General features: G+C 72.3%; 56 protein-coding genes, 1 pseudogene and 1 riboswitch (1 of these 58 only partly in view). Of the genes and pseudogenes, 33 read left to right on the top strand and 24 right to left on the bottom strand.

Annotation, left to right across the window (positions count from 1 at the left end):
• The 3 genes from ACF089_RS34730 to ACF089_RS34720 form a co-directional block, all read right to left on the bottom strand.
• Positions 1-79, bottom strand: partial view of a cobalamin biosynthesis protein gene (locus tag ACF089_RS34730; protein ID WP_392035828.1) — the 5' end (the start) only. Its footprint begins 890 nt before the window's first position; 79 of the gene's 969 nt are visible here — the first part of the coding sequence; it begins with the start codon at positions 77-79; its stop codon lies beyond the left edge, outside the window.
• A 206-nt stretch (positions 80-285) separates the two neighbouring features.
• Positions 286-425, bottom strand: a riboswitch (cobalamin riboswitch).
• A 319-nt stretch (positions 426-744) separates the two neighbouring features.
• Positions 745-993: a hypothetical protein gene (locus tag ACF089_RS34725; protein ID WP_392035825.1), complete on the bottom strand. Its 249-nt coding sequence runs from the start codon at positions 991-993 to the stop codon at positions 745-747.
• A gap of 12 nt (positions 994-1005) precedes the next feature.
• Entirely contained in the window at positions 1006-2256 is a 1251-nt protein-coding gene (locus ACF089_RS34720; RefSeq protein WP_392035822.1) for an anion permease, read from the bottom strand.
• Positions 2257-2525: 269 nt separating this feature from the next.
• Here ACF089_RS34720 and ACF089_RS34715 point away from each other — a divergent pair, with 269 nt between their 5' ends.
• From ACF089_RS34715 to ACF089_RS34705, 3 genes are all read left to right on the top strand, one after another.
• On the top strand, positions 2526-3188 hold the full coding sequence (locus ACF089_RS34715) for a class II aldolase/adducin family protein (RefSeq protein WP_392035819.1): 663 nt from the start codon (positions 2526-2528) through the stop codon (positions 3186-3188).
• Between the two features lie 528 nt (positions 3189-3716).
• Positions 3717-4847 carry an alpha/beta hydrolase gene (locus ACF089_RS34710; protein WP_392035816.1) on the top strand — a complete coding sequence of 377 codons (1131 nt, stop codon included), beginning with the start codon at positions 3717-3719 and terminating at the stop codon, positions 4845-4847.
• A 159-nt stretch (positions 4848-5006) separates the two neighbouring features.
• On the top strand, positions 5007-6476 hold the full coding sequence (locus ACF089_RS34705) for a hypothetical protein (RefSeq protein ID WP_392035813.1): 1470 nt from the start codon (positions 5007-5009) through the stop codon (positions 6474-6476).
• 135 nt (positions 6477-6611) lie between these two features.
• Here ACF089_RS34705 and ACF089_RS34700 read toward each other — a convergent pair.
• Positions 6612-7026: pseudogene (locus tag ACF089_RS34700) on the bottom strand (VOC family protein).
• A 148-nt stretch (positions 7027-7174) separates the two neighbouring features.
• A complete protein-coding gene (locus ACF089_RS34695; RefSeq protein ID WP_392035810.1) occupies positions 7175-8065 on the bottom strand; it encodes a neutral zinc metallopeptidase in 891 nt (296 codons plus the stop codon).
• Between the two features lie 352 nt (positions 8066-8417).
• Here ACF089_RS34695 and ACF089_RS34690 point away from each other — a divergent pair, with 352 nt between their 5' ends.
• From ACF089_RS34690 to ACF089_RS34680, 3 genes are all read left to right on the top strand, one after another.
• The gene (locus tag ACF089_RS34690) at positions 8418-10016 is read left to right on the top strand and encodes an ABC-F family ATP-binding cassette domain-containing protein (protein WP_392035807.1); all 1599 of its coding nucleotides are present in this window, start codon (positions 8418-8420) and stop codon (positions 10014-10016) included.
• 365 nt (positions 10017-10381) lie between these two features.
• The gene (locus ACF089_RS34685; RefSeq protein WP_005319113.1) at positions 10382-10603 is read left to right on the top strand and encodes a helix-turn-helix domain-containing protein; all 222 of its coding nucleotides are present in this window, start codon (positions 10382-10384) and stop codon (positions 10601-10603) included.
• 191 nt (positions 10604-10794) lie between these two features.
• A complete protein-coding gene (locus tag ACF089_RS34680; protein WP_392035804.1) occupies positions 10795-11598 on the top strand; it encodes an enoyl-CoA hydratase/isomerase family protein in 804 nt (267 codons plus the stop codon).
• A gap of 87 nt (positions 11599-11685) precedes the next feature.
• Here the strand turns inward: ACF089_RS34680 and ACF089_RS34675 are convergent, their stop codons facing one another.
• Positions 11686-12405 carry a hypothetical protein gene (locus ACF089_RS34675; RefSeq protein ID WP_392035801.1) on the bottom strand — a complete coding sequence of 240 codons (720 nt, stop codon included), beginning with the start codon at positions 12403-12405 and terminating at the stop codon, positions 11686-11688.
• 205 nt (positions 12406-12610) lie between these two features.
• Between ACF089_RS34675 and ACF089_RS34670 the strand changes: the two genes are divergently transcribed.
• From ACF089_RS34670 to amaP, 5 genes are all read left to right on the top strand, one after another.
• Entirely contained in the window at positions 12611-13099 is a 489-nt protein-coding gene (locus tag ACF089_RS34670; protein WP_392035798.1) for an Asp23/Gls24 family envelope stress response protein, read from the top strand.
• A gap of 27 nt (positions 13100-13126) precedes the next feature.
• Complete coding sequence (locus tag ACF089_RS34665) at positions 13127-13324, top strand: hypothetical protein (RefSeq protein ID WP_392035795.1); 198 nt, start codon at positions 13127-13129, stop codon at positions 13322-13324.
• Between the two features lie 147 nt (positions 13325-13471).
• Complete coding sequence (locus ACF089_RS34660; protein ID WP_392035869.1) at positions 13472-13774, top strand: hypothetical protein; 303 nt, start codon at positions 13472-13474, stop codon at positions 13772-13774.
• A complete protein-coding gene (locus tag ACF089_RS34655; protein WP_392035792.1) occupies positions 13771-14445 on the top strand; it encodes a DUF6286 domain-containing protein in 675 nt (224 codons plus the stop codon). The genes ACF089_RS34660 and ACF089_RS34655 overlap by 4 nt, the downstream gene beginning before the upstream one ends.
• A gap of 6 nt (positions 14446-14451) precedes the next feature.
• Positions 14452-15030 carry an alkaline shock response membrane anchor protein AmaP gene (amaP, locus tag ACF089_RS34650; protein WP_392035789.1) on the top strand — a complete coding sequence of 193 codons (579 nt, stop codon included), beginning with the start codon at positions 14452-14454 and terminating at the stop codon, positions 15028-15030.
• 462 nt (positions 15031-15492) lie between these two features.
• Here amaP and ACF089_RS34645 read toward each other — a convergent pair whose 3' ends face one another.
• From ACF089_RS34645 to ACF089_RS34630, 4 genes are read right to left on the bottom strand one after another with little or no spacing between them, the layout of a single operon-like run.
• On the bottom strand, positions 15493-16248 hold the full coding sequence (locus tag ACF089_RS34645; RefSeq protein WP_392035786.1) for an SDR family oxidoreductase: 756 nt from the start codon (positions 16246-16248) through the stop codon (positions 15493-15495).
• A gap of 4 nt (positions 16249-16252) precedes the next feature.
• Positions 16253-18040: a glycoside hydrolase family 15 protein gene (locus tag ACF089_RS34640; RefSeq protein ID WP_392035783.1), complete on the bottom strand. Its 1788-nt coding sequence runs from the start codon at positions 18038-18040 to the stop codon at positions 16253-16255.
• 52 nt (positions 18041-18092) lie between these two features.
• Complete coding sequence (locus ACF089_RS34635) at positions 18093-18881, bottom strand: SURF1 family protein (protein ID WP_392035780.1); 789 nt, start codon at positions 18879-18881, stop codon at positions 18093-18095.
• Between the two features lie 33 nt (positions 18882-18914).
• Entirely contained in the window at positions 18915-19952 is a 1038-nt protein-coding gene (locus ACF089_RS34630; protein ID WP_392035777.1) for a DEDDh family exonuclease, read from the bottom strand.
• A gap of 393 nt (positions 19953-20345) precedes the next feature.
• On the opposite strand from ACF089_RS34630, the gene ACF089_RS34625 reads away from it, so the two are divergent.
• Together ACF089_RS34625 and ACF089_RS34620 are read left to right on the top strand one after the other, a co-directional pair.
• The gene (locus ACF089_RS34625; protein WP_392035774.1) at positions 20346-21239 is read left to right on the top strand and encodes a sterol desaturase family protein; all 894 of its coding nucleotides are present in this window, start codon (positions 20346-20348) and stop codon (positions 21237-21239) included.
• A complete protein-coding gene (locus ACF089_RS34620; RefSeq protein WP_392035771.1) occupies positions 21236-21925 on the top strand; it encodes a lysoplasmalogenase in 690 nt (229 codons plus the stop codon). Before ACF089_RS34625 ends, ACF089_RS34620 begins: the two co-directional genes overlap by 4 nt.
• A gap of 109 nt (positions 21926-22034) precedes the next feature.
• On the opposite strand, the gene ACF089_RS34615 is transcribed toward ACF089_RS34620, so the two are convergent.
• On the bottom strand, positions 22035-23564 hold the full coding sequence (locus ACF089_RS34615; RefSeq protein WP_392035769.1) for a S8 family serine peptidase: 1530 nt from the start codon (positions 23562-23564) through the stop codon (positions 22035-22037).
• Between the two features lie 286 nt (positions 23565-23850).
• Here ACF089_RS34615 and ACF089_RS34610 point away from each other — a divergent pair, with 286 nt between their 5' ends.
• From ACF089_RS34610 to moaA, 3 genes are all read left to right on the top strand, one after another.
• Positions 23851-24216, top strand: coding sequence for a DUF485 domain-containing protein (locus tag ACF089_RS34610; RefSeq protein WP_392035767.1), 366 nt, complete (start codon positions 23851-23853; stop codon positions 24214-24216).
• On the top strand, positions 24213-25835 hold the full coding sequence (locus ACF089_RS34605; RefSeq protein ID WP_392035765.1) for a cation acetate symporter: 1623 nt from the start codon (positions 24213-24215) through the stop codon (positions 25833-25835). Before ACF089_RS34610 ends, ACF089_RS34605 begins: the two co-directional genes overlap by 4 nt.
• Positions 25836-26013: 178 nt before the next feature.
• A complete protein-coding gene (gene moaA, locus ACF089_RS34600; RefSeq protein WP_392035763.1) occupies positions 26014-27003 on the top strand; it encodes a GTP 3',8-cyclase MoaA in 990 nt (329 codons plus the stop codon).
• Here moaA and ACF089_RS34595 read toward each other — a convergent pair.
• Both ACF089_RS34595 and ACF089_RS34590 read right to left on the bottom strand, forming a co-directional pair.
• Positions 26986-27249 (bottom strand): hypothetical protein, encoded by a 264-nt coding sequence (locus ACF089_RS34595; RefSeq protein ID WP_392035760.1) that lies wholly within the window; start codon positions 27247-27249, stop codon positions 26986-26988. The genes moaA and ACF089_RS34595 overlap by 18 nt on opposite strands.
• A 190-nt stretch (positions 27250-27439) precedes the next feature.
• Positions 27440-27862, bottom strand: a complete 423-nt coding sequence (locus ACF089_RS34590) for a DUF3099 domain-containing protein (RefSeq protein WP_392035757.1) — start codon at positions 27860-27862, stop codon at positions 27440-27442.
• Between the two features lie 217 nt (positions 27863-28079).
• Here ACF089_RS34590 and ACF089_RS34585 point away from each other — a divergent pair, with 217 nt between their 5' ends.
• On the top strand, positions 28080-28355 hold the full coding sequence (locus ACF089_RS34585) for a GlsB/YeaQ/YmgE family stress response membrane protein (protein WP_392035754.1): 276 nt from the start codon (positions 28080-28082) through the stop codon (positions 28353-28355).
• A 73-nt stretch (positions 28356-28428) separates the two neighbouring features.
• On the opposite strand, the gene tyrS is transcribed toward ACF089_RS34585, so the two are convergent.
• Genes tyrS through ACF089_RS34570 form a run of 3 tightly spaced genes read right to left on the bottom strand, consistent with a single transcriptional unit; the run spans position 28429 to position 32660 of the window.
• Positions 28429-29691: a tyrosine--tRNA ligase gene (gene tyrS / locus ACF089_RS34580; protein ID WP_392035751.1), complete on the bottom strand. Its 1263-nt coding sequence runs from the start codon at positions 29689-29691 to the stop codon at positions 28429-28431.
• A 57-nt stretch (positions 29692-29748) separates the two neighbouring features.
• Positions 29749-31140: a metallopeptidase TldD-related protein gene (locus ACF089_RS34575; protein ID WP_392035748.1), complete on the bottom strand. Its 1392-nt coding sequence runs from the start codon at positions 31138-31140 to the stop codon at positions 29749-29751.
• Positions 31137-32660, bottom strand: coding sequence for a TldD/PmbA family protein (locus tag ACF089_RS34570; protein WP_392035745.1), 1524 nt, complete (start codon positions 32658-32660; stop codon positions 31137-31139). The genes ACF089_RS34575 and ACF089_RS34570 overlap by 4 nt, the downstream gene beginning before the upstream one ends.
• 282 nt (positions 32661-32942) lie before the next feature.
• On the opposite strand from ACF089_RS34570, the gene fabG reads away from it, so the two are divergent.
• The 3 genes from fabG (at position 32943) to ACF089_RS34555 (ending at position 34956) form a co-directional block, all read left to right on the top strand.
• Positions 32943-33647, top strand: coding sequence for a 3-oxoacyl-[acyl-carrier-protein] reductase (gene fabG / locus ACF089_RS34565; protein WP_392035743.1), 705 nt, complete (start codon positions 32943-32945; stop codon positions 33645-33647).
• Between the two features lie 5 nt (positions 33648-33652).
• On the top strand, positions 33653-34423 hold the full coding sequence (gene fabI, locus ACF089_RS34560; RefSeq protein ID WP_392035740.1) for an enoyl-ACP reductase FabI: 771 nt from the start codon (positions 33653-33655) through the stop codon (positions 34421-34423).
• Positions 34424-34614: 191 nt separating this feature from the next.
• A complete protein-coding gene (locus ACF089_RS34555; RefSeq protein WP_392035737.1) occupies positions 34615-34956 on the top strand; it encodes a hypothetical protein in 342 nt (113 codons plus the stop codon).
• Here the strand turns inward: ACF089_RS34555 and ACF089_RS34550 are convergent.
• A complete protein-coding gene (locus ACF089_RS34550) occupies positions 34935-35753 on the bottom strand; it encodes a FadR/GntR family transcriptional regulator (RefSeq protein ID WP_392035866.1) in 819 nt (272 codons plus the stop codon). The two genes, ACF089_RS34555 and ACF089_RS34550, sit on opposite strands and share 22 nt — an antisense overlap.
• A 103-nt stretch (positions 35754-35856) precedes the next feature.
• On the opposite strand from ACF089_RS34550, the gene ACF089_RS34545 reads away from it, so the two are divergent.
• The 4 genes from ACF089_RS34545 to ACF089_RS34530 all read left to right on the top strand — a co-directional run bounded on the left by ACF089_RS34545 (position 35857) and on the right by ACF089_RS34530 (position 38639).
• Entirely contained in the window at positions 35857-37329 is a 1473-nt protein-coding gene (locus ACF089_RS34545; RefSeq protein ID WP_392035734.1) for a CynX/NimT family MFS transporter, read from the top strand.
• A 4-nt stretch (positions 37330-37333) separates the two neighbouring features.
• The gene (locus ACF089_RS34540; protein ID WP_392035731.1) at positions 37334-37450 is read left to right on the top strand and encodes an SGM_5486 family transporter-associated protein; all 117 of its coding nucleotides are present in this window, start codon (positions 37334-37336) and stop codon (positions 37448-37450) included.
• A gap of 159 nt (positions 37451-37609) precedes the next feature.
• Positions 37610-37816 (top strand): hypothetical protein, encoded by a 207-nt coding sequence (locus ACF089_RS34535; RefSeq protein ID WP_392035729.1) that lies wholly within the window; start codon positions 37610-37612, stop codon positions 37814-37816.
• Positions 37817-38087: 271 nt separating this feature from the next.
• A complete protein-coding gene (locus ACF089_RS34530) occupies positions 38088-38639 on the top strand; it encodes a SixA phosphatase family protein (RefSeq protein ID WP_392035726.1) in 552 nt (183 codons plus the stop codon).
• A gap of 115 nt (positions 38640-38754) precedes the next feature.
• Here ACF089_RS34530 and serB read toward each other — a convergent pair whose 3' ends face one another.
• Positions 38755-39972 (bottom strand): phosphoserine phosphatase SerB, encoded by a 1218-nt coding sequence (serB, locus tag ACF089_RS34525; RefSeq protein ID WP_392035723.1) that lies wholly within the window; start codon positions 39970-39972, stop codon positions 38755-38757.
• Positions 39973-40236: 264 nt separating this feature from the next.
• Between serB and ACF089_RS34520 the strand changes: the two genes are divergently transcribed.
• Entirely contained in the window at positions 40237-42882 is a 2646-nt protein-coding gene (locus tag ACF089_RS34520) for an FHA domain-containing protein (RefSeq protein WP_392035721.1), read from the top strand.
• A 209-nt stretch (positions 42883-43091) separates the two neighbouring features.
• Here the strand turns inward: ACF089_RS34520 and ACF089_RS34515 are convergent, their stop codons facing one another.
• Together ACF089_RS34515 and ACF089_RS34510 are read right to left on the bottom strand one after the other, a co-directional pair.
• Entirely contained in the window at positions 43092-43814 is a 723-nt protein-coding gene (locus tag ACF089_RS34515; RefSeq protein WP_392035718.1) for a transglycosylase SLT domain-containing protein, read from the bottom strand.
• 768 nt (positions 43815-44582) lie between these two features.
• Positions 44583-45278 carry an SDR family NAD(P)-dependent oxidoreductase gene (locus ACF089_RS34510; protein ID WP_392035715.1) on the bottom strand — a complete coding sequence of 232 codons (696 nt, stop codon included), beginning with the start codon at positions 45276-45278 and terminating at the stop codon, positions 44583-44585.
• A 205-nt stretch (positions 45279-45483) separates the two neighbouring features.
• Between ACF089_RS34510 and ACF089_RS34505 the strand changes: the two genes are divergently transcribed.
• The 3 genes from ACF089_RS34505 (at position 45484) to ACF089_RS34495 (ending at position 47733) form a co-directional block, all read left to right on the top strand.
• The gene (locus ACF089_RS34505) at positions 45484-46629 is read left to right on the top strand and encodes a GAF domain-containing sensor histidine kinase (RefSeq protein WP_392035712.1); all 1146 of its coding nucleotides are present in this window, start codon (positions 45484-45486) and stop codon (positions 46627-46629) included.
• Complete coding sequence (locus tag ACF089_RS34500; RefSeq protein WP_392035710.1) at positions 46622-47266, top strand: response regulator; 645 nt, start codon at positions 46622-46624, stop codon at positions 47264-47266. The genes ACF089_RS34505 and ACF089_RS34500 overlap by 8 nt, the downstream gene beginning before the upstream one ends.
• A gap of 221 nt (positions 47267-47487) precedes the next feature.
• Entirely contained in the window at positions 47488-47733 is a 246-nt protein-coding gene (locus ACF089_RS34495) for a chaplin (protein WP_392035707.1), read from the top strand.
• A gap of 124 nt (positions 47734-47857) precedes the next feature.
• Here ACF089_RS34495 and ACF089_RS34490 read toward each other — a convergent pair whose 3' ends face one another.
• Positions 47858-48652 carry a hypothetical protein gene (locus ACF089_RS34490; RefSeq protein ID WP_392035704.1) on the bottom strand — a complete coding sequence of 265 codons (795 nt, stop codon included), beginning with the start codon at positions 48650-48652 and terminating at the stop codon, positions 47858-47860.
• A 144-nt stretch (positions 48653-48796) separates the two neighbouring features.
• Between ACF089_RS34490 and ACF089_RS34485 the strand changes: the two genes are divergently transcribed.
• The 4 genes from ACF089_RS34485 (at position 48797) to ACF089_RS34470 (ending at position 52053) form a co-directional block, all read left to right on the top strand.
• Positions 48797-49588 (top strand): ABC transporter ATP-binding protein, encoded by a 792-nt coding sequence (locus tag ACF089_RS34485; protein ID WP_392035701.1) that lies wholly within the window; start codon positions 48797-48799, stop codon positions 49586-49588.
• A 93-nt stretch (positions 49589-49681) separates the two neighbouring features.
• Positions 49682-50110, top strand: a complete 429-nt coding sequence (locus tag ACF089_RS34480; protein WP_392035699.1) for an NfeD family protein — start codon at positions 49682-49684, stop codon at positions 50108-50110.
• 178 nt (positions 50111-50288) lie between these two features.
• Positions 50289-51218 (top strand): SPFH domain-containing protein, encoded by a 930-nt coding sequence (locus ACF089_RS34475; protein ID WP_392035696.1) that lies wholly within the window; start codon positions 50289-50291, stop codon positions 51216-51218.
• A 58-nt stretch (positions 51219-51276) separates the two neighbouring features.
• Positions 51277-52053 carry a sulfite exporter TauE/SafE family protein gene (locus ACF089_RS34470; protein ID WP_392035693.1) on the top strand — a complete coding sequence of 259 codons (777 nt, stop codon included), beginning with the start codon at positions 51277-51279 and terminating at the stop codon, positions 52051-52053.
• A gap of 89 nt (positions 52054-52142) precedes the next feature.
• Here ACF089_RS34470 and ACF089_RS34465 read toward each other — a convergent pair whose 3' ends face one another.
• From ACF089_RS34465 to ACF089_RS34455, 3 genes are all read right to left on the bottom strand, one after another.
• On the bottom strand, positions 52143-52652 hold the full coding sequence (locus tag ACF089_RS34465; protein WP_392035690.1) for an HNH endonuclease: 510 nt from the start codon (positions 52650-52652) through the stop codon (positions 52143-52145).
• Positions 52653-52845: 193 nt separating this feature from the next.
• The gene (locus ACF089_RS34460) at positions 52846-53379 is read right to left on the bottom strand and encodes a YbhB/YbcL family Raf kinase inhibitor-like protein (protein WP_392035687.1); all 534 of its coding nucleotides are present in this window, start codon (positions 53377-53379) and stop codon (positions 52846-52848) included.
• Between the two features lie 68 nt (positions 53380-53447).
• The gene (locus tag ACF089_RS34455; protein WP_392035684.1) at positions 53448-54230 is read right to left on the bottom strand and encodes a sporulation protein; all 783 of its coding nucleotides are present in this window, start codon (positions 54228-54230) and stop codon (positions 53448-53450) included.
• Positions 54231-54304: 74 nt separating this feature from the next.
• Between ACF089_RS34455 and ACF089_RS34450 the strand changes: the two genes are divergently transcribed.
• On the top strand, positions 54305-54946 hold the full coding sequence (locus ACF089_RS34450) for a DNA-3-methyladenine glycosylase (protein WP_392035681.1): 642 nt from the start codon (positions 54305-54307) through the stop codon (positions 54944-54946).
• Positions 54947-55224: the final 278 nt, after the last annotated feature.

Below are 55224 nucleotides of genomic sequence, written 5' to 3'. Positions count from 1 at the left end.
CCCGGCGGGGATCGCCGAGCAGCAGGTCGCCGAGGAGGCCGGCGGTGGCGCCGTACACGAATATCCGGTCGGCACGCATGGGGTCAGGCCGCGGTCTCGTTCCGGAGGGCCCGGGAAACCGGGGGAGCCGGGGGAGCCGAGGACGAAGCGGGGGGTGCCGGAGAGGTCGCCGGGGGAGCGGGAGAGGTCGCCGGGGGAGCCGGGGGAGTGCGAGGCGTACTCGGGGCAGGGGCTGAACCGCGGCCGGGCATGGCGATATGTCCTCACTCAGGGTGTCCGCGCCCTGGTTCGACGTGATGCGGCGGCGAGAGTTCCTGGCTCCCGGGATTCCTCCCGGTGACAGTGGCGGGACCGCGCCGGATTTGCACCGGCTTCCTCTGCTGCCGCCGTAATGGCCCCGGCAGTCCACCACGCTGCGAGAACAGCCGTCAACCTGCTGTTGACCTGCGATGGGACAGTGTGCTCAGCCCCACACCCCGGACCGGCCCCCGCCGGGCCCGACACCGGTCCCCGCCGGGCCCGACACCGGTCCCCGCCGGGCCCGACACCGGTCCCCGCCGGGCCCGACACCGGCCCCCGCCGGGCCCGGGAGCGGCCCCGTCCGGCCCCGCGAACGGTCCCGGCACCGACGCGACCGGGCCGGACCGCCCCCGTGGGAGTGGTCCGGCCCGGCCGGTGAAAGAGCTGGTGACGACGGAGTCCTCGGTGCGGCGGGCAGGGCCCGCGCACGGTCCGGGGACGCCGTCAGTCGACGATGAGGTAGATCCCGTAGGTGATCGCCGCCACGCAGAGCGCGAAGCAGATGTACGCGCCGACACGGGCGAGGGCCACGGACGCGCCGCCGCCGGTCGCCGTGCCGCCGGTCGTCGACCCGGCGGCCGGCTGCTGCTTGCTCAGACCGACGATGCCGAGGGTGAACAGGCCCACGAGGACGACGGTGGCCACGAGGCTCACGCCGAAGACGGAGCCGAGAGCTGCCCAGTCGATGTTCATGCTGATCTGTCCTTACACCGCGGCCGGGCTGGCCGGGCCGGATTCGGGGGCGGCGGCCGAGGGAGCCGCGATGGTCGTCTTGAGGTCGTCCTGCGCGGGGGTGCCGGCGGGCGGCGGGGTGACCGCGTTGATCGCTTCGGTCACGACGCCGGGCTCGTCGCCCTCCTCGCCGTTGACGTTGGTGTGGTCGATGACCTGGCGGCGCGAGTAGATCCAGATGGCGGCGGACGAGGCGACCAGGAAGATCGCGACGGCGGCGACGCCCCAGTCGCCCTGCTTGGTCACGTACTCCGAGCCCGCGGCGACCAGACCGGCGGCCGGCAGGGTCAGACCCCAGGCCACGAACATCCGGGTGGCGGTGGACCAGCGGACCACGCCGCCCTTGCGGCCGAGGCCGGCGCCCATCACCGCTCCGGAGCAGGAGTGCGTGGTGGAGAGCGAGAAGCCGAGGTTGGAGGAGGCGAGGATGACGCTGGCCGCGCTGGACTGGGCGGCGAAGCCCTGCTGCGGCTGAAGGTCGGTGAGGCCCTTGCCCATGGTGCGGATGATGCGCCAGCCGCCGAGGTAGGTGCCGAGGGCGATCGCGACACCGGCGGAGACGATGACCCACATGGGCGGGTTCGAGCCGGGGTTGAGCACACCGCCGGCGACCAGCGCCAGCGTGATGATGCCCATCGTCTTCTGGGCGTCGTTGGTGCCGTGGGCCAGGGAGACCAGGCCCGCCGAGGCGATCTGTCCGGCCCGGTAGCCCTTCGCGGTGGACTTCGGGTCGGCGTTCTTGCCGATCTTGTACGTCAGCCGGGAGGCCAGGTAAGCGCCGATGCCCGCGACCAGCGGGGCCGCGATGGCGGGGATCAGCACCTTGGTCACGACGGTGCCGCCGTTGACGCCGCTGAACCCGACCGAGGCGACGGTGGCGCCGATCAGACCGCCCATGAGGGCGTGCGAGGAACTGGACGGCAGGCCGACCAGCCACGTCAGGAGATTCCAGAGGATGGCGCCGACGAGCGCCGCGAAGATCACTTCTGGGGATATGCCTGACTCGTTGACGATGCCGCTGGAGATCGTCTTGGCGACCTCCACCGACAGGAAAGCGCCGACGAGGTTGAGCACGGCGGACATCGCCACCGCGGACTTGGGCTTCATGGCGCCGGTCGAGATGGTCGTCGCCATCGCGTTGGCGGTGTCGTGGAAACCGTTCGTGAAATCGAACACGAGAGCCGTCACGATCACAATCGCGAGCAGCAGCGTGATGTGTTCCATTTACCCAGGCAATCTATGGACGTCAGTGGCCTGGCGAACGTAAGTAACCTGGGTGAACGGAAGGTGAACTGAGGCCGGATTCAGGGTGTCCCCATGTGAGGTTTCGTGCTCCGCTTACGCCTCGCGGGCGCGGGACGGGCTCTCGCGCCCGGCTTCTCGCCCCTTGAAGTGCCTTTCATCACTCTTTCCGGCAATCTGTCCGGTCCTCCCCTCCGTGGCCCGGCGGTGGCCCTCTGTGATCGGGGGCCCGCTCCTGACAGGATCGCCGTATGACCGAACAGGTGTCCCAGAAGGCGATCGACGAGGCATGGCGGGGCGTGGTCGCCACCGCCCGCAGAACGGCGGCGGAGGGCCTGGTGGTGGGCACCTCGGGCAATGTCTCCGCCCGGCTCGGCCCGCTCGTCCTGGTCACCCCCAGCGGGGTGCCCTACGACCGGCTCGGCCCGCAGGACGCGACCGTCGTCGACCTCCGGGGCAAACGGGTCCTCGGCGACCTGGAGCCCACCAGCGAGCTGCCGCTCCATCTGGAGGTCTACCGGCACACCGACGCCCTCGCCGTCGTCCACACCCACGCCGTGCACGCCACGGCCGTCTCCACCCTCGTGCCCGAGCTTCCGCCCGTCCACTACATGGCCGCCGCGCTCGGCGGTCCCGTCCGCGTCGCGCCGTACGCCCTCTACGGCACCGAGGCCCTGGCCGCGAACATGCTCCGCGCCCTGGAGGGGCGCACCGCCTGTCTGCTCCGCAACCACGGCACGGTCGCCCACGGGCAGAGCCTGGACCAGGCCTACGACCGCACCGCGCAGCTGGAGTGGATGTGCCGCCTCTGGCTCACCGCGGCCTCCGTGCCCGGTCACAGCCCCTCCCTGCTCTCCGAGGACCAGCTCGCGGAGGCCGCCGAGCAGTTCCGCGGCTACGGCCAGCGCCGCTGACCCGGGCCTGCCGCCCCGGGCCTGGGCCGAGCCTGACTCGGGCCGGACCAGGCCCGGGTCGGGTCCGGTCCGGCGCGGGGGAGTCCGGCCCGGGGAGTCCGATGCGCGGCAGCCGGGTGCGGAGGCAGTCCGGCGCGGGGCGGCTCGCGGGGCCGGCGCGGCCCGCGCCCGGCCGGGCCCCGGCCCGCGTCGAGGCCGGTCCGGCTCGGCCCGAGTCCCGTCCTGACGCCCCGGCCCGGTTCCGGAGCGTCCTGACGCCCCGATCCGCCCGCCCCGGGCCCCGATCGCCCCGGGCCGGAGCGGGCCGACCCCGGTCCGCCCCCGTACGGCCAGGCCCGCCCCCGGTCCCGGCTCGCGCCCCCGGCTCCGCCCGCCCGGACGGCGGCCCCCGGCTCCGCCTGTCGGTGGACGGCGGTCCCCGGTGCCGCGCCCAGGACGGTCCCGCCCGCCGGGGCCGCCCGCCCGGGCGGCCACACCGTCGGCCGCCGTCCACTGGCAGCCCCGCACCGCCGCGCCGACACTGGAACGGTGCGCCCGGCTATCGCGACGGCAGCGGCCGTCACCACCCTGATCGGCGTCGGCGCGGCCGCGGCGGCGGCCGGCCGCTACGCGAGCGACGCGGTGCTCAGGCCCGCCCCCGGCCGGCCGCTCCCCGGCGACCCCAGACTGACCGTGCACGCCGCCGAGGCGGACCGGGTGACCCTCACCCGGGCGCTCGCCTCCCGCCGCCCCGGCGTCTACGGACTCGACGGTCCCGGCGTCCACGCGGTCGTCGGCCCCGTGCTCGACGGCGCGGCCCCCTCCGCCGACACCGTCGTCCGCCGTCTGGAGCGCGTCTCCCGGGGCTCCCTGGAACCCGGCGCCAAGGTCCGGCTGACCCCGCGGCTCCATCTCGGCGACCCGACGTCCGCGCTCGGCGTCCCCCACACCGACGTCAGCGTCCCGGGCGAGCTGGGGCCGCTGCCCGCCTGGTCCGTGCCCGGCCCGCGCACCACCTGGGTCATCGCCGTCCACGGCCTGGGCGCCACCCGCGAACACCCCATGAACCTCCTTCCGTTTCTGCACGGCAGACGTATTCCGGTTCTGGTGGTCGGCTACCGCGGAGACCCGGACGCACCCCGCCCTCCCGACGGGCTCGGACACCTCGGCGACGCCGAGTGGCGGGATCTGGACGCCGCCCTCCGCTTCGCCGTCGGCAACGGCGCCCGCCACGTCGTCCTGTACGGCTGGTCCACCGGCGCCACGATGGCCCTGCACGCCGCCGCGGACTCCGCCCTGCGCGACCGGGTCACCGGGCTGGTGCTCGACTCCCCGGTCCTCGACAAGGACGCCACCCTGCGCGCCCTGGCCGCCGCCCGGCACACCCCGGGGCCCCTGCTCCCGCTCGCCGTCAGAGCCGCCCGGGGCAGGGCGGGGCTGTACGACGGGCGCCGGCCCGCCGTGGCCGCCGACGCCCGGCTGCTGCGGGTGCCCACCCTGATCTTCCACGGCCCGGACGACGCCATCGCCCCCTGGCACCCCTCCCGGGAACTCGCCGCCCGCCGACCCGAACTCGTCCATCTCCACACCGTCCGCCACGCACCGCACGCGGCCATGTGGAACGCCGACCCGGCCCGCTACGAAGAGGCCCTCCGCCGCTTTCTCACCCCCCTGATGTGACTCCCGCCGGCAGCCGCCCCGACCGCGGCGCGGTCCGGCCCGCCCGGCCCGCCGGGCGGCTTCGCCCGCACCGGCCGCGGACGCCCGCGGCCCCCGCCCCCGCCCTCTTCATCGGGTTCCGTTTGGGCTTTCGGGCCGTCAGCGGGAAGACTGCTCCTCGTGACGTCCCGAAAGCCTGATGAGCAATTGGCGCGCAACTCCAGACTCCGTCTTGTCCGCCCGCGACCGCTGGCCACCGCCCGGCGGGCCGTGACGACCCGGCGTACCCGCTCGGCCCCCAGGCCCCCGGAGGGCACCCCGCCCCCCGCGGAACTGGCCCGCCAGGCGAGAGAAGTCCTCGCCGACGCGGTACGGATCGCCCGCTGGGCGGCCGTCGAACGCGACCCCGGCACCACCCCGCTCGCCGCCACGGCCCGGGAACGGGCCGCCGCGGCACTGGATCTGACCCCGCTCCAGGTCCGCGCGGGATGGGACCGCGCCCGCCTCGCCGGCCTGGTCGAACTCCACGGCGGGACCGCCCGCCCCGGCTGGCGGCTCCGGGCCTGGGACCGCGACGACATGGCCGTGCTGCGCGGCTGGGTCGCGCTCTTCGACGCCTGGTCCCTGGCCCACCCCGCCCCCGACGACGTCGCGCCGACCGCCGTCGCCGAGGTCGTGGAAGCCGTCCCCCAGCTGCTCTCCCTCCTTCAGCTCTCGGCCGGCCCCGTTCTGGTCCCGGTCCTGCTGGACCTTCTGGAGCAGCGCGTCGAGGAACTGCGCGAGGAACGCTGCGAAGTCCCCTACGGCCCGCAGGCCCAGCCCCTGCCCATGACCGCCGACGGACCGGCCGGCGACCGGGCGGACCGGCCCGGGGACGGCCGCGCGCCCGCCGGGGACCCGGCCGCACCGGCCGCCTCCGGCCCGGCGACCGTCTCCCCCCTGCTCGACTGGGCCCTCGACGGGCTGGCCGCCGTCGGCGCGCTCACCCTCGACCGGGGCCGCTCCGCCACCCTGACCCCGCTCGGCAACTGGGCGGTCTGGGTCAAGCTGGAGCAGATCTGCGTCGCCGCCCAGAGCCCGGCCGGCAACATCGAGCAGTCCGCCGAGGACATGCTGCGCGGCTGCGCCCGTCTCACCCCCGGGCCCGCCCGCGCCGAGTACCGCGCCTGGCTGGCCGCTCGCATCGTCTCCAGCGCGGTCGCCGAGCTGCTCGGCGTCGCCCGCGGCGAGGACGCCCTGCTCCGCGGTCTCGCCTTCGAGGCGCTCCGCGTCGTCGGCGCCCCCGCCGAGGCCGAGGTCCGCGCCGTCGCCGACGAGCCCTCCCTGCGCCCCTACGCCCTGCTCTGGCTCGCCGAGTACGAGGGGGCCGACCCCGAGGACGTCCATGACGTCCTCAGCCGCGAGGAGGCCACCTGGCTGTGGGTCGACACCGCGGCCGCCGTCGCCGACCACGGGGAGCCCCAGCTGCTGCTGCGCCATCTCGACTCGGCCGTCCAGGGCACCGTCCCGGCGCTCCTGGAGGAGGTCAGGGCGGGCGGCCACCCGCGCACCGTGCAGGTCCTGGTGGCCCTGGCCGCCGCCCATCCGGACCCGGCCCTCGCCAAGGCCGTGCGCCGGGCCGCGTTCCAGGTCCACACCGGCGGGGCCTAGCGCTCCGTGCGACGGCGGCCGCACCCCGGCCGCCGTCCTCCCGGCCGCCCCCGTCCGCCGTGCCGCCCCCTGCCTCCCGGCCGCTCCGGAGCCCTCCGCCCCCCAACAGGAGGTCCCCCAACAGGGCGTCCCCCATCAGGACGCCCCCGGCCGGTAGTCCCCGAAGCTCCAGACGTTCCCCTCCAGATCCCGTGCCATGTAGTCCCGGGCCCCGTACTCCTGATCGGCCGGCGCGGTCACGATCTCCGCCCCGTGCTCCACCGCCCGGCGGTGATGGGCGTCCACATCCCCGACCCGGACGAACACCCCCCGAGGGCCCGCCGCCGGTCATCAAGCGGTCGAAGTCCCCGCCCCTTCCCTCGCTGCCCAGCATCACGATCCCGTCGCCGTATCTCAGCTCGGCGTGCGCCACCAGGCCGTCCCCGTCCTCGTACACCGCGTGCTCGGTGAAGCCGAAGGCCTCGGTCAGCTGCCGGATCGCGGCCCTGGCGTCCGCGTACACCAGCGTCGGACAGATGCTCGGCGAGCCGGTGCTCGACGACTGAGCCATCTCCCTCACTCCTTCCGGTTCCGCCGGCCCCCAGAGACCGGCGCGACTGTTGAAATGTGAGCTGCGTCTCAGTCTGGCACCCGCCACTGACAACGCCCGTCCACAGCACCGTCGTCCCAGGTCAGGGCGGTGACGGGCCCCAGGGGCCTCAGCGGAAGGTGTCGCAGAGCGCCATGTCCCCCGACCGGTACCCGACGTCGAACCACTCCTGCCGCTGCGACGCCGAGCCGTGCGTCCAGGTCTCCGGGGTGACCCGCCCCTGGAACCGCTCCTGGATCCGGTCGTCGCCGACCGACGCCGCCGCGTCCAGACCGTCCGCGATGTCCGCCTCCGTCAGGCTGACGAGCAGCGGACGCCCGCTGCTCCCGTCCGGCGTCGTCGTCGCGTGATGCGCCCAGACCCCGGCGTAGCAGTCCGCCTGCAGCTCCACCCGTACCGAATTGCTCGCCGCGCCCTGCCGTCCGTCCTGCGCCCGGCGCAGGGTGCCCATCAGGTTCTGCACATGGTGGCCGTACTCGTGAGCCACGACATACGCCTGCGAGAACGGGCCGTCGCCGGCCCCGAAGGTGTCCCGCAGATCGTCGAAGAAGCCCAGATCCAGATAGACCTGCCGGTCGGCCGGACAGTAGAACGGGCCCACCGCCGAGGTCGCGGCCCCGCACGCCGTGTCCACCCGGCCCGTGAACAGCACCGTCCGCGCGTCCGTGTAGCGCCCCTGCCGCCGGGGGAACTCCGCCCGCCAGAAGTCCTGAACGCTGTTGACCACCGCGACGATCCGGCAGTCCTCCCGGGCGTTGGCGTCCGCGCCCCGTCTGCACGCCCGGCCGACCTCCGCCTGCGTCGACGCGGTCGCGGCCGGTCCTGGGCCGTCCGAGGAGAGTCCGAGCTGCTCGGGGCCCACCCCGAAGACCAGCCCCAGGATCAGCGCGACGACTCCCGCCAGGCCCCCGCCCACGGCCGCCCGGCCGCCGGGGACCCGGCTGCCGCGCACATCCCTGACCTCCGACGTGTCCAGATCGGCGTCGTCGTCGAACTGCATGGGGCCACCGCCCTCGGCTCCGGTGCGGCGGCGGCCCGCCGCCTGCGCCGAGTATCGATCACCCGGAGAGCGATCGCCCCTTTTGTCCCCCCCCGCTGGGCGGCAGAGCGAGGCGGGCCGCGCCCCCCCGCTGAGCGGGAGGGCGAGGCGAGCCGCCCGGCGCGGCACGGCGCACTCCGGCCACGCCCGCCCGCCGCGCCGTGCCCGATGTGTCCTGAACGCGTACCGAGCCGCGAATACCACTTGCGAGGCCCCGTTAGACTGGCCCCATGGCCATCCTCCTTGCGCATTAGACGGCGTCGCAGCCTCATAGCCCGTCCTTCCGCCGTCCACACCGCCCTGGAGTATGTCCGTGATCACCGCTTCCGGTATTGAGCTGCGCGCCGGCGCCCGCATCCTCATCGAGTCCGCCTCGTTCCGTATCGCCAAGGGCGACCGCATCGGCCTGGTCGGGCGCAACGGCGCGGGCAAGACCACCCTCACCAAATGCCTCGCGGGCGAGGGCATCCCCGCCGCCGGCGCGATCACCCGCTCCGGCGAGGTCGGCTATCTGCCCCAGGACCCGCGCACGGGCGATCTCGACACCCTCGCCCGGGACCGCATCCTCTCCGCCCGCGACCTCGACTCCGTGCTGCGCAAGATGCGCGAGAACGAGGACCGGATGGCGAACGGACAGGGCGCCACCCGCGAGAAGGCGATGAAGAAGTACGAGCGCCTGGAGACGGAGTTCCTCACCAAGGGCGGGTACGCCGCCGAGGCCGAGGCCGCCACCATCGCCGCCGCGCTCGGCCTGCCCGACCGCGTGCTCGGCCAGCCGCTCCACACGCTCTCCGGCGGTCAGCGCCGCCGGGTCGAGCTGGCGCGCATTCTCTTCTCCGACGCCGACACCCTCCTGCTGGACGAGCCGACCAACCACCTCGACGCCGACTCGATCGTCTGGCTGCGCGACTACCTCAAGACCTACCGCGGCGGCTTCATCGTGATCTCCCACGATGTCGAGCTGGTCGAGACGGTCGTCAACAAGGTCTTCTACCTCGACGCCAACCGCTCCGCCATCGACGTCTACAACATGGGCTGGAAGCTCTACCAGCAGCAGCGCGAGGCCGACGAGAAGCGCCGCAAGCGCGAGCGCCAGAACGCCGAGAAGAAGGCCGCCGCCCTCAACTCGCAGGCCGACAAGATGCGCGCCAAGGCGACCAAGACCGTCGCCGCCCAGAACATGGCCAAGCGCGCCGAGCGGCTGCTCGCCGGACTGGAGGAGGTGCGGGCCGCCGACAAGGTCGCCAAGCTGCGCTTCCCGGAGCCCGCGCCCTGCGGCAGGACCCCGCTCACCGCCGAGGGCCTGTCCAAGTCGTACGGATCGCTGGAGATCTTCACCGACGTCGACCTCGCGATCGACAAGGGCTCCCGGGTCGTCATCCTCGGCCTCAACGGCGCCGGCAAGACCACCCTGCTCCGGCTGCTCGCCGGGGTGGAGAAGCCCGACACCGGCGAGGTCACCCCGGGTCACGGCCTCAAGCTCGGCTACTACGCCCAGGAGCACGAGACCCTGGACCCGGAGCGCACCGTCCTGGAGAACATGCGCACCTCGGCGCCCGACCTCGATCTGGTCGAGGTCCGCAAGACGCTCGGCTCGTTCCTCTTCTCCGGCGACGATGTGAACAAGCCGGCCGGGGTGCTCTCCGGCGGCGAGAAGACCCGGCTGGCCCTGGCCACCCTGGTCGTCTCCTCCGCCAATGTGCTGCTGCTGGACGAGCCCACCAACAACCTCGACCCGGCCAGCCGCGAGGAGATCCTCGGCGCGCTGCGCACCTACAAGGGCGCGGTCATCCTCGTCACCCACGACGAGGGCGCCGTCATGGCGCTGGAGCCGGAGCGGATCATCCTGCTGCCGGACGGCGTGGAGGACCTGTGGGGCGCGGACTACGCGGATCTGGTGGCCCTCGCCTGATCACCGACCGTCACCCGCGACGGTCCGGCCAGGACACTGATCCACTCCGTATGGATCATTCGGCTCACGGGTGATCCATCATCTGAGTGAGGGTGTCTCGTACCCCGAAGAGATCCCCGGCTCATGATCACGTGAGGTCGGCGTTTCCTGGTCGTTCCTGGCACACCCTCGTTGACCTGGTGCTTTCCCATGCTGATCGGGTCGTGATCCGGTTGTCGAGCGTGCGGAATGATTCATTCCGGTCAGATCCGGAGCCCTTCGCGGCCCCAAGGTCGTTCCACCGACCTTGCCGAATGGGTGGCCAGGAGCGGCGCAAGGGGTGATCATGAGAAGTCCAAGAGCGCACTTCCCATGAGGAGGCACGGGTGGCCGAGACTCTGAAGAAGGGCAGCCGGGTTACCGGCGCCGCGCGCGACAAGCTCGCGGCAGACCTGAAGAAGAAGTACGACTCCGGCGCGAGCATCCGGGCGCTGGCCGAAGAGACCGGTCGCTCCTATGGATTTGTCCATCGGATGCTGAGCGAGTCCGGAGTCGTCCTACGAGGACGTGGCGGAGCCACGCGAGGCAAGAAGGCCGCTTCGGCCTGAGCCCCGCGTCCGGGGCTCCCAACGGTTCCTGGGGCGTTCGTCCGGCCGGTTCTCACAGCCGGCCGGGCAGACGCCGGCAGTGGATCACCGGCCGCCGGTCGCCCCAGGGTGACCGGCGGAGGGTGGTTACTGTGCAGTCGCTTAGCTAGTCTGCGTCTGCACGGACACTGCACCCGAACCGGAGGCGCCCCATGACTTCGCCCGACTCCGCGCACGAGATCGTGCTGGACAAGGACGGCGTACGGCTCACCGTCGAGGACACCGTCGCCACGGTGACCCTGACCAACCCCGCCAAGCGCAACGCACAGTCTCCCGCCCTGTGGCGGGCCCTGGCGCACGCGGGTCGGTCGCTCCCGGGCTCTGTGCGGATCGTGGTTCTGCGCGGTGAGGGCAAGTCCTTCTCCGCAGGACTCGACCGGCAGGCCTTCACGCCGGAGGGTTTCGACGGCGAGCCGTCGTTCCTCGATCTGGCGCGCCGTTCGGACGCGGAACTCGACGCCGCCATCGCCGAGTACCAGGAGGCGTTCACCTGGTGGCGCAGGAGCGACATCGTGACGATCGCGGCCGTTCGGGGCCATGCGATCGGCGCCGGGTTCCAGCTCGCCCTCGCCTGCGACCTCCGGGTCGTCGCGCAGGACGTGCAGTTCGCCATGCGCGAGACCAGCCTCGGACTCGTCCCCGATCTCACGGGCACCCACCCGCTGGTGGCGCTCGTCGGGTACGCCCGCGCGCTGGAGATCTGCGCCACCGGACGCTTCGTGCACGCAGAGGAGGCCGAGCGCACCGGACTCGCCAATCTGGTGGTGCCCGGCACGGACCTCGACGAGGCGGTACGGGATCTCGCCTCCGCGCTGCTCTCCGCACCGCGTGAGGCGGTCATCGAGACCAAGGCGCTGCTCCGGGGCGCGGCGACACGTTCGTACGACGATCAGCTCGCCGCCGAACGCGCGGCACAGGCGCGCCGGCTCCGGGACCTGGCGGGCCTCGGCGACTGACGGACCCCGCACGAGCGTGCGGGAGCTTCGGACCTCGCACCATCGGGCGGGTCCATGGATCGCCCCTGCGCGCGTATGGGGCTCCGATCACCCCGGCACATCTGTGACCAGCACCGATACCGGGCGGTCGTCCTCCAGGACCGCCGACACCGCCGTGCGGACCGCCCGGGCCACGGCCAGCGGGCGGCTCCCGGGCGCGATCGCCACCTCGACCCGGACATGGTCGGACGCGAGCCGTACGGGTGCGCCCAGGGTCGACGTCAGCCGGGCGACGCCGGGGGCGGAGGCCGCCGCCCGGACGGCCGGCGCCGCCTCGCCCGTCTCACTCGTCCCGCCCGTCCCGTCCGCCGTGTCCGTCGGCGCCGCGTCCGCCGGAGCTTCGGGAGCGGTGGCGGTGGCGGCTCCGGGGGCGTTCGTCAACGAGTCCACCAGCGCCGTCACCCGTAGATCCACCCGTTCGACCGACAGCTCCAGAAACGCCGTCGCGGCCGAGAACAGGGCCTCGCGCAGCGCGTCGGCGACGACGGGCAGCGGCCGCTCGGCGGTGGCGGTGAACTCCGCCTCGATCGCGAGCGGCCCCGGCGGCAGGGCGCTCGGCGGAGGCGGCACCGCCGGAGAACCCGCTCCCTCCGGGTCCACGAGGGCCAGCCGCACCTTCCCCAGCTCCGCCCCGGCGATGCCGGCCGCCGCGCGCCGGAGCACGCCGTCGGCCGCCCGCTCGGTCAGCCAGGCCCCGTCCTCGGGTCCGCCCAGGGGAAGCAGCCTGCCCAGGCCGAGTCGTCCGCGTACCGCGTCAGCAGTGGTCATTGCTCCACCCTGCCGCATCCCCGGAGCGAGAGCGGGCAACCGCGCTTAGTGTGGGCTGGAGGGTGTCCTCCGGATCACGCGAGGTGCCGGATCCCCTGGACACCCCAGGCGTCGGCGCGTCCCGGACGACGGCCCCGGTACCACCGGAAGCCGGGCGTCCGGCGCACGGCCCGACAGCGGCAAACCCCGGAAAGGACGCAAGGCGATGAGCGAACGAACCGGACATGAGCCCTCCGGCGGCTCGGGCGACGAGTCGAGGGAGCTGCGGAAGTCCTCCAGCGGCAAGCGCGGCGGCGGTGGTGACCCCGGCTCACGGGGCCGCACCACCATCGCCGACGGAGTCGTCGAGAAGATCGCCGGGCTCGCCGCCCGCGATGTGGTCGGTGTGCACGCCATGGGCAGCGGTCTCTCCCGCACCTTCGGCGCGGTCCGCGACCGGGTGCCGGGCGGGCAGAAATCCAATGCCACCCGTGGGGTGAAGGCCGAGGTCGGCGAGGTGCAGACCGCTCTCGACCTGGAGATCGTCGTCGACTACGGCGTCTCCATCGGCGATGTCGCCCGCGCGGTGCGCGAGAACGTGATCTCCGCGGTGGAGCGGATGACCGGCCTGGAGGTCGTCGAGGTCAATATCGCGGTCAGCGATGTGAAGCTGCCCGAGGACGAAGAGGACGAGCCGGAACCACGACTTCAGTAGCCCGCGCGTCCCATGAGAGGAGCTCAGATGAGCATGGCTGTGGTCGGCATGGTGGCCGGCATGGCGCTCGGCTTCGCCGGGTACTTCGGCGGGTTCGGCGCGTTTCTGCTGATCGCCGCCCTCGGCGCGGTCGGGTTTGTGGCCGGGCGCTTTCTGGAGGGCGACCTCGAACCGGGAGAGTTCTTCCGCGGCCGTGGCCGTGAGCGCGGCGAACGGCGGCGGTGACGCACGGTGGCCACGGAGCACACCGACGCGGAAGCGGAACACGACGGCGGTCCGCCCGGCGCACGGGCGGACCGTCCGGACGGCCGGGCCTCGGCCCCCGGATCCGGGGCCGCCGTCGTCGCGGCCCGGGACCGGGGCGCGACGGTCATCGCCGACCGGGTCGTGGCGAAGATCGCCGCACAGGCGGCCCGGGAGGCGATCGGGACCGTACCGGCGGGCGGCGAGGCGCCGCACGCCTCGGTCGTGGTCCGCGACGACGCCGCCCGGGTGAGGATCAGCCTCGAACTCGACTACCCCTCCGACATCGGCGCGCAGTGCGGAGCGGTACGCCGCCGCGTGGTCGAACGCGTGCGCGGCCTCGCCGGAATGTCGGTGCCCGAGGTGTCCGTCCTGGTCGAACAGCTGCACTCGGCGCACTCGCGCGGCACCGCGCAGGGGAGGATCCGATGACCGAGCCGACCCACCGGACCGCGCCGGGCGACACCTCGGGACCGGACGGGACCTCGGGACCGGGCGACACCTCGGGACCGGACGCCGCGGCCGGGCCCTTTCTGGTGCCGAGCCCCAAGAAGGCGAAGGCCGGGCGGTTCTGGTCGGGGCGCAGAATCCCCGCCGCGCTCCTCGCGGCCGCGGTGCTCGGCGGGGCCGGAATCCTGCTCTACGACATCGCGGCGGTGCGCGCGGACCGGCCGGCCATGCGGTGGCGGCGCGTCACCGCCGACCGGCTGGCCGAATGGCGGCTCGAAGAGCCCTGGGTGCTGGCGGCCGCGGCCGCCGTCGCGCTCCTCGGCCTCTGTCTGCTGGTGATCGCCGCCACGCCCGGGCTGCGCGCCCTGCTCCCCATGCGCCGTGACGACCCCGCCGTACGGGCCGGTCTCACCCGCGACGCGGCGGCGCTGGTGCTGCGCGACCGGGCGATGGAGGTGCCCGGGGTCCAGTCGGTACGGGTGCGGATGCGCCGCCGGAAGGTCTCGGTGCGGGCCCGCGCCCACTTCCGCGAACTCGACGACGTACGCACGGATCTGGACGGCGCGGTCGACGCGGCGATCGCCGAACTCGGCCTCGCCAAGCCGCCGTCGCCGTCCGTACGGGTCTCGCGGCCGCCGGCCAGGAAGAGGTGACACGGAATGCTGCGGGTCGTCAATCGTGTGGTGCTCGCCCTCGCGGGCCTGGTGCTGGTGTGCGGCGGAGGCGCGGTGCTGGCGGCCGGCGCCGGGCTCGGGGTGCCGTCCTGGTGGCCCTGGCACGGTCGTCGCGATGTGCTGCTGAGTACGGCGGACCGGATGCGCTGGCGCGACGAGGGCTGGTGGTGGCCCACCGTGATCGCCGCGCTCGCGGTCCTGGTGCTGCTGGCGCTGTGGCTGCTCCTCGCGCAGCTGCGGCGGGCCCGCCCGGCCGAGATCGTCGTCGACAGCGGCGACGGGGAGGGCGCGCGGCTGCGCGGGAGCGCGCTCGAAAACGTCCTGGGGAGCGAGGCGGAGTCGCTGCCGGGCGTGGAGCGGGCGCGGGTCCGGCTGACCGGGCGGCGGGAGCGGCCCGCCGCGAGGCTGGGGCTCCGGCTGGAGCCGTTCGCCTCGCCCGCGGCGACGCTCGACGGGCTGACGTCCGGGGCGCTGGCGCGGGCGAGGGAGTCGGCGGGGGCGGCCGAACTGCCCGCGGAGGTCCGCCTCAAGGAGGCCAAGCACCGGGCCCGCCGGGTGAGCTAGGACCCGTCTTCCCGGACCCCGCCTCCCGGATCCCGCCTCCCGCCTCCCGGACCCCGGATCCCGGATCCCGGATCCCGCCTCCCGGACCCCGGATCCCGGATCCCGGATCCCGGATCCCGCCTCCCGGATCCCGCCCGCCGGGCCTCGGGCGGGGTCCGGCTCGTACGCCGCCCTCGCCCACCGCCGTAGGCGCCGAGCCCATACCCCCTCGCCGGGGCTCGCCCCGCCCCCGCCGTACGCACCCCGCTTGTACGCGCCGGATGAGCTGGTCCCGGCCCCGCCGGGCACGGGCGCGCGCCCCGGCCGTACGCGCCACGCGGCATACACGCCGCCCGTACGCGCGCCCCGCCCGCCGCCGAGCCGGCCCGGACCCCCGCCCGTATCCGCCCGCCGTGGCCGTACGCGCGGAGCCCGCACCCGCCCACCGCCGGGCTCGCCCGGCCCCCCTCGCCCGGCCGCGGGTCAGAACCCGTGGCGCGCGCCCCCGTCGACGGGGAGCATGACGCCGGTGAGGTAGGACGCGGCGGGGGAGAGGAGGAAGGCGGCGGCCGCGCCGAACTCCTCGGGGGTGCCGTACCTGCGCAGCGGGATACGGGACTCGCCCGCGGCGCGGGCCGCGTCCGCGTCGCCGGAGAGGGCGTCCAGCTCCCGGACCCGGTCGGTGTCGATGCGGGCCGGCAGGAGGCCGACCACCCGGATGCCCCGCGGGCCGAGTTCGACGGAGAGGGACTTGGCGAAGCCCGCCAGACCAGGGCGCAGGCCGTTGGAGATCGTCAGGCCCGGGATCGGCTCATGGACCGACCCGGAGAGCACGAAGCCGATCACCCCGCCCTCGCCCAGCTCCCCGGCCGCCGTACGGGCCAGACGCACCGCGCCCAGGAAGACCGAGTCGAACGCCGCCCGCCACTGCTCGTCCGTATTGTCCGCGGCGAAGCCCGGGGCCGGGCCGCCCACGCTGATCAGCACCCCGTCGAACCGGCCGAAGTGCGCGCGGGCCGCCGCGACCAACCGGTCCGCGCCCTCCGGGTCGGCGTTGTCCAGCGCCACGCCCACCGCGTCCGGGCCCAGCTCGGCCGCGGCGTCCATGACGGTCTTCTCGTCGCGTCCGGTGATGACGACCTTCGCGCCGTCGGCGACCAGCGCCCGCGCACAGGCGTTGCCCAGCCCGCGCGAAGCGCCGGTCACCACGTAGACACGGTCCCTCAGTCCAAGATCCATGGGGCTATCCTGCCGTCTCCTCCCGGCTCAGCGCGAGAGCCGTGGTCACCAGGGCGATATGGCTGAACGCCTGGGGGAAGTTGCCCAGCTGACGGCCCGAGGCCGGGTCGTACTCCTCGGCGAGCAGCCCTACGTCGTTGCGGAGCGCGAGCAGCCGCTCGAACAGCTCCCGCGCCTCCTTCACCCGGCCGGTCATCCGCAGGGCGTCCGCCATCCAGAACGAGCACGCCAGAAACGCGCCCTCGTCCCCCGGCAGCCCGTCCACGGTGACGCCCGCGGTGCTGTAGCGGCGCACCAGCCCGCCCCCGGCGCCCAGCTCCTCCCGGACCGCGTCCACGGTGCCGATCACCCTGGGGTCCTCCGGCGGCAGAAAGCCGACCCGGGGGATCAGCAGCGTCGCCGCGTCCAGTTGGGCGGAGCCGTAGGACTGGGTGAAGGTGTTGCGCCGGGGGTCGTACCCCTTCTCGCACACCTCCCGGTGCACCTCGTCGCGCATGGCCCGCCACCGGTCGGCGTCGCCGCGCAGCGAGGGATCCGACTCCAGCGTCCGCACGGCGCGGTCCGCCGCCACCCACGCCATCACCTTGGAGTGCACGAAGTGGCGGCGCGGGCCGCGCACCTCCCACAGCCCCTCGTCCGGTTCGCGCCACTTCGACTCCAGGAAGCCGAGCAGGCTGAGCTGGAGGTACCAGGCGTGCCGCTGGGTCGGCAGGCCCGCCTCCCGGGCGAGGAAGAGCGAGTCCATCACCTCGCCGTACACATCGAGCTGGAGCTGTTTGACGGCCGCGTTCCCGGTGCGTACGGGGGCGGAGCCGGCGTATCCCGAGAGCCACGGCAGCTCCGTCTCCGGCAGCCGGCGCTCCCCGCCCAGCCCGTACATGATCTGGAGGTCGGCCGGGTCGCCCGCCACCGCCCGCAGCAGCCAGTCCCGCCAGGAGGCGGCCTCGTCCTGATAGCCCGCGTCGAGGAGCGCGTCCAGGGTGAGGGTGGAGTCCCGCAGCCAGCAGAAGCGGTAGTCCCAGTTCCGTACGCCGCCCAGCTCCTCCGGGAGCGAGGTGGTGGGGGCGGCGACGATACCGCCCGTCGGGCCGTAGGTGAGCGCCTTGAGGGTGATCAGGGAGCGGACCACGGCCTCCCGGTAGGGGCCCTCGGCGCGGCAGCGGTCGGCCCACTCGCTCCAGTCCCGCAGGCTGGTCTCCAGCGCCTCGAACGGGTCCACCTGGTCCGGGCGCTGCCGGTGCGAGGGGTGCCAGCTCAGGACGAAGGCCACCCGTTCGCCCTCGCCGACCGTGAACGACGAGACGGTGCTGAACTGCTGGCCCCAGGTCTTGACCGGCGGCTCGCTGCGCAGCCAGACCGAGTCGGGGCCGGCGATCGCCACCCGGCGGCCGTCCGCGCGCCGCATCCACGGCACCACCGAGCCGTAGTCGAAACGCAGCCGGAGCACGGACTCCATCTCGACCGAGCCCGAGACGCCCTCCACGATCCGCACCACATCGGGCGTCTCCTCGCGCTGCGGCATGAAGTCGACGACCTTGACCGTGCCGGTGCGGGTCTCCCACACCGACTCCAGTACGAGGGAGTCGCCCGCGTAGCCGCGCCGGGCGCAGGGCCCCGCCCCCTTGGGGGCGATCCGCCAGTGGCCGTTGTCCTGGTCGCCGAGGATGGCGGCGAAGCAGGCCGCGGAGTCGAAGCGGGGCAGGCAGAGCCAGTCGATGGAGCCGTCCGTGCCGACCAGCGCCGCTGTCTGGAGATCGCCGATCAGGGCGTAGTCCTCGATGCGTAGGGTCACGCTGTGGCGCATTCCCGCCGTACGCGAGGGCCAATCAGACGGCGCGGGCGTGTCAGGCGTTCGCGGGGGCCGGTTCCGGGGCGCTCTTCGCCGCCGCCTCGCGCCGGTCGCGCACCTCACGGCGGACGAGGATCACATAGCCGATGGGCACTCCGGCGACGAACAGCCACCACTGGACCGCGTAGGCCATGTGCGCGCCGATGGAGTCGTGGTCGGGCTCGGGGATCAGCTCGGGGAGCGTCCCGGAGGGCCTCGGGGCGGTCTGCTCCAGATAGCCGCCGAGCACCGGCCTGCCGATGGCCTCGGACCGCTGCTCGCTGTTGATCAGCATGACCTGGCGGTCCGGCAGCCCCGCGAGGTCCTTGATCCCGCTGCCCCTGGTGGTCTCGTCCGCCTTGAGCCGTCCGGTGACGGTCACCGTGCCCCTGGGCGCGGGCGGCACCTCGGGGTAGGCCTTCTGGTCCGCCGCCAGCGGGATCCAGCCGCGGTTGACCAGGACGGCCCGCCCGTCGGCGAGCACCAGCGGGGTCAGCACCTGGGCGCCGACCTTCTCGTCGGCGTTGACCCGGCGGCGTACGACGACCTCGTTCTCCGTGTCGTAGACACCGGTGGCGGTGATCGCGCGCCAGTAGTCCGAGCGGGGGACGGTGTGCCCGGGGGAGGTCAGCTCGGTCACCGGGACCGGCTTGTCCGCCAGATTCCGCGCGATCAGGGCGTTCTGCTCGACCCGGCGCTCATGCCGGTGGAACTGCCAGAAACCCAGCTCGATCATCGACGGGATGAGCACGAGGCCGATGAGGGTCAGGGACACCCACTGCCGGGACAACAGGAAGCGATACACGGCTTCGACCGTACCTGTCGGTCCGGACGGGCCTCACGCTGGGTCCTCCTCCGCCGCGCGCCGCGCCTCGGGACCCGTCCCGTCCGCCGGGGTCACATCGCGCAGCAGCTGGGTGAAGGCCGCCTCGTCCATCACCGGCGTGCCGTACGACTTCGCCCGGGCGGTCTTGGAGGTCACCGCGCCGGGGTCGTTGGTCACCAGCAGACTGGTCAGCCGGGAGACGCTGGTGGCGATGTGCAGTCCGGCCTCGACGGCCCGGTCCTCCAGCAGCTCCCGGTCGATGGAGGTGTCGCCGGAGATCGCCACCCGCATGCCCTGCTTCAGCGGCTTCCCCGTCTCGTACCGCCCGGGGTTGGGATGGGGGCAGGCCGGCCGCTTGCGCGAGGGACGCCAGCTGCCCGGCCCGTACCGCCCGGAGGGGGATCTGCCGTACGAGGCCTGGGGGCCGACGCGCGGGGTGGCGGGGGAGTCCGACCACTCGGTCAGCGGACGGCACTCCAGCAGCGGCAGCCGGACGCCCTCCCGCGCCGCGCTGTGCAGACTGGGGCGGAACGCCTCCGCCAGCACCCGCGCGTCGTCCAGCGCGTGGTGCGCGTGCTGCTGGACGACGCCGAAGTGCGCGGCCAGCGACGCCAGCTTGTGATTGGGCAGCGGCAGCGCCAGCTCCTTGGAGAGCGCGATGGTGCAGAGCCGCTGGCGGGTGGGGGCGGTGCGCCGGGCCCGTGCGTACTCCCGGGCGATCATGGACCAGTCGAAGACCGCGTTGTGCGCGACCAGGACCCGGTCCGCGAGCCGCTCGGAGAACTCCTCGGCGATGTCGCCGAACAGCGGCGCGCTCTCCAGCACATCGCTCGTCAGACCGTGGATCCACACCGGGCCCGGATCACGCTCCGGGTTGACCAGGGTGTACCAGTGGTCCTCCACGTCGCCGAAGACGTCGAGCCGGTACACGGCAGCGGAGATTATCCGGTCGTCGCGCGCGAGGCCGGTGGTCTCCACGTCGACGACCGCGTATCCCCGCGGATACGCGGCCGGCCACGCCGTCGCTGCTGTGGTGCTGTCGTCGAGCATGGTCACAGAGAATACGGGCCCCCACTGACAGTGTCCGATCCGCCTGCCCTGTAGGCTCCTTCGGTACTCCTGCGCCCGCGCGCGGCCGCACCGTGCCCCGGCGGCCCGTCCGGCCCGGCGGCCCCCGCCCGGACCGTCGCGCGTCCCGCCGCCCGGTCCCTTCACCGGGCCCGGTGAGCCGCCCCCGTCCCCTTCGCTCCGGCCCGCGAGCCCCTCGTCCGACGTCCCGCGTCCGATGCCTCGCGTCCGACGCCCCGCCCCGGGCCTCCCGCGCGGACCCGCGCCCCGCCCCGGACTTGGCGGAACCCGCCAAAACATGCTGACAATCTGTCTCACATACTTGTCGGTAACAGCGTCTAGCCCCGCCCCGGCCACCGCCCATACGGTGCACCCATGCCGAACCCGCCCGATGTCGTGCTGTGGTCCATACCCGCCTTCGTGCTGCTCACCGCGGTGGAGATGGCCAGTTGCCGGTTCCGCCCCGACGCGGCCGCCGCGGGCTACGGGACCAAGGACTCGGCCACCAGCATCACCATGGGACTGGGCAGTCTCCTCTTCGACCTCCTGTGGAAGATCCCCATCGTCGCGATCTACACGGCGGTCTACGAACTCACCCCCGCCCGGGTCCCCCTCCTGTGGTGGACCCTGCCCCTGATGCTGCTCGCGCAGGACTTCCTCTACTACTGGTCCCACCGCGGCCACCACGTCGTACGGATCCTGTGGGCCTGCCACGTGGTCCACCACTCCAGCCGGAAGTTCAACCTCACCACCGCCCTGCGCCAGCCCTGGACGAGCCTCACCGTCTGGCCGTTCTATCTGCCGCTGGTCGCCTGCGGGGTCCATCCGGCCGCGCTCGCGCTCTGCTCCTCCGTCAACCTCGTCTATCAGTTCTGGGTGCACACCGAGCGCGTCGGCAGACTTCCCGGACCCTTCGAGTACCTGTTCAACACGCCCTCGCACCACCGGGTGCACCACGCCTCCCAGGGCGGCTATCTCGACCGCAACTTCGGCGGCATCCTCATCGTCTGGGACCGGCTCTTCGGATCCTTCGCCCCGGAGACCGAGCGGTGCGTCTTCGGGCTCACCAAGAACATCGACACCCACAACCCGCTGCGGGTCGCCACCCACGAGTACGCCGCCATCGCCCGCGACCTCCGGGCCGCCGCCACCTGGCGGGAGCGCGCCGGACGGATCTTCCGCGGCCCCGGCCGGCAGCCCCCGCCGCGCCCCGAGCAGGACCCGCCCGCCGCTGCCCCCGCCGCCCCGACCGCCGGACGGACCGTATGACCACCCCGCCCGCACCCCTCGCGCCCCGGACCCGCGAGCGCCTCGCCGCGGCCCTGCTCGCCGCCTTCGCCCTCGCCGTACTCGCCGACCTCGGCTCGCTCCTCGCGGGCGCGGAGACCGGCCACCGGATCGCCAAACCGCTGCTGATGCCGCTGCTCGCCGCCTTCGTCGCGGTACGGGGCGGCCCGCGCACGCTGGTCGCCGCGCTGTTGCTCGGCTGGGGCGGGGACGTGTTCCTGCTCCTCGACGCCGCGTGGGCCTTCCTGGCGGGCATGGGGCTCTTCGCCCTGGGGCACCTCTGCTATCTGCGGCTCTTCGGGCGCGCCGCGCCGCCCCGGGGGCTCGGACCGCTCTACGCCGTCCTGCTGGTCGCGGCCGTCGCCCTGCTGTGGCCCGGACTCCCCGCCGAACTGCGGCTCCCCGTCGCCGGATACGCGGCCTTGCTGGCCTTCACGGCCTGGCGGGCGAGCGCGCTGGGAGCGGTCGTCGGCGCGGGCGGGGCGCTCTTCCTGGTCTCGGACCTGATCATCGCCACCGGGATCGCCGGGCTGCCGCAGCCCCCGGCCGCCGACTTCTGGATCATGTTCCTCTACTGCGCGGCCCAGCTGACCCTCGCCCTCGGCGTGCTGACCGCCTCCGCCCGCACGCTCCCCGGGGCCCCCGCGCCGGACGGCCGCGCCGGCTGACGGGAGAGGACGGGCGGCCGCTTCCGGGTACGTACCCGAAATGACCGAGGGGGCCGGGCGCGATCACCGCGCCCGGCCCCCTCCCGCTCCTCGCGGAGCGGTTCGCCCGTTACCGGCGAACCGCGTCCAGCGCGTTCACGACGCCCGCGCCGTAGAAGCCGTTGTTCTTCTTGCCGCCCTCGCAGACCGCGTCCACGGTGCCGTCACCGTTGTAGTCGTACGGGTTGGTGCAGGCGCGGTCGTCCGCCTGCGCGTACAGCAGCGCCTTCAGCGCGGCCGGGGAAGCGCCCGGGTGCTTCGACTTGATGAGCGCGAGCACGCCCGCCGCGTGCGGCGTGGCCATCGACGTACCGGCCTTGTAGACGTACCGGCCGCCCGTGCTCGTGGAGAGGATCCGGCCGTCGGTGGCCGGGGCGTCCGGCTGCTGGTAGGCCGTGCGGTCGCCGCCGGGGGCGGAGATGTCGATCACACCGTCGCCGTAGTTGGAGAACGAGGACTTCAGACCCTTCGCGCCCAGCGAGGAGGTGGTCACCACACCCGGGATCTGCGTCGGAATGTCCAGGCACTCGCTCGGGTCGATGACCCGGTCCACCGGCGTGGTGTCGTTCGGGCTGGTGGTGTCCTTCAGCTCGTCCGCCGCCAGATCCAGACCGTCGTTGCCCGCCGCGGCCACATTCACCGCGCCCTTGCGCTCGGCGTACGTGGTGGCCCGGGAGACCGCCTCGACCAGGGCCGTCTGGTCCGGGTCGTTCTTGCAGTTGAACAGCCACGGGTCCGTGTAGTAGCTGTTGTTGGTGATCTCGACGCCCTTCTCGGCCGCCCAGACGAAGCCGCAGACGACCGCCTCGGTGTAGAAGAAGCCGGCGGTGGTCGACACCTTGATGCCGGAGACCTTCACACCGGGCGCGACGCCGGTGACGCCGACCCCGTTCTTGGCGGCGGCGATGGTGCCCGCGACATGGGTGCCGTGGTCGCTCTCGCCGGCGGCCGGACGCCAGGAGCCGGGCGTGGTGTCCGGCTTGCCGGTCACACAGTTCGCCGAGGCGCGCTGGTCGAAGTTGGGCGCGAGGTCGGGGTGGGTGTCGTCGACGCCCGTGTCGATGACCGCGACCGTGACCTTCTTGCTGCCGAGGGTCCGCTTGTGGGCCTTGTCCGCCTCGATCGCGGGGAGGCTCCACTGGAGCGGCTCCAGCGGGTCCTGCTCGGCCTCGGCCTTCGACGCCGACGTCACCGCCTCCTGGGCGGTCAGCGGCCGCTCGGACCCGGTCGAGGTGTCCGTGGCGGCGGCCATCGGAGCGGTCCGGGTCGCGCCCGCCGACTCCACGCCGCGCACGGTGCGGATCGTCTTGGCGAAGTCCGGGTTCTGCGAGTGGACGACGATGACGCCTATCTGGTCGTAGGCGATCACGATCGAGCCACCGGCCCTGGCTATCTCCTTCTTGACCGACTTCACGGTCTTCCGGCCGCCGTCGACGTTGACCACGTACGACAGCTTCGGGCCGTCGGTCACCACCGAGGCGGGCGGGGCGGCGGGCGCGGCCGTGGCCGACGCCGCCGGAAGGAAGCCGAGCGAGGCCGTGAGCGCCAGGCCGACGGGCAGGGCGAGGGCACGCCGCCGTCTGGTTCCCAGATGAGCCATGGGTTCTCCACATCATCCGTGACGACCGCCCGGGCACCTGGTGCGCCTGGACGGGTACATGACCAGCGAAGCTATCGCCGATCTTGATCGCCATCAATGCGTACGAGCGGAAAACCTGAACGGAAAACGTCGATCGTGAAGAAAAAAGGCCGATGTTGAACCGCCCCGGCGTGCTCTCCGTGCCGTTGTCAGGGGGTGGAGCACCATCGGACCGCCCCGCTGAACCCGCTCGAACGAAGGCCCCGCCTTGTCCATCCCCACCGCTCCCGCGTCACGAGGAGAATCCGTGGCTACCGATGCACCGCCGCCCGACGGCCCCAGGGACACCGGCCCCGCGCAGCCCACGACCGAGCAGTTCGTCGCGGTGCAGAAGAGCGCCGAGTTCGGCGAACTGCGCCACTCCTACCGCTCGTTCGCCTTTCCCCTGACCGTCGCGTTCATCCTCTGGTACCTGCTGTACGTCCTGCTCTCCAGCTACGCCGGCGACTTCATGGGCACCCGGCTCTTCGGCAACATCAATGTGGCCCTCGTCCTCGGCCTCGCCCAGTTCGCCACCACCTTCCTCATCGCCTGGCTCTACTCGCGCCACGCGGCGGCCCGGCTCGACCCCAAGGCCGAGGCCATCAAGACCCGGATGGAGGCCGAACTGTGACCAGCGCCCTCCAGCTCGCGGCCCAGAGCGCCACCACCGAACACCGGCCGCTGATCATCACCCTCTTCGGGGCCTTCGTCGTCGCCACCCTCTTCATCACCGTCCGGGCCGGCCGCCAGACCAAGAGCGCCGCCGACTTCTACGCCGGCGGACGCCAGTTCACCGGCTTCCAGAACGGCCTGGCGATCTCCGGCGACTACATGTCCGCCGCGTCCTTCCTCGGCATCGCGGGCGCCATCGCCCTCTTCGGCTACGACGGCTTCCTGTACTCCATCGGCTTCCTGGTGGCCTGGCTCGTCGCCCTGCTGCTCGTCGCCGAACCGCTGCGCAACTCCGGCCGGTTCACCATGGGCGACGTGCTCGCGTACCGGATGCGCCAGCGCCCGGTGCGCACCGCCGCCGGCACCTCCACCATCGTCGTCTCGATCTTCTACCTGCTCGCGCAGATGGCCGGGGCCGGCGTCCTCGTCTCGCTGCTCCTCGGCATCACCAGCGACAGCGGCAAGGTGCTCATCGTCGCCCTCGTCGGCGTGCTGATGATCCTGTACGTCACCATCGGCGGCATGAAGGGCACCACCTGGGTCCAGATGGTCAAGGCGGTCCTCCTCATCGCGGGCACCCTCCTCATCACCTTCCTGGTGCTGCTGAAGTTCAACTTCAACATCTCGGACCTGCTCGGCACCGCCGCCGCGAAGAGCGGCCACGGATCGGCCTTCCTGGAGCCCGGCCTCAAGTACGGGGCCACCGGGACCTCCAAACTGGACTTCATCTCGCTCGGCATCGCCCTGGTCCTCGGCACCGCCGGACTCCCGCACATCCTGATCCGCTTCTACACCGTCCCCACCGCGAAGGCCGCCCGCAAGTCCGTCAACTGGGCCATCGGCATCATCGGCGCCTTCTACCTGATGACGATCGCGCTCGGCTTCGGAGCCGCGGCCCTGGTCGGACCGGCGGAGATCACCGAGTCCAACAAGGCGGGCAACACGGCCGCCCCGCTGCTCGCCCTCCACATCGGCGGAACGGACTCCGCGGGCGGCGCGATCCTGCTCGCCGTGATCTCGGCCGTCGCCTTCGCCACCATCCTCGCCGTCGTCGCCGGACTCACCCTCGCCTCGTCCTCCTCCTTCGCCCACGACATCTACGCCAACGTCATCCGCCGGGGGAAGGCCACCGAGAAGGAAGAGGTCCGCGCCGCCCGCTGGGCGACCGTCGCCATCGGCGTCGTCTCCATCGGACTCGGCGCGCTCGCCCGCGACCTCAACGTCGCCGGACTGGTCGCCCTCGCCTTCGCCGTCGCCGCCTCCGCGAATCTGCCGACGATCCTCTACAGCCTCTTCTGGAAGAAATTCACCACCCAGGGCGCGCTGTGGTCCATCTACGGCGGCCTCGTCTCCTCCGTGGTCCTGGTCCTCTTCTCCCCGGTCGTCTCCGGGAAGCCCACGTCCATGTTCAAGAACGCCGACTTCTACTGGTTCCCCCTGGAGAACCCGGGCCTCGTCTCCATCCCGCTGGGCTTCCTGCTCGGCTGGCTCGGCTCGGTCCTCTCCAAGGAGAAGCCCGACAGCGGCAAGTACGCCGAACTGGAGGTCAAGTCCCTCACCGGCACCGGAGCCCACTGACCGGCGGGAAACCCGGCCGCGCCGGACCCCGCTGACCTGCGGGGAAACCCCGCGGGGCCGGATCGCGCGACCTCGCGCGGCCCGGCCCCGCAGGGCTCCCGGGCTCACCGGGGCCCGGCGCTGTCGGCGCCCTGACGTAGGCTCGACGCAGAGACGCTCCGGAGGGGAGGGATGTGCCGTGCTTCTGGACACCTACGGCCGGGTCGCCACCGACCTGCGGGTCTCGCTGACCGACCGGTGCAATCTGCGGTGCACGTACTGCATGCCGGAAGAGGGCCTGCAGTGGCTCGCCAAGCCCGATCTGCTCACCGACGACGAGATAGTCCGGCTGGTCGGGATCGCCGTCACCCTCCTCGGCGTCACCGAGGTCCGCTTCACCGGCGGGGAGCCGCTGCTCCGCCCCGGACTGGTCTCCGTCGTCGAGCGCTGCGCCCGCCTCGCCCCCCGCCCCCGGATGTCGCTCACCACCAACGGCATCGGCCTCCAGCGCACCGCCGCCGCCCTCCGGGCCGCCGGACTGGACCGGATCAATGTCTCCCTCGACACCCTCAGCCCCGAGATCTTCCGGCGGCTCACCCGCCGCGACCGCCACCACGACGTCCTGGCCGGCCTCCGCGCCGCCCGCGCCGCGGGGCTCACCCCCGTCAAGGTCAATACGGTGCTGATGCCCGGCGTCAATGACGACGAGGCCCCCGAGCTGCTCGCCTGGGCCGTCGCCGAGGGGTACGAGCTGCGCTTCATCGAGCAGATGCCGCTCGACGCCCAGCACGGCTGGAAGCGCGACGGAATGATCACGGCGGGCGACATCCTGACCTCGCTCCGCACCCGCTTCACCCTCACCCCCGAGGGCGGCGACGAGCGCGGATCCTCCCCGGCCGAACGCTGGCTGGTCGACGGCGGACCGCACCGGGTCGGCGTGATCGCCTCCGTCACCCGCCCCTTCTGCTCCGCCTGCGACCGGACCCGGCTCACCGCCGACGGTCAGGTGCGCACCTGCCTCTTCGCGAGGGAGGAGACGGATCTGCGGGCCGCGCTCCGCTCGGACGCCTCCGACGAGGAGATAGCCCAGCTCTGGCGGACGGCGACACAGGGCAAGAAGGCGGGCTCGGGCCTCGACGACCCGTCGTTCCTCCAGCCGCAGCGGCCCATGTCAGCGATCGGCGGCTGAGCCGTCCCCGGACGCCCCCGGCGCGTCCGGACCGCCGGCGCCGGACTCCCACTCCGCCAGCGTCACCACGTCCTTGAGAAAGCCCCGGACGCCGAGGAAGCTCGACAGATGCTCACGGTGCTCCTCGCACGCGAGCCAGGTCTTGCGGCGCTCAGGCGTGTGCAGCTTCGGATTGTTCCAGGCCAGCACCCACACCGCGGGGGCACGGCAGCCCTTGGCCGAACAGATCGGGGACTCGTCGCTCACGTGCGCAATGCTCCACTACATGGCGACGCCGGGCAGCCACGGGGGGAGCTGCCCGGCGTCGGTCCGTCGCTCCGACGGGGGATGCGGAGCGCGTACGAAGTATGTCATGGGTAACCGGGTGCGGTGCACCGGAACTTCACGAAAGAGTCTGAGGTTTTCCTGAGGATCGGCACCCCGGATCGGCGGCCCCTCAGCCCGCTTCGCGCTCCCGCGCGCTCTCCCCGGACCGGCCGGCGCTGGCCGCGCCCGGCACGCCGTCCCGCACACCGGATTCCGGCTGGGATTCCGGACCGGGACCCTCCGCCGCCGGTGCGCCGGACGGCAGAGCGGGGGGAAGAGGCGCGTCGACCACATACGCCGAGGGCAGCGAAGGCACGCTTTCCCGGCCCGCGTTGGCGATGACCACGGCGACGTAGGGGAGCAGAATCCCCAGCACCAGCGCCACGATCGCCACATGCCGTTCCACATTCCACAGCACCGCCGCGAGCACGACGGACAGGGTCCGCACCGACATCGAGATCACATAGCGGCGCTGACGTCCGCGGACATCGTCCGCGAGCCCCTGCCGGGCCCCGGTGATCCGGAAGACCTCGGCGTTCGTCTGCTTCCGCATCACATTCCACCACCTGTTTTCCCTGTCGGACGCGCGCCGGTCCTGACGGCTTCCACGGTACGCCGCCCCCGGCCCGCCGACGAGAGCGGGGGCGGCCACCAGACGATCGCCCGCGCTCCGTCACCGCGCGTATGGACGCCTCCGACATGCGAGGTAGCCGCGATGGGCCGAGACTGACGGCGTAACTGCTCACGCGGAGCCGTACGAGGAGGCAGCCATGGGCTGGTTGTGGGCGATCATCGTGGGATTCGTGCTGGGCCTGATCGCGAAGGCGATCCTGCCCGGGAAACAGCACCTTCCCTTGTGGCTGGCCACCATCTGCGGCATCGGCGGCGCGGTGCTCGGCAACTGGGCCGCCGGCGGAATGGGCATCGAGGAGACCCCGGGCTTCGACTGGGGACGCCACGCCCTGCAACTGATCTTCGCCGTCGTCCTGGTCTTCATCGGCGACCGCGCCTGGATCGCGATGCGCGGCAACCGGCAGCGCGCCTGACCGGCGCCGCACGCCGCACGGCGGCCGGACGGAGCATTCCGTCCGGCCGCCGTGCGCCGTCGCACCGGCTGCCTCAGCCGATCTCGACGGCCGCCAGATTCTTCTTGCCCCGGCGCAGCACCAGCCAGCGCCCGTGCAGCAGCTCCCCGGCCGCCGGAATCGCGTCCTCGGCCGTGACCTTCACATTGTTCACGTAGGCCCCGCCCTCCTTCACGGTCCGCCGGGCCGCCGACTTGCTCGCCACCAGACCGACCTCCACCAGCAGATCCACCACCGGCAGGGGCTCGGCCACCTTGGCGTGCGGCAGCTCGGAGAGCGCCGAGCGCAGCGTGGCCTCGTCCAGATCGGCCAGCTCGCCCTGCCCGAACAGCGCCTTGGAGGCGTACACCGCCGCCGCGCAGTCGTCCGCGCCGTGCACCAGCGTCGTCAGCTCCTCCGCCAGCGCCCGCTGCGCCGCCCGCGCCTGCGGACGCTCCTCGGTCAGCCGCTCCAGCTCCTCGATCTCCTCACGGGACCGGAAGCTGAAGATCCGCAGGTACTTCGAGACATCGCGGTCGTCCGCGTTCAGCCAGAACTGGTAGAACGCGTACGGCGAGGTCCGGTCCCGGTCCAGCCAGACGGTCCCCGACTCGGTCTTGCCGAACTTGGTGCCGTCCGCCTTGGTGATCAGCGTCGTGGACAGGGCGTGCACCTTGGCCTCGGGCTCGACCCGGTGGATCAGATCGGTGCCCGCGGTCAGATTGCCCCACTGGTCGCTGCCGCCGGTCTGCAGCGTGCAGCCGTACCGGCGGTACAGCTCCAGGTAGTCCATGCCCTGGAGGATCTGGTAGCTGAACTCGGTGTAGCTGATCCCCGCGTCGGAGTTCAGCCGCCGGGACACCGCCTCCTTGGCGATCATCTTGTTGACCCGGAAGTACTTCCCGACGTCGCGCAGGAAGCCGATCGCCGACATCCCCGACGTCCAGTCCAGGTTGTTGACCATGGTCGCCGCGTACGGCCCCTCGAAGTCGAGGAACCGCTCGATCTGGGCCCGCAGCCGCTCGACCCAGGCCGCGACGATCTCCGGCTCGTTCAGCGTGCGCTCGGAGGTCGGCTTGGGGTCGCCGATCAGCCCGGTCGCCCCGCCGACCAGACCCAGCGGACGGTTCCCCGCCAGCTGCATCCGGCGCATGGTGAGGATCTGCACCAGATTGCCCAGGTGGAGGCTGGGCGCGGTCGGGTCGAATCCGCAATAGAACGTGACGGGGCCGTCCGCGAACGCCTTGCGCAATGCGTCCTCGTCAGTGGACTGGGCGATCAGCCCGCGCCACCGCAGCTCGTCGACGATGTCCGTCACGTCTCTCGTGTCTCCTCAGATGTGCAGTACGGAAAGTGCCTCTCGGCCCCTCCGAGGTTATACGCCCTGGCTGACGGAACTCATATTGAAATCGGGCACCCGCAGCGCGGGCATCGCGGCACGGGTGAACCAGTCGCCCCACTCCCGGGGCAGCGTCTTCTCGGTCCGGCCCGCCTCGGTGGCCCGGGAGAGCAGATCCACCGGCGACTCGTTGAACCGGAAATTGTTCACCGCGCCCGTGACCTCGCCGTTCTCCACGAGATACACCCCGTCCCTGGTCAGCCCGGTCAGCAGCAGCGTCGCCGGGTCCACCTCCCGGATGTACCACAGACAGGTCAGCAGCAGCCCGTGACCGGTCGCCGCGACCATCTCCTCCAGCGAGCGCTCGCCCCCGCCGTCCAGAATCAGATTCCCGGCCCCCGGGGCGACCGGCAGGCCCGTCAGCGCCGCGCTGTGCCGGGTGGTCACCAGATGCTCCAGCCGCCCCTCGCGCACCCAGTCCGTCCGCGCCAGCGGCAGACCGTTGTCGAAGACCGAGGCGTCGTCGCCCGAGGCGTGCGCGATCACGAACGGCGCGGACTGCAGACCCGGCTCCTCCGGATCGCTGCGCAGGGTCATCGGCAGCGGGGAGAGCTTCTCCCCGACCCGGGTGCCGCCGCCCGGCCGGGAGAAGACCGTACGGCCCTCCACCGCGTCCCGGGCCGTCGACGACCACAGCTGGTAGATCAGCAGATCCGCCACCGCGGTCGGCGGCAGCAGCGTCTCGTACCGCCCGGCGGGCAGCTCGATCCGCCGCCGGGCCCACTCCAGCCGCCGCGCCAGCTCGGCGTCGAGCGCCGCCGGATCCACATCGGTGAAGTCCCGGGTGGACCGGCCGGCCCAGGCCGAGCGCGAGCCGTCCGGGGACTTCGCGTTCAGCTCCAGCGTCCCGTTCGGCTGGTCGTGCCGCAGCCGCAGCCCGGTGGAGGTGCCCAGATAGGTGGAGGTCATCTCGTGACTGGCGAATCCGTACAGCTCCCGCCCGCCGGACCGGGCCCGGGCGAAGGACTCGCCGAGCGCGGGCGCGAAGTCCGCGAAGACCGCCGAGGACGTCTCCGCCGGGGCCTCGGTGAAACCGGCCGACGCCGTCCCCCCGGCCACCAGCGGCCGCGCGTCCTCCGCGGGCTCCGACGCCCGGGCGGCGGCCTCGGCCGCGCGCACCAGCGACTCCAGGTCCTGCGGGGTGACGGCGGACCGGGAGACCACCCCGGACGCGGTCCCCTCCGCGCCGTCGACGGTCGCGATGACGGTGAGGGTACGGCCCCGGGTGACGCCGTTGGTGGTCAGCGCGTTCCCCGCCCAGCGGAGATTGGCGGAGGAGTGCTCGTCGGCGATGACGACACAGCCGTCGGCCGTGGAGAGCGCGAGGGCGCGCTCGACGATGTCGTACGGCTTGCTGGTGCGGCTCATCGACCGGCCTCCTGCGTCGTGTTCAAGATGTTCACGCCCCGGAACAGGGCGGAGGGGCAGCCGTGGGAGACCGCGGCGACCTGGCCCGGCTGGGCCTTGCCGCAGTTGAACGCACCGCCCAGGACATAGGTCTGGGGACCGCCCACCTGCTCCATCGAGCCCCAGAACTCCGTCGTCGTCGCCTGGTACGCGACATCCCTGAGCTGCCCGGCGAGCCGGCCGTTCTCGATCCGGAAGAACCGCTGCCCGGTGAACTGGAAGTTGTAGCGCTGCATGTCGATCGACCACGACCGGTCGCCGACGACATAGATCCCGCGCTCCACCCCGCCGATCAGATCCTCCGTCGACAGCCCGCCGGGGGCCGGCTGGAGCGAGACGTTCGCCATCCGCTGCACGGGCACATGGCCGGGGGAGTCCGCGTACGCGCACCCGTTGGAACGCCCCAGCCCCGTCAGCCGAGCGATCCGCCGGTCCAGCTGATAGCCGACCAGGGTGCCGCCCCGCACCAGGTCCCAGGACTGCGCCTGTACGCCCTCGTCGTCGTAGCCGACGGTGGCGAGCCCGTGCTCGGCCGTCCGGTCGCCGGTCACATTCATCGCCGACGAGCCGTACGCCAGCTTCCCCAGCCGGTCGAAGGTGGCGAAGGAGGTCCCCGCGTACGCGGCCTCGTACCCCAGCGCCCGGTCCAGCTCGGTGGCGTGGCCGACCGACTCGTGGATGGTGAGCCAGAGATTCGACGGATCCACCACCAGGTCGTACCGCCCGGCCTGGACGCTCGGCGCGCGCATCTTCTCCGCGAGCAGCCCCGGGATCTCCTCCAGCTCGGTGTCCCAGTCCCAGCCGGCGCCGGTCAGATACTCCCAGCCGCGGCCCACCGGCGGCGCCAGCGTCCGCATCGAGTCGAACCCGCCGGTCGTCTCGTCCACGGCCACCGCCGTGAGCTGCGGGTGCAGCCGCACCCGCTGCTGGGTGGTGACGGTGCCCGCGGTGTCCGCGTAGAACTTGTTCTCCTGCACCGTCAGCAGCGAGGCGTCCACATGGGCCACCCCGTCCGCCGCCAGCAGCCGCGCGCTCCACTGCGCCAGCAGCGCCGTCTTCTCCTCGTCGGCCACCTCGAACGGATTGATCTCGTACGAGGAGACCCAGGTCTTCTCCGCGTGCACCGGCTCCTCGGCCAGCTCCACCCGCTCGTCCGAACCGGCCGCGGCGATCACCTTCGCGGACAGCTTCGCCATGGCCACGGCCTGGCTCGCGACCTTCGCCGCCGCGTCCATCGTCATGTCGACGCCGGAGGCGAAGCCCCAGGCGCCGCCGTGGATCACCCGGACCGCGTACCCGAGGTCCGTGGTGTCCGACGACGCGGCCGGCTTGGCGTCCCTCAGCCGCCGGGCCGCGCTGCGCACCCGCTCGAACCGGAAGTCGGCGTGGTCGGCGCCGAGCGCCCGGGCCCGCGCGAGCGCCGCGTCGGCGAGGGCGCGCAGAGGCAGTGCGAGGAATGTCTGATCGATGTCATGGGGCACAGGGGCCCTCCCCTTCTCGGCCGACGCGACGACAGACCGGTTCTCGGCCAACGCGACTCGTGACTACAGACCGGCAGTGAATCATGCGGAGCGGCCCGCGCGGTCGGCCCTCCGGCCGCGGGAGGGACCCGTCCCCGGTGCGCGGGAGGGCGGGCCCGCGGCCGCTTTCTGTAGGGACCCGACAGGGAGTGGAGGAAGGCGCTGTCACTGCCCGATTCTCCGCAGAGCGGGCGGGACCGATAGTTTCGGTCGTACCACGACCGCTATCGAAAGGGTGATCCGTTGAGCCGCTCGGTTCTCGTCACCGGAGGAAACCGGGGCATCGGCCTCGCCATCGCCCGCGCGTTCGCCGACGCGGGCGACAAGGTCGCGATCACCTATCGCTCGGGCGAGCCCCCGGAGGGCTTTCTGGCCGTCCGGTGCGACATCACCGACAGCGAGCAGGTCGACCAGGCGTTCAAGGAGATCGAGGAGAAGCACGGTCCCGTGGAGGTGCTGGTGGCCAACGCCGGCGTCACCAAGGACCAGTTGCTGATGCGGATGACGGAGGAGGACTTCGTCTCCGTCGTCGACACCAACCTCACCGGCGCCTTCCGTGTGGTCAAGCGCGCCAATCGCGCGATGCTCCGCGCGAAGAGGGGCCGCGTCGTCCTGATCTCCTCCGTCGTGGGACTGCTCGGCTCGGCCGGACAGGCCAACTACGCCGCCTCCAAGGCCGGCCTGGTCGGCTTCGCCCGCTCCCTCGCCCGCGAACTCGGCTCGCGGAACATCACCTTCAACGTGGTCGCGCCCGGCTTCGTCGACACCGACATGACCAAGGTGCTCACCGAGGAGCAGCGTGCGGGCATCGTCTCGCAGGTGCCGCTCGGCCGTTATGCGAAGCCGGAGGAGATCGCCGCCACCGTGCGTTTCCTCGCCTCCGACGACGCCTCGTACATCACTGGAGCCGTCATCCCCGTTGACGGCGGATTGGGCATGGGTCACTGATCACCATGAGTGGAATCCTCGCCGGCAAGCGCATTCTCGTCACAGGCGTCCTCACGGACGCGTCCATCGCCTTCCACGCCGCCAAGGTGGCGCAGGAGGAGGGCGCGGAGGTCATCCTCACCGGCTTCGGCCGGCTGAGCCTGGTGGAGCGGATCGCCAAGCGGCTGCCCAAGACCGCTCCGGTCATCGAGCTGGACGTCACCAACCAGGAGCACCTGGACGGGCTCGCGGACCGGATCCGTGAGCACTCCAGCGACGACACCGGCCTCGACGGGATCGTGCACTCGATCGCCTTCGGCCCGCAGGGCGCGTTCAACTTCCTCGCGGGGGAGTGGGAGGACGTCTCCACCGCCGTCCAGGTCTCGGCGTACTCCTACAAGTCGCTCACCACGGCCTGCCTGCCGCTGATGAAGCCCGGCGGCTCGGTCGTCGGCCTCACCTTCGACGCGCAGGTTGCGTGGCCGAAGTACGACTGGATGGGCGTCGCCAAGGCCGCCCTGGAGTCGACCAACCGCTACCTGGCGCGCGATCTGGGCCCCCAGGGCATCCGCTGCAATCTGATCTCGGCGGGCCCGCTCAAGTCCATGGCCGCGAAGTCCATCCCCGGCTTCGAGGACCTGGCGGACGTGTGGAACCACCGCGCGCCCATCGGCTGGGACCTGGCCGACCCGGAGCCCGCGGGCCGAGGCGTGGTCGGTCTGCTCTCCGACTTCTTCCCGCGCACCACCGGCGAGATCGTCCACGTCGACGGCGGCGTGCACATGATGGGCGCCTGAGCTACCCGCGCCACCCGGACCGGGTGGTGTGCGACGCCCCGTCCCCCGCGGCGCGCGGGGGGCGGGGCGTCGCCCATTCGGCCCCCCGGGCGCGCGCCCGGCCCCCGGCACGGCCAGGGTGGAGAGGCAACCCCCCTTGTGGTGCAGCCGGGGCGCGATCGCGCCGCGGTACGGCCGAGGAGGTCCTGCTCATGCGAATGATCCGGCGCTCAGCCCCCGTACTGGCCGCGGTGACGCTTCTCCTGTGGGCGACCCCCGACGCGCCGGCCCAGGAACCGGAACCGGAGCCCCGACGGTACGAGGCGGACTGCCGCACCGAGATCGACGGCTCCCACGCCACCGCCCACTGCCACAATCCGAACCCCGGGGTCGACCGGGTGCGGCTGCACATCGAGTGCGAGCGCTGGTGGGACATCGATGTGGACAGCGCGCCCGCCGAGGTCTATCCGGCGGGCGAGGTGACGCTGACCGACCGCTGCTGGAAGGAGATCCGCGCGGTCTGGGTCAGTCATCAGCCGCTGCCGTCCTCCTGAGCGGAGGATTCCGGGGGGCCGCCCCGGGAGGCGTGCGCCCCCGGCGTGTCCTGGCGGGTCGGCGCTCCCGTTGCGCCCCGGCGGGCCCGCTCCTCCGCCTCCTCCTCCCGGGCCGCCGCGTACAGCTCCTTCAGGCCCAGACAGACGAAGGGATAGCCGGCCGCCTCCTCCGCCGCCCGCTCCCCGTCGCCGGCGCGGATCGCCTCGACCAGCCGGCCGTGGTCCAGATGGTGCTCCGGGCGCAGCCCGCCCGCGACGTCCTCGCGCAGCCAGTTCCGCAGAAGATCGCCCAGGTCCGCGTACAGCTCGCCGAGGACCTCATTGTGCGAGGCGGCCACCACGGCCAGATGGAAGGTGGTGTCGGCGGTGACGAAGCGCTCCGGCTCCCCGGTCGCCCAGGCCTCCTCGCGGCGGGCGAGGAGGGTCTCCAGCTGCCGCAGCTCGCTCTCCGTGCGGCGCTCGGCCGCCAGCCGGGCCGCCGACGACTCCAGGGTGGAGCGGACCTCGGCGATGCTCCGGGGGCTCGCGCCGGAGAACCGACGGTGCATGACCCCGGCCAGCTCGCTGGTCGCCCGTACATAGGTGCCGGAGCCCTGCCGGATGTCCAGCAGCCCGTTGTGGGCCAGGGCGCGGACCGCCTCGCGGACCGTGTTGCGGGCCACCCCCAGCTGCTCGACCAATTCCGGTTCGGTCGGAATCCGTGAGCCCACCGGCCACTCGCCGGAGGTGATCTGATTCCGCAACTGGGCGATCACCTGGTCGGAGAGCCCGGCGCGGCGGGGCGAGGTCAGGCTCATCGCGGTCCCGTCCCGGTCCGCCTCCGAAGGGGCGCGGATCCCCGCGGGCGGCTGTGGTCGGCGAGTGGACATGCATTCATCCCATGATTCTATGATGGGTCTCATGCCCTCCGAAACCCGATCCGGCACGCGCGCCGGGAACGCCCCCCTCCCGGACCGCTCCCAGGAGCCCCGGGACCCGTCGCCCCCGCGCCACGCCGCCTGGTTCACCCCGCTGGTGATGGTCGGGATCGTGCTGGCCGCGCTCAACCTCCGCCCCGCGATCACCAGCCTCGGCGCGCTGCTGGAGGAGGTCCGCACCGGACTCGGGATGAGCGGCACGGTCGCCGGGCTGCTGACCTCCGTACCGCCCCTGTGTTTCGCCGTCTTCGGGATCGCCGCGCCCCGGCTCGCCCGGCGCTTCGGGCCCGGAGCGGTGGTCTGCGCGGGCATGGCCGCCATCGCGGCCGGGCTGGCGATCCGCCCGTTCGCGGGCGGCACGGCCGGATTCCTCGCCGCCACCGCGCTCGCCCTGATGGGCATAGCGGTGAGCAACGTTCTGATGCCGGTGATCGTCAAGCGGTACTTCCCCGACCGCGTCGGCTCGATGACCGGGCTGTACTCCATGGCCCTGGCCGTCGGCACCTCGGCGGCCGCCGCCGTCACGGTGCCCCTGACCTCGGCCATGGGCGGCGGCTGGCGGATCGGCCTCGGGGTCTGGGCGCTGCTCGCCGCCCTCGCCGTACTGCCCTGGCTGGGAATCGCCCGCGCCCGGCGCGCGGAGCCGGCCGGGGCTCCCGCGTCCGAGGCCGCGCCGGGGGGAGTGCCGGGGGGCGCGTCCGCTTCCGTGGCGGGGGAGGGGCCCGGGGCCGTCGTGGAGTCCGGGGACGCCTCAGCTTCGGCCTCCGCCTCGAACCCGGCCTCCGCCTCGGTCCCGGCTTCAGCCTCGGTCCCGGCTTCCGCTTCAGCCCCGGCTTCAGCCTCCGCCTCCGCCGAGGGGCCCGCCCCGAGGATCGTCCGCAGCCCCACCGCCTGGGCCCTCGCCTGCTTCTTCGGCCTCCAGGCCACCGGCGCGTACATCACCATGGGCTGGATGCCGCAGATCTTCCGCGACGCGGGAGTCCCGGCGGGGACCGCCGGCGTGCTGCTCGCCGTGATCATGGTGATGGGGGTGCCGCTCGCCTTCGTCATCCCCCGGCTCGCCACCCGGCTGCGGAGCCAGGGGCCCATCGTCGTCGCCCTCGGCCTCTGCGGACTGACCGGGTACGCCGGGCTGCTCACCGCCCCGGCCGGCGGGGCCTGGGCCTGGGCGCTGCTGCTGGGCGTCTCCAACTGCGCCTTCCCGCTCGCCCTCACCATGATCGGTCTGCGCTCCAGGACCGGCGGCGGAGTCGCGCGGCTCTCGGCGTTCGCCCAGTCCACCGGCTATCTGATCTCCATCCCCGGCCCCCTCCTCGTCGGTGTGCTCTACGAGCGCAGCGGCGGCTGGAATCTGCCGATCGCGCTGATGGCCGGGCTGCTGGTGCCGCAGATCGTCTTCGGTGTGCTCGCGGGCAGGGACCGGACGATCGAGGACGAGACCGGGATGCGAGACTGAGTCCATGCCAGTCCTTGACCCGAATCCGCAGAACGGCCAGAAGAAGCTTCTCCTCGTCTTCGGCACGATGATCGGCCTCTTCGTGGTGATGGGAATCATCGCTTCCATCGCTTCGCCCTGACCCGTGCCGCCCGCCCCTGGTGGGGCTGGCACCACCATCCCCTAGGGGGCCAGGTTCAGGGTTCAGTGGGTGGGTCGCCGGATGGGCCGCCGCAGACATGATCCGTAGCGTTTGACACGTCGAACGCGGAATCGCGGATCACAGCTGACGGAGGCGACCATGGCGGCCCGTACGCCCACCCCTTCCCGTGCCGAGGGCGGCGTGGGGATGCGGCTTCCCTGGTGGGGCCTGGCCCTGCCGGCGCTCGCCTTTCTCTTTCTGCTGGTGCTGATAGCCGAGCCGGCCCAGGCCCAGGCGCGGACCGCCGAGGCCGAGCCGGGCCTCGGGGTCCTCGTGGAGTACTTCCGGCATCTGCTGCTCCGCTGAGCCGCCTGCCCGCCTGCCCGCCTGCCCGCCTGCCCGCCTGCCCGCCTGCCCGCCTGCCCGCCTGCCCGCCAGGCCGCCTGCCCGCCTGCCCGCCCGCCAGGCCGCCAGGCCGTCTGCCGCGTCACGCCCCGTGCCCCCCGCCCTCGCCGCGCCTCCGGCTCCCGGCCCGGCCGTGCTCTCCGCCGCCGTGCTCTCCGTCGCCCCGCCCCCGAGCGGGCGAGCCCGCCAACACCCCGCGCCCAATGGCGCATTTCATGCGAAGCTGGGGAACATGAGCGTCGCCACGCCGTCCGGAGGGAAAGCCCCCGGACCTTCCGAATCCCGCAGGATTGTGCTCCTCCGACACGCCAAGGCCGACTGGGCCGAGGAGTCCGACCATGAGCGTCCGCTCGCCGACCGGGGGCGCATGGACGCCCCCGTCGCGGGCCGCCGACTCGCCCAGACCGGAATCGCCTTCGATCTGGCCCTGTGCTCCACCGCGGTCCGCACCCGCGAGACATGGAAACTGGCGGTGCAGGAGTTGCCGGAGCGCCCGAGGACCGTCTACGAGGACCGGCTGTACGAGGCCTCCCTCGGCGAGATCCTCGCGCTGCTGAACGAGACCCCGGACGACGTGAGAGATCTGCTGCTCATCGGCCACAACCCCGGAATGCACGCCACCGCCGACGCCCTCGCCGGGGAGGCCGAGGACGATCTGCTGCCCCGGATGACCCGCAGCGGCTTCCCGACCTCGGCCTTCGCGGTCGTCCAGTTCAGCGGATCATGGAAGAGCGTGGAGCACGGAGCGGGCCGGCTCACCGGCTACTGGACGCCCCACGACTGAGCGCCTCCCCGATCCGAGGAGGCTCGGAAAGGCCTCTTCGGGACCTGGAGACGCCTTCGAGACCTGAGAAGGGCCCCGGGCGCGCGAACCGCGCCCGGGGCCCTTCCGTACCCCCTCAGTGCTCGGCGTCCGCGCCGTCCGCCGCCTCGACCTCTTCGCGGGTGATGCCCAGCAGATAGAGCACGGTGTCCAGGAACGGCACATTCACCGCGGTGTGCGCGGCCTCGCGCACCAGCGGCTTGGCGTTGAACGCGACCCCGAGCCCGGCCGCGTTGAGCATGTCCAGATCGTTGGCCCCGTCGCCGATCGCCACCGTCTGCGCGAGCGGCACCCCCGCCTCCGCCGCGAACCGGCGCAGCAGCCGCGCCTTGCCCGCACGGTCCACGATCTCGCCGGTCACCCGGCCGGTGAGCTTCCCGTCGACTATCTCCAGCGTGTTCGCCGAGGCGAAGTCCAGCCCCAGCCGCTCCTTCAGATCATCCGTGACCTGCGTGAAGCCGCCCGAGACCACGCCCACTTGGAAACCCAGCCGCTTGAGCGTACGGATCAGCGTCCGCGCCCCCGGAGTCAGCCGCACCTCCGTGCGGACCTTGTCCACGACCGAGGCGTCCAGCCCCTCCAGCAGCGCCACCCGCGCGTGCAGGGACTGCTCGAAGTCCAGCTCCCCGCGCATCGCGGCGGCCGTGACCTGCGCGACCTCCTCCTCGCACCCGGCGTGGGCGGCGAAGAGCTCGATCACCTCGTCCTGGATGAGAGTGGAGTCCACATCCATCACCACCAGCCGCTGCGCCCGGCGGTGCAGCCCCGCCGACACCACGGCCACATCCACGCCGATCGCGGAGGACTGGGTCGCCAGCGCGGTGCGCAGCTCCTCCGTCTCCGCGCCGGAGACCGCGAACTCGACCGCGGTCACCGGATACTTGGCCAGCCGGAAGATACGGTCGATATTGCCGCCGACCGAGGTGATCCGTGCCGTTATGGCCGCCGTCGCCTCGGCGGTGAGCGGGTGCCCGAGCACGGTGACATGGGAGCGGCCGCTGCCGCGCGGCCGGTTGTCGCCGACACCGGAGATGATCTCTGCCTGGAGCCCCAGGGCCTCGGCCCAGCTGTGCACGGTGGCTCGAAGCTCACCCTCGTCGGCCCCGGCCGCGGTCGGCGCGGTGACCAGGGCGCACAGCACCAGCCGGCCCCGGGAGACGACCTGCTCGATGTCGACGACGTCGACGGAGTAGGCGGCCAGGGTGTCGAAGAGCCCGGCGGTCAGCCCGGGACGGTCCTTCCCGAAAATCTTGACGAGAAGGGTGCGTACGTCGGAGTTCTGCGAAGCGCTCATGGTTCCCCCACCGTAACCGGCGAGGCCCCGGCGAGACGCGCTGTCCCGATGGGCGGACACCGGAGAATCCCCCGAAGGACCGCCGAAGGACCGCCGAAGGACCGCCGGAGCTCACGGCCGGGAGCGGAGCCGGACGGGCGCGCTGTGTCACGCCACAGCCTCGTCAGGCCCGGGTACCAGGTACGTAACCGAGCCTGAAATAGTTCCTCCCGATGTTCACCATCCCTAGACTCCCGGTGACGGGGGTATTCCGGGGGACAAGTAGTGGGGCATGGAGTGCGGGAACTCGTACTGGAATTGAACGGCAGCATCTGGACGCTGGATCCGGCCAGGTCGTACACCCTGGGCCGGGACCCGCAGGGTGACATGGTGCTGGAGGACGCCCGGGTCTCCTGGCGGCACGCCAGCGTCAGCTGGGGCGGCCGGGGTTGGGTGATCGAGGACCACGGCAGTACCAACGGCACCTATGTCGAGGGCCGGCGGATCCATCAGTCGGAGATCGGCCCCGGCTCGGCCGTCCGGCTCGGCAACGCCGCCGACGGCCCCAGGCTGAATCTCACCGGCCCGTCGGGCGGCGGCCACGGCGAGCAGAGCGCCGGATCCCACCAGCACGCCTTCCCGCAGCAGACGCCCCAGCAGGGGTACGCGAGCCCGCAGCCCTACCAGCAGGCTCCGCAGGCCGTGCAGGCTCCGCAGGCCGCGCACGATGTCCGGACCCAGGGCCCGGACCACCACCAGGGCTATCAGCAGCAGCAGCCCGCCCCGGCCGCGCAGAGCCCCGGCCCCGAGGGCGGCCCGCCCTGGTCCGGGCCCCGGCACGCGACGGCCGACCCGCACCGGGCCCCGGTCCCCGAGCAGCAGCAGCGGGCCGGCGTGTCCGCTCCGCGCGCCCACGGCGACCGCAGCCCCACCACCTTCCACCAGCTCTCGCTCGGCCGGGTCATGCGCATCGGCCGCGCGCTCGAGAACGACCTGGTCGTCTCCGACCTCCAGGTCTCCCGCCACCACGCCGAATTCACCGCGGCACCCGACGGCAGCTTCCACCTCCGCGATCTCGGCGCCCACAACGGCACGTATGTCAACGGCCAGCCGATCGCCAAGTCCGGCACCGCCGTCATCGGGGCCGACGACATCGTCGGCGTCGGCCACTCCACCTTCCGGATCGTCGGCGACCGGCTCGAGGAATTCGTCGACACCGGCGAGATCTCCTTCTCGGCCCGCCATCTCACGGTCACCGTCGAGGGCGGAAAGACCATCCTGCGCGATGTCTCCTTCGGCGTTCCGGAGAAATCGCTCATCGGCGTCATAGGCCCCTCGGGATCCGGCAAGTCCACCCTTCTCAAGGCGCTCACCGGCTACCGGCCCGCCAACGAGGGCGATGTCCTCTACGACAACCGGAGCCTCTACCGGCAATTCGCCGAGCTGCGCCAGCGCATCGGTCTGGTCCCGCAGGACGACATCCTGCACAAGGAACTCACCGTCCGAAAGGCGCTCCGCTACGCGGCCAAGCTCCGTTTCCCCGGCGACACCGCCGAGGCCGAGCGCGAGGCCCGGATCGAGGAGGTGCTGCGCGAGCTGAAGCTCGACATCCACAAGGACAAGAAGGTCACCTCCCTCTCCGGCGGCCAGCGCAAGCGCGTCTCGGTCGCCCTGGAGCTGCTCACCAAGCCCTCGCTGATCTTCCTGGACGAGCCGACCTCCGGACTCGACCCGGGCATGGACCGCGATGTGATGCAGCTGCTGCGCGGGCTCGCCGACGACGGCCGCACCGTGCTGGTGGTCACCCACTCCGTCGCGGAGCTGCAACTCTGCGACAAACTCCTGGTCATGGCCCCCGGCGGATCGGTCGCCTACTTCGGTCCCCCGGAGGAGGCGCTCAACTTCTTCGGCTACACCACCTGGGCCGATGTGTTCTCCGCGTTCGAGAACTACCGCGACTACGACTGGTCCGGCCGCTGGCGCGGCTCCCAGCACTACCAGATGTACGCGGCCGACATCGACGCCGTCGCCCCGCAGCCGGTCGCCATGCCGCCCGCCCAGCGGATCCGCCCGCCGAAGCCGCACAGCTGGGGCTCCCAGCTGTGGACCCTGATGCGCCGCTACGTCTCCGTCATCGCCTCCGACAAGGGCTTCCTCGGCCTGATGGTGATCCTGCCCGCGGTGCTGGGCCTGGTCAGCGTGGTGATCCCGGCCGACTTCGGCCTCGCCGCGCCCGACGACGGCAAGTCCCGGTTCAACGGCGACGCCGGCACGATCATGCTGATCCTCGCGGTCGGCATGTGCTTCTCCGGAGCCGCCAACTCCGTCCGCGAACTGATCAAGGAACGGGTCATCTACGAACGGGAGCGGGCCACCGGACTCTCCCGCTCCGCGTATCTGATGTCCAAGGTGATCGTCCTCGGACTCATCACCGCCTTCCAGGGCGTCATCCTCTGCGGCATCGGCTTCGCGCCCCGCGCCCTCCCCGCCGAGGGCCTGATCATGCCGCCCGCGCTCGAACTGTGCCTGGTCGTCATCGCCCTCGGCTTCACCTCGATGATGTTCGGCCTGGTGATCTCCTCCCTGGTCAAGACCGCCGAGAAGACCATGCCGCTGCTGGTGATGTTCGCGATCGTCCAGGTCGTCTTCACCGGCATCCTCTTCAAGGTGTACGGCTCGCCCGGCCTGGAGCAGTTCGCCTGGCTGATGCCCTCCCGCTGGGCCATCGCGGGCGCCGGGACGACCCTGGACCTCGGCCGGCTGATGCCGCCGTGGGACCCGAAGAACCCCGGCGACCTGGATCCCCTGTGGGAGCACTCGGCGAGCCAGTGGGGGATCAATGTGCTCGTGCTGATCGTCATGGGCGTCGTCTGCGGCATCGTCGTCGCCCGGCTGCTGCGCCGCCACGAGCCCGAGGTCATGCGCAAGTAGCCCGCCCGCCGTCCCGGGCCCCGCTGGGCCTCCGGGCGCCGCCGCGGCCCTCCCGGGACCGCCGCGGCCCTCCCGGGACCGCCGCGGCCCTCCCGGGGCCCGGCCGGGACGCCGGGAGGCCCCGGACGCCGGACACGCCGAAGGGCGGCGCCCCTTGATCGAGGGGGCGCCGCCCTTCGGCGTCTGTGTGTCCGCGTCCTTCAGCAGGCTCAGTAAGCGCCGAAGACGTTGTCGATCGAGCCGTAACGGTCGGCGGCGTAGTTGGCCGCGGCCGTGATGTTGGCGACCGGGTGGTACAGGTCGAACGGGGTGCCCGGGACGTGGTAGGCGTTGAACGTCGGCTGAATGACCTGGAGCAGGCCCTTCGACGGCACGCCGTTGATGGCGTTGATGTCCCAGTTGTTGATCGCGAGCGGGTTGCCGCTGGACTCACGCATGATGTTGCGGTGCAGCCCGTCGTACGAACCCGGGATGCCGTGCTTCTTCATGATGGAGAGCGCCTCGCGGATCCAGCCGTCCAGGTTGTTGGGGTAGACGGCCGTACGGGCGGCGACGGTGCGGGTGGCGACCGTCTCCTCGGAGGAGCGCTTCTTGGCGGCGGCCTCGGCGGCGGCCTTCTCCGTCGCGGCGGCGAGCTTCGCCTTGGCGTCGGCCTTGGCCTTCGCGTCGGCCTTCGCCTTGGCATCGGCCTTCACCGCGTTCTGCACCTGGGTCTCGATGGCCGTCTTCTGGCTGTCGAGGTTCAGGGAGGCGGGCTTGCCGGCGGCCTGGAGGGCCACCGGAGCGGTACCGGCGACGTCCTTGGTTTCGGTGGAGCCGTTGCCGGGCACCAGGGTCAGAGTGACGGCTGCGGCGCCTGCGGCGGCGATACCGGCGATCGAGACCTTGCGGGCCTTGGTCATACGGGTACTGCGAATGCGGGAAGCGGACATACAGACGTACCTCTTCGAATCGGGAAGTCGCTTCAGGCCGTGGAGGCGGCGCTGCGCTCCAGCGGCGGCGACCGGGCAATTCTTAGCGGCAGCAAAAAGGTCTGGCAAAGGTGTGACGTACTATCCCCGTTAGTGGATCAGGGCATCGCCCAAACACCATTCCAATTACTCCGCACCCGCTCACAGGGCCTTTATGTCTCGACTAAAGAGGGTCGTAAGTGATGTGCGTCCTATGTGCGGGCTCACATCGGGCCCCCACTGATATCACAATGCGTTGCTTGAGCAATGCAATGTGTCAGCGTTGTCATCCGTAAGTACGAGACAGGCCCCTTTGAAGTCCTGCCAGAGGCGGAACGAAGAGCCGCCCGCTCGTGCGCACGGCCGAGAATTCCCGCCGCGCGACGCCCCCCGCCCCCGGAGACCGCTCCCGCCCGCACCGCGAGACCGCCCCCGCCCGGACGGACCGTCCCCGCCCGCCGCCCGGGCGTCCCCCGCGCACCGCCCGCCCCCGCACTGCCCGCCCGCGCCGGACACCGCCGTACGGGGCGGCCCCATACGTACACCCGCGCCCGGACACGCGTACGGGGCCGCCGCAGCGACCCCGCACGCCCTCGCATCCGCCGTCCCCCGTACCCCCGCCCCGGCGGCTCCCCAGGCCCCGTACCGCCCGCCAGGACGGCCGGCCGCGCCGGACCCCGCCCCCGTACGCCCGGCACGGCCCCACGCCCCCCGTGGACCCCGCCGCCCCCGAGACCTACCCGACCCCGGTCACACCGTCTCCAGCAGCGCGGGAGCCCCGTACCGCCCGCTCACCGGCCTCCGGTCCAGCAGCCGCAGAAAGCCCGGAACGACAGACTCCGGCGTCGGCCGGGACTCGCCGTCGCTCGGCACGGCCGCCTCGTACAGATCTGTGTCCATGTCCCCCGGATCCACCGCCCACACCCGCAGCCCCGGCTCCTCGACCGCCAGAACCGCCGCCAGCTGGTCGAGCGCCGCCTTCGAGGCCCCGTAGCCGCCCCAGGTCTCGTACGCCTCCGCCGCCGCGTCCGAACTGATCGCGATCACCGTCCCGGCCGCCGACTCCCGCAGCAGCGGCAGCGCCTCCTGCACCAGCCCCAGCGCCGCCACCACATTGATCTCCAGCGCCTGCCGCAGACCCTCCAGCGGCTGCGCGTCCAGCCGCACCAGCGGAGCCGCCCCCAGCACACTGGCGTTGTTCACCAGCAGATCCAGCCCGCCCAGCCCCCGGGCCGCGGCCACCAGCTCCGCCCGGTGCCCGGCGTCGGCGACATCCCCCGGCACCGCCACCACCCGGGTCCCGCGCGCCCCCACGGACGCGGCGCTCGCGCGCAGCACCTCCGCCGTCCGGGCGCTCAGCACCAGATCCCAGCCCCGCTCGGCGAGAGCGTCCGCGAGCGCCCGCCCCAGCCCCTTCGAACCGCCTGTGATCACCGCTACCGGCATGGCCCAACCCCTTCCGTCCGGCGCGCTCGGTCCAGGTGTGCCGCTCACTCCGCGCCGACGCTCCCCAACCTAGGAAGAGGACGCGCCCCGCCGCCTCGTCCGGGGGACCCCACCCCCAAGGCACTTCGACCTAGGCCCTCAGCCCTAAGCGAGGGCCGTCCCCGGCCCGATACGCACGGTCACGGCCCGCCGGTACGGTGAAGCCATGAGCCACCGACCCAGCTCCGGCCTCGCCGCCGTGAGCTCCGCCCTCCTCGCGATGAGCCGACACCTGGAGGTGCGCGACGTCCTGAAGACGATCGTCGCCTCCGCCCGCGAGCTGCTGGACGCGGAGTACGCGGCGCTCGGCGTGCCGGACGACCACGGCGGCTTCGCCCAGTTCGTCGTCTCCGGCGTCAGCGACGCCCAGTGGAAGGCCATCGGACCGCTGCCCCGCCAGCACGGCATCCTCGCCGCCATGCTCCGCGACGCCAGGACCGAGCGGCTCGCCGACGTCCGCAAGGACCCGCGCTTCGAGGGCTGGCCCGCCGCCCACCCCGACATGTCCGACTTCCTCGGACTGCCGATCAAGGACGGCGACGAGGTCATCGGAGCCCTCTTCCTCGCCAACAAACGCTGCCCCCGGCCCGACGGCGGCTGCGCCTTCACCCAGGACGACGAGGAACTGCTCTCGATCCTCGCCCAGCACGCCGCGATCGCCCTCACCAACGCCAGGCTGTACGAGCGCAGCCGCGAGCTGACCATCACCGAGGAGCGCTCCCGGCTCGCCCACGAGCTGCACGACGCCGTCAGCCAGAAGCTCTTCTCGCTCCGGCTCACCGCCCAGGCCGCCGCCGCCCTGGTCGACCGCGACCCGGCCCGCGCCAAGGGCGAACTCCAGCAGGTCGCCGCCCTCGCCGCAGAGGCCGCCGACGAGCTGCGCGCCGCCGTGGTCGAGCTGCGCCCCGCCGCCCTCGACGAGGACGGGCTGATCCACACCCTGCGCACCCATGTCCAGGTCCTCGACCGCGCCCACTCCGCCCGGGTCACCTTCGACACCTGCGGACTCAAGGCCCTGCCGGCGGCCCAGGAGGAAGCGGTGCTCCGAGTCGCCCAGGAGGCCCTGCACAACGCGCTGCGGCACTCCGGCGGCGGCCGCGTCGACGTGGTCCTCGCCCGCCGGGGCCAGGGCGCGGTCCTCAGCGTCACCGACAACGGCTCGGGATTCGAACCCCGTACGGTCCGCCGGGCCGGCCGCCATCTGGGGCTGGTCTCCATGCGGGACCGGGCGAGCGGCGTCGGCGGCAGACTCACCGTGCAGTCCGCGCCCGGCAAGGGCACGACGATCGAGATGGAGGTCCCCGGTGGATGACAAGGTGATCAGAGTCCTGTTGGTGGACGACCACCAGGTGGTCCGCCGCGGGCTGCGCACCTTCCTGGAGATCCAGGGCGACATCGAGGTGGTCGGCGAGGCGGGGGACGGGGCCGAGGGCGTGGCCCGCGCCGAGGAGCTGCGGCCCGACGTCGTCCTCATGGACGTGAAGATGCCCGGCACCGACGGCATCGAGGCCCTCCGCAAGCTGCGCGACCTCGCCAACCCGGCCAAGGTGCTGATCGTCACCAGCTTCACCGAGCAGCGCACGGTCGTCCCGGCCCTGCGCGCCGGGGCCTCGGGCTATGTGTACAAGGACATCGACCCCGAGGCGCTCGCCGGGGCCATCCGCTCGGTCCACGCGGGCCATGTGCTGCTTCAGCCGGAGGTCGCGGGCGCGCTCCTCACCCAGGAGGACCAGGGCGGCGGCTCGGGGCGCGGCACCACGCTCACCGAACGCGAGCGCGAGGTCCTCGGCCTGATAGCCGACGGCCGCTCCAACCGCGAGATCGCCCGCGCCCTCGTCCTCTCCGAGAAGACGGTCAAGACGCACGTCTCGAACATCTTGATGAAGCTCGATCTCGCCGACCGCACGCAGGCGGCGCTCTGGGCGGTACGGCACGGACTGACGGACTGACGGGCTCCGGCGGAACTGGGCGGGCGCCTGCGGACTGACGGGCGCCTGCGGGTCGGCGGCCCCTTGGTACGGACCGGTCGGCGCGAGGGTTCCCGTCCGGTCCGAGATTCATACTGTCGGGTGTATGTCACCCGGACGGCGCATCCTCTGCGCCGTGCTGAAGTTCTCCCTGGTGTGCCGCGGCGGTTCGCCGCGGCGAATGCTCCAGGAGGATTGACGAAGTGAAGAACCTGAAGAAGGCCGCCGCGCTCACCATGATCACCGGCAGCCTCATCGCCGCGGGCGCCGGAGTGGCGTCGGCCACCTCGGGGTCGCACGCCCACGGTGCGGCCGTCGGCTCCCCGGGCGTCGCCTCGGGCAATCTGATCCAGGTCCCGGTGCACGTCCCGGTGAACGCGGTGGGCAACACGGTCACGGTGATCGGTCTGCTCAACCCGGCGTTCGGCAACCTCGGCATCAACGCCTGACACCCCGGAACCCCCGGCGGCCGATCCGCCCGCACACGGACCGGCCCGCCGGGGGCCTCCCGCCCCTCCCGGACCCCACGAGCCCCGGTCAGGTCACCGGAGCCCCTTCACCTCCCGGGACGGGTCACACCCCACGCTCCCGCTCCTCCACATACGCGTTGTACGCGGCCACCCGCGCCCGCCTCGCCACCCGCTCCACCGGCCGCAGCGCCTCCACCCGCGCCGCCATCTCCGCCGCGCTCACCGCCCCGCCGTGCCCGTTCTCGTACGCCACCGACACCAGCAGCCCCACCCGCCGGGCCAGCTCCAGCACCCGGGCCGCGCGCGGCGGATACCCCGGGGCCAGCGCCCGCGATCCCTCCTCCGCCCGCGCCCGGTACGCGTCCACCGCAGCCTCCGCGACCGGCCCCGACGCCGCCACATCGAGCCGCGACAGCACCCGGGTCGCCTCCCGCAGCGCCTCCGCCAGCTCCCGCTCCGCCTCCCCGAGCGACGGCACGTCCGCCGGCGGAGCCTCCCGTACCGCCAGACAGCGCCAGACCACCTCCACATGGACGTCGGCCGCGCCGGGACCGGCTCCGGCCTCATGGACCTCGGGCACCAGCCCGTACGCCGCGCCGTACCCGACGGCCGCCTCGCCCGCCTCCAGCGCCAGGGCGTTGAACTCCGCGGGCCCGCTGAGCCCCAGCGGGTGCCCGGGCACGGGCAGCGCGACCCGCCAGCCGGTCACCCCGAGCGTGCGCAGCCGCCCCAGCGCCAGCGTGAGCCCCACCGGCCCCGCCTCGCCCGGCAGCCCCGCCACGCGGTGCACCGCGTCGTCCCCGACGATCGCGTCCGCCGCGTCGTCGGGTGATGCGACTTGGGCCAGCAGGGCGTTCCCCCATGCGGCCAGCCGTCCTGATCGTGGTTCCGAAAACATGTCCCCAGCCTAAGGAGCGGCCCGAGAATCGGACCGGTGGACGGGGTCACCCGACCGGTGGCGTAGGTTTTCCCTGGGGACTGTGCCCACAGGCACACAGGCTCCACACACCTCAAGACGATTGCATGGGGAGACAACGCGCTCATGAGCGAAGTACTGGAGCTGGTGGACGTATCGGTGGTCCGCGACGGACGCGCTCTGGTGGACGACGTCTCCTGGTCGGTCAAGGAAGGCGAGCGCTGGATCATCCTCGGTCCCAACGGCGCCGGCAAGACGACCCTCCTCAACCTCGCCTCCAGCTATCTCTACCCGACCACGGGCTCCGTCCGGATCCTCGACGAGCGCCTCGGCGGCGTCGACGTCTTCGAGCTGCGCCCCCGTATCGGCATGGCCGGCATCGCCATGGCGGAGAAGCTCCCCAAGCGCCAGACCGTGCTCCAGACGGTCCTCACCGCCGCGTACGGCATGACCGCGACCTGGCACGAGAACTACGACCCGGTGGACGAGGAGCGCGCCCGCGCCTTCCTCGACCGGCTCGGCATGACCGACTACCTGGACCGCAGGTTCGGGACCCTCTCCGAGGGCGAGCGCAAGCGCACCCTGATCGCCCGCGCCATGATGACCGACCCCGAACTGCTCCTGCTGGACGAGCCGGCCGCCGGACTGGACCTCGGCGGACGCGAGGACCTGGTCCGCCGTCTCGGCCGGCTGGCCCGGGACCCGTACGCGCCCTCCATGATCATGGTCACGCACCATGTCGAGGAGATCGCCCCGGGCTTCACCCATGTGCTGATGATCCGTCAGGGCAAGGTGCTGGCCGCCGGTCCGATCGAGATGGAGCTGACCTCGCGGAATCTCTCCCTCTGCTTCGGCCTCCCCCTGGTGGTCGAGCGCGTCGGCGACCGCTGGACCGCCCGCGGACTCCCGCTTGGCTGAAAGTCGCCGTAGATGACCGGATCGGCGCGCCCTTCGCCGTCCGACTGTCCACACCCCCTGTCCTGACCCGACCGGCGGACCTACCATGACCATGTGGAAATCGACGCGTGGGTGTGGTGGCTGATCGGCGCGGTCGGACTGGGCATTCCGCTGGTCCTCACCGCGATGCCCGAATTCGGCATGCTGTCGGCGGGAGCGGTCTCCGCGGCCGTCGTCGCGGCCCTCGGCGGCGGGGTGGTCGCCCAGGTCCTCGTCTTCGTGGCGGTCTCCGTCGCCCTCATCGCCGTCGTACGGCCGATAGCCGCCCGACAGCGGTCCGACCGCCCCCAGTTCTCCAGCGGGGTCGACGCCCTGAAGGGCCGTCAGGCCGTCGTGGTGGAACGGGTCGACGGATCCGGCGGCCGGATCAAGCTCGCCGGAGAGATCTGGTCCGCACGCGCCCTCGACGAGCAGATGATCTTCGAGCCGGGCCGGCAGGTCGACGTCGTGGAGATCGACGGCGCCACCGCGGTCGTCATGTGACCGGACCGCCGGGAGCCGCCGGCGGCCCCGATCCGGGAGCACCGACCGTCACGATCCGGGCAACCTGCGGATCGGTCCCCATACAAGCCTCCGGTCTGGGAAACTCGATCATCAGATTCATCCGGCCGGCCACCGGCCCGTCCAGAGACATCCGGCAGCGAAGGGCACAGGGAAACCGATGCAACCGATCATCATCGTCCTGATCATTCTGGTGGTGCTGGTCTTCATCGCGCTGATCAAGACGATCCAGGTCATCCCGCAGGCCAGCGCCGCCATCGTCGAGCGTTTCGGGCGCTACACCCGCACCCTGAACGCGGGACTGAACATCGTCGTCCCGTTCATCGACTCCATCCGCAACCGCATCGACCTCCGTGAGCAGGTCGTCCCCTTCCCGCCCCAGCCGGTGATCACCCAGGACAACCTGGTCGTCAACATCGACACCGTCATCTACTACCAGGTGACCGACGCCCGGGCCGCCACCTACGAGGTCGCCAGCTACATCCAGGCGATCGAGCAGCTCACCGTCACCACCCTCCGGAACATCATCGGAGGCATGGACCTGGAGCGGACCCTCACCTCCCGCGAGGAGATCAACGCGGCCCTGCGGGGCGTCCTCGACGAAGCCACCGGCAAGTGGGGCATCCGCGTCAACCGCGTCGAGCTGAAGGCGATCGAGCCGCCCACCTCCATCCAGGACTCGATGGAGAAGCAGATGCGCGCCGACCGCGACAAGCGCGCCGCCATCCTCACCGCCGAAGGCATCCGCCAGTCCCAGATCCTCACCGCCGAGGGCGAGAAGCAGTCCGCCATCCTCCGCGCCGAGGGCGAGGCCAAGGCCGCCGCACTGCGCGCCGAGGGCGAGGCCCAGGCCATCCGCACGGTCTTCGAATCCATTCACGCCGGCGACCCGGACCAGAAGCTGCTCTCCTACCAGTACCTCCAGATGCTCCCGAAGATCGCCGAGGGCGACGCCAACAAGCTCTGGATCGTCCCCAGCGAGATCGGCGACGCGCTCAAGGGCCTCTCCGGAGCCTTCGGCAATCTCGGCGGCGGCATGCCCGGCTTCAACACCGCGACCGAGCGCCGCGAAGAGCCCCCGCTCGACTGACCCCACCCCGCTTCGGGCATGATCGGTGCACTCGGCACCGATCATGGAGGGGCACACCGTGACCATCTGGGAGATGCTCGCCGTCTTCGCCGCGGGCATCAGCGCCGGCGCCATCAACGCCGTCGTCGGCTCCGGGACACTGATCACCTTCCCGGTGCTCGTCGCCACCGGAGTCCCCCCGGTCACCGCCACCGTCTCCAACGCCCTCGGCATGGTCTCCGGCGCGATCAGCGCGGCCATCGGCTATCGCGCCGAACTCGCCGGCCAGCGCCGCCGCGTCATCCGCCTCAGCATCGTCGCCGCGATCGGCGGCATCACCGGAGCCATACTGCTCCTGCTGCTGCCCCCGACGGCGTTCGAGACCATCGTCCCCATCCTCGTGGCCCTCGCCCTCGTGCTGGTGATCCTCCAGCCCCGCATCGCCCGGGCCGTCCAGCGCCGCCGCGAAATCAAAGGAGCGCCCGCCCACCCCGACGGCGGCGTCCTGCTGCTGATCGGGCTCCTCCTGGCCAGCGTCTACGGCGGCTACTTCACCGCCGCCCAGGGCATCATCTACGTCGCCCTCATGGGCATGCTCATCAACGACAGCCTGCAGCGCATCAACGCCGTCAAGAACGTCCTCGCCGCCGTCGTCAACAGCATCGCGGCGCTCTTCTTCCTCTTCGTCGCCGAACTCGACTGGACCGCCGTCCTGCTGATCGCCGTCAGCTCCGCCATCGGCGGCCAGCTCGGCGCCCGATACGGCCGCGGACTCCCGCCGACCGCCCTGCGCGCGCTCATCGTGGCCGTCGGCACCGTCGCCATCGTCCAACTGGTGCTCCGCCGCTTCGGCTGACGCACCGAAGCCCGCCTCCGCCGCACCGGCGGAAACGGGCTCCCGATCACAACCTCCGACAGACCGACGGGCCGACGCCCCCGCGAGGACTACGCGGCCGACCGCCCGGCCAGCCAGTCCGGCAGATCCGCCCGCTCCCCGGCCCTCAGCCCCAGCAGCATCGCGTCGGCCGGCGACGGTATGAACGGCTCGTGCAGCAGCGGCATCCCCGCCTGCTCCGGCGTACGGTCCGCCTTACGGTGATTGTCCTCCGCGCAGGACGCCACCGTATTGAGCCAGCTGTCCGCACCGCCCCGCGATCGCGGCACCACATGGTCCACCGTCGTCGCGCGTCTGCCGCAGTACGCGCACCGGTGCTGGTCCCGCACCAGCACCCCCCGTCTCGACCACGGCGCCTGTCTTCGGAACGGCACCCTGACATACCGGCAGAGCCTGATCACCCTCGGCACGGGGAGATCGACCGCCGCCGCGCGCATCCGGAGCCCTGGGTGCGACTGCTCGACGACCGCCTTGTCCTGGAGCACCAGAACGACCGCTCGATGGAGCGTCACCGTCGACAACGGCTCGAAGCTCGCATTCAGTACCAGGGTGTCGCGCATCCCGCCCGCCTCCGTTCGCCGGCCCGCCGCCCTGGCGGGCTTGGATCAACTCTGGCCGGGCGCGCCGGGATGGACAACGCAATATCCATGCCGCTCCGGACCCCGCTGGGAGCCCGGCGACAAAAAAGTGCCCTGCTCTGATCTCTCCAAGACCGGAGCAGGGCAAACAACGGGCGAACGCCGCCCGGCGGGGTCAGCTCTCCGGCGCCTGGTACTCACCGATCAACTGGGCCCGGCCGAGCGTGTGGAACCGAAGATTGAAGCCCACGACGGCGGGCGACGCGTCCGCGTCGGGACCGAGCTTCTCGCTGTCCACCGCGTACACCGTGAACACATAGCGGTGGTTCTCCCCGGCGGGCGGGGCCGCCCCGCCGAAGTCCTTCGACCCGTAGTCGTTGCGGGCGTGGACCGCACCCTCGGGCAGCCCCTCGAACGAACCGCCGCCCGCACCCGCGGGCAGCTCCGTCACCGAGACCGGGATGTCGAAGAGCACCCAGTGCCAGAAACCGCTGCCCGTGGGCGCGTCCGGATCGAAACAGGTCACCGCGAAACTCTTCGTCCCGGCCGGGTACCCCTCCCACCGCAGCTGCGGAGAGAGATCGCCCGCCGCCTGGACCTGAGCGTCCTTCAGCACCGCCCCCGGCGCCAGGTCGTCGCTCGCGAGCGAGAACGACGGCACCTCCGGGTGGAAGTCGTGCGGAAGGGGTGCTCTCTTCAACTCGGCCACGTTCCGAACCTCCGGTTCACTGTTCTGTTCCGTTCCCACTCCTGCCGGACCGACCCTAGGCCCGCCGACTAGAGCCAGCTGCGCCGACCGCCGACATCGGCGAGCCACTGATTGAGGTACGCGGCCCAGTCGGTCGACCCGAAGTCGGCGTGGCTCACCCGGAACGCCTTGTACGAGTCACTGCCCTCGGTGAAGAGCCCCGGCTTCTTGTCCATCTCCAGCACGACGTCCATCTCGCGGTCGTCGGCGATGAAGGTCAGCTCGACCTGCTTCAGCCCGCGGTACTGCTCCGGCGGGTAGAACTCGATCTCCTGGTAGAAGGGCAGCTTCTGCCGCGTCCCCCGGATGTGCCCGCGCTCCAGATCCGCGCTCTTGAAGCGGAACCCGAGCTGCCCGAAGGCGTCCAGGATCGCCTGCTGCGCCGGCAGCGGGTGCACGCTGATCGGGTCCAGATCGCCCGGGTCCACCGCGCGGGCGATCTCCAGCTCGGTGGCCAGACCGATGTCCACCCCGCGCAGACGCTGCCCGCCGAGGCTCGTCACCGGAGTCTCCCAGGGGATCTCCAGACCGAACGGCACCACGTGCACCGCCCCGGCCTGCACCTCGAAGGCCCCGCCGAGCTGCTGACGGAGGAAGTCGACGCTCTGCAGCACCTCCTGGTCGCCGGACTCGGCCTCCACCTTCGCCCGGAGGCCGACGGACAGCGACTCGATCCGCTGGTCCACCTTCCCGCCCTCGATACGCACCTCGCCCTGGACGACGCCGCCCGGGACGACGTTCTCCTCGGTGAGCACCGTCTCCACGGAGGCACCACCGGCACCCAGGCTCGCGAGCAGCTTCTTGAACGCCATGTCCACTCCTTCTCTGTTCTGCTCCGTACATACGCCCCACCGCGGCCACCGGTTCCCCGGTACCCTCGGGCGCCATGATCGAGACCCCCGACCGTACGCCGCTGCCCCGGGCCTTCTTCGACCGGCCCGTGCTCGAGGTCGCCCCGGATCTCCTGGGCTGCACCCTCATACGGCGCGGCGACGAGGGCCTCATCGAGCTTCGCGTCACCGAGGTGGAGGCGTACGCCGGGGAAGTCGACCCCGGTTCTCACGCCTACCGCGGCAGGACCGCGCGAAACGCGGTGATGTTCGGCCCGCCCGGACACGCCTATGTCTACTTCACCTACGGAATGTGGCACTGCCTGAACGCCGTGTGCGGACCCGAGGGCCGGGCGAGCGGGGTCCTGCTGCGGGCGGGCGAGATCCTCGTCGGCGGCGACCTGGCCCGCAAACGTCGACTCTCGGCCCGATACGACAGAGAACTGGCCAAAGGGCCGGCCCGTCTGGCCACCGCCCTGGATGTCGACCGTTCCCTGAACGGCGCCGACCTCTGCGCCGGCGCCCCGGCTCCCCTCTCTCTGCTCCCCGGCCCCGCCCTCCGCCCTGACCAGGTGCGCAACGGACCCCGGACGGGAGTGGGCGGCGACGGGGCCCACCACCCCTGGCGCTACTGGATCGACGGCGACCCCACGGTCAGCCCGTACCGGCCCCACGCCCCGCGCCGCCGCGCAACTTGACTCGACCAGGCGGGCCGCCTAACGTAGCCCGAGCCGCTTGAGACGGGCCCTGCTGTTCAGCAACCCGAAGTGGCCACCCATTACTGATGACGAACCCCAAACGGGTGTGATTTCGGCATGCCGGAATCCATTTGAAAGACTCGATTATGAGTCGCAGCGGGAATCGGCTAACGTAGTGAACACGCCGAAAGGCAAAAGGCCGGTCCAACTGGCCGCTGGATCTGAATCCAAGTCCGGAAACGGAATGGGAAAAGGATCTGGTAGAGTTGGAAACGCAA

The sequence above is a fragment of the Streptomyces sp. NPDC014894 genome (genome assembly GCF_043080985.1).
In the GTDB taxonomy this organism is placed as follows: domain Bacteria; phylum Actinomycetota; class Actinomycetes; order Streptomycetales; family Streptomycetaceae; genus Streptomyces.
This window is presented reverse-complemented; position numbering and strand designations above follow the sequence as displayed.

What these genes read in the sequence shown, in the direction of transcription:
- ACF089_RS34725 (WP_392035825.1), bottom strand. Translation starts at nt 993, where the DNA reads ATGAACATCGACTGGGCAGCTCTCGGCTCCGTCTTCGGCGTGAGCCTC.
- ACF089_RS34720 (WP_392035822.1), bottom strand. Translation starts at nt 2,256, where the DNA reads ATGGAACACATCACGCTGCTGCTCGCGATTGTGATCGTGACGGCTCTC.
- ACF089_RS34715 (WP_392035819.1), top strand. Translation starts at nt 2,526, where the DNA reads ATGACCGAACAGGTGTCCCAGAAGGCGATCGACGAGGCATGGCGGGGC.
- ACF089_RS34695 (WP_392035810.1), bottom strand. Translation starts at nt 8,065, where the DNA reads ATGCAGTTCGACGACGACGCCGATCTGGACACGTCGGAGGTCAGGGAT.
- ACF089_RS34680 (WP_392035804.1), top strand. Translation starts at nt 10,795, where the DNA reads ATGACTTCGCCCGACTCCGCGCACGAGATCGTGCTGGACAAGGACGGC.
- ACF089_RS34675 (WP_392035801.1), bottom strand. Translation starts at nt 12,405, where the DNA reads ATGACCACTGCTGACGCGGTACGCGGACGACTCGGCCTGGGCAGGCTG.
- ACF089_RS34670 (WP_392035798.1), top strand. Translation starts at nt 12,611, where the DNA reads ATGAGCGAACGAACCGGACATGAGCCCTCCGGCGGCTCGGGCGACGAG.
- ACF089_RS34665 (WP_392035795.1), top strand. Translation starts at nt 13,127, where the DNA reads ATGAGCATGGCTGTGGTCGGCATGGTGGCCGGCATGGCGCTCGGCTTC.
- ACF089_RS34655 (WP_392035792.1), top strand. Translation starts at nt 13,771, where the DNA reads ATGACCGAGCCGACCCACCGGACCGCGCCGGGCGACACCTCGGGACCG.
- amaP (WP_392035789.1), top strand. Translation starts at nt 14,452, where the DNA reads ATGCTGCGGGTCGTCAATCGTGTGGTGCTCGCCCTCGCGGGCCTGGTG.
- ACF089_RS34645 (WP_392035786.1), bottom strand. Translation starts at nt 16,248, where the DNA reads ATGGATCTTGGACTGAGGGACCGTGTCTACGTGGTGACCGGCGCTTCG.
- ACF089_RS34630 (WP_392035777.1), bottom strand. Translation starts at nt 19,952, where the DNA reads ATGCTCGACGACAGCACCACAGCAGCGACGGCGTGGCCGGCCGCGTAT.
- ACF089_RS34625 (WP_392035774.1), top strand. Translation starts at nt 20,346, where the DNA reads ATGCCGAACCCGCCCGATGTCGTGCTGTGGTCCATACCCGCCTTCGTG.
- ACF089_RS34620 (WP_392035771.1), top strand. Translation starts at nt 21,236, where the DNA reads ATGACCACCCCGCCCGCACCCCTCGCGCCCCGGACCCGCGAGCGCCTC.
- ACF089_RS34615 (WP_392035769.1), bottom strand. Translation starts at nt 23,564, where the DNA reads ATGGCTCATCTGGGAACCAGACGGCGGCGTGCCCTCGCCCTGCCCGTC.
- ACF089_RS34590 (WP_392035757.1), bottom strand. Translation starts at nt 27,862, where the DNA reads ATGCGGAAGCAGACGAACGCCGAGGTCTTCCGGATCACCGGGGCCCGG.
- ACF089_RS34585 (WP_392035754.1), top strand. Translation starts at nt 28,080, where the DNA reads ATGGGCTGGTTGTGGGCGATCATCGTGGGATTCGTGCTGGGCCTGATC.
- ACF089_RS34575 (WP_392035748.1), bottom strand. Translation starts at nt 31,140, where the DNA reads ATGAGCCGCACCAGCAAGCCGTACGACATCGTCGAGCGCGCCCTCGCG.
- fabI (WP_392035740.1), top strand. Translation starts at nt 33,653, where the DNA reads ATGAGTGGAATCCTCGCCGGCAAGCGCATTCTCGTCACAGGCGTCCTC.
- ACF089_RS34555 (WP_392035737.1), top strand. Translation starts at nt 34,615, where the DNA reads ATGCGAATGATCCGGCGCTCAGCCCCCGTACTGGCCGCGGTGACGCTT.
- ACF089_RS34550 (WP_392035866.1), bottom strand. Translation starts at nt 35,753, where the DNA reads ATGAGCCTGACCTCGCCCCGCCGCGCCGGGCTCTCCGACCAGGTGATC.
- ACF089_RS34545 (WP_392035734.1), top strand. Translation starts at nt 35,857, where the DNA reads ATGCCCTCCGAAACCCGATCCGGCACGCGCGCCGGGAACGCCCCCCTC.
- ACF089_RS34540 (WP_392035731.1), top strand. Translation starts at nt 37,334, where the DNA reads ATGCCAGTCCTTGACCCGAATCCGCAGAACGGCCAGAAGAAGCTTCTC.
- ACF089_RS34535 (WP_392035729.1), top strand. Translation starts at nt 37,610, where the DNA reads ATGGCGGCCCGTACGCCCACCCCTTCCCGTGCCGAGGGCGGCGTGGGG.
- ACF089_RS34530 (WP_392035726.1), top strand. Translation starts at nt 38,088, where the DNA reads ATGAGCGTCGCCACGCCGTCCGGAGGGAAAGCCCCCGGACCTTCCGAA.
- serB (WP_392035723.1), bottom strand. Translation starts at nt 39,972, where the DNA reads ATGAGCGCTTCGCAGAACTCCGACGTACGCACCCTTCTCGTCAAGATT.
- ACF089_RS34515 (WP_392035718.1), bottom strand. Translation starts at nt 43,814, where the DNA reads ATGTCCGCTTCCCGCATTCGCAGTACCCGTATGACCAAGGCCCGCAAG.
- ACF089_RS34510 (WP_392035715.1), bottom strand. Translation starts at nt 45,278, where the DNA reads ATGCCGGTAGCGGTGATCACAGGCGGTTCGAAGGGGCTGGGGCGGGCG.
- ACF089_RS34505 (WP_392035712.1), top strand. Translation starts at nt 45,484, where the DNA reads ATGAGCCACCGACCCAGCTCCGGCCTCGCCGCCGTGAGCTCCGCCCTC.
- ACF089_RS34490 (WP_392035704.1), bottom strand. Translation starts at nt 48,652, where the DNA reads ATGTTTTCGGAACCACGATCAGGACGGCTGGCCGCATGGGGGAACGCC.
- ACF089_RS34485 (WP_392035701.1), top strand. Translation starts at nt 48,797, where the DNA reads ATGAGCGAAGTACTGGAGCTGGTGGACGTATCGGTGGTCCGCGACGGA.
- ACF089_RS34475 (WP_392035696.1), top strand. Translation starts at nt 50,289, where the DNA reads ATGCAACCGATCATCATCGTCCTGATCATTCTGGTGGTGCTGGTCTTC.
- ACF089_RS34465 (WP_392035690.1), bottom strand. Translation starts at nt 52,652, where the DNA reads ATGCGCGACACCCTGGTACTGAATGCGAGCTTCGAGCCGTTGTCGACG.
- ACF089_RS34455 (WP_392035684.1), bottom strand. Translation starts at nt 54,230, where the DNA reads ATGGCGTTCAAGAAGCTGCTCGCGAGCCTGGGTGCCGGTGGTGCCTCC.
- ACF089_RS34450 (WP_392035681.1), top strand. Translation starts at nt 54,305, where the DNA reads ATGATCGAGACCCCCGACCGTACGCCGCTGCCCCGGGCCTTCTTCGAC.